Here is a 57,671-nt window from a genome sequence, read left to right as displayed (position 1 = left end):
TCATGCGCACGGTCCAGGGCTTCTCCACCGGCGGCGAGTACACGGGCGCCTCGTCCTTCATCATGGAGTACGCCCCCGAGGGCCGCCGCGCCCGGTACGCCAGCGCCGTCCCCATCACCGTCGGCGTGGCCGCGGTGGTCGGCTCCGGCGTGGGCGTGCTGCTCACAGGCACCCTCAGCGAGGAGGCCCTGATGTCGTGGGGCTGGCGGATCCCGTTCCTGATCGCGGGCCCGCTCGGAGCCATCGGCCTGTACCTGCGCTCCCGCCTGGACGACACCCCGGTCTTCCGCGAGATGGCCGCGCAGGAGAACACCACGAAGAGCCCGCTGCGGCAGGCCTTCCGGGTCTCCGGGCGCCAGATGTTCACGCTGTTCGGCTACAGCATCACGAACGCGGTCGGCTACTACTTCATGAGCTCGTACATGATCAGCTACATGTCGGAGTCGCTGGACTACACCAAGACCCAGGCGCTCATGACCAGCGTCGTCGCGATGCTCGCGTACACGGCGGCGTGCCCGCTGATGGCCACGGCCAGCGACCGCTTCGGCAGGCGGCCCATGCTGATGGTCGCCTGCGGGGGGTTCGTCCTGCTGACCTACCCCGCGTTCCAGCTGATGTCGACCGGGCTGGCCGGGGCGCTGGTGGGGACCTCGGTCCTGGCCGCGCTCGTCGCCGTGATCGGCACGTCCAACGTGCCGATGATGGTGGAGATGTTCCCCGCTCAGCTGCGGGCCAGCGGCTCGGCGGTCGGCTACACCGCCGCGTACGTGCTGTTCGGCGGCACCGCGCCGTTCGTGGCGACCTGGCTGGTCAGCAGCACCGGCAGCGCTCTCACGCCGGCGTTCTACCTGGTCGGGGTGGCCGCGATTAGCCTCCTGGTGGTGCTGACCCTGGTGAGGGAGACCAAGGACCTCTCGCTCACCCGCACCACGCTGCGCTGACGGGAGCGCCGCCCGGTCGGCGGCGCCGGTCCACGAGGGCCCGTGCCGCCGACCGCCCTCCTCAGCCCCGGGCGAGGCGGCGCAGCGCGGCCCGGGCCGGCGGCCCCCAGGTGTCGTGGCCGCCGGGGCGTCCGCGGACGCCGGCCTCGCCGACGAGCACGCCGCCGAGGGCGCACAGCACCGCCCAGCCGCGGGCACGGCGCAGGGTCGCGGGGTCCGAGGCCGGGCGGTAGGCCCGGTGGAAGCGGTCGAGCCCGCCGTCCGGCAGCAGGATCCAGGCGGCGGCCAGGTCGCAGGCCGGGTCGCCCGCGCACAGGTCGCCGAAGTCGATCACCCCGCACAACGCGCCGTCGCGGGTCAGGACGTTGGCCGGGTGCAGGTCGGCGTGCAGCCACAGCGCCGGCCCCTGCCAGCGGGGCGCGGCGACCGCGTCCTCCCAGACCGCGCGCACCGCCTCCGGGTCCTCGACCAGCCCCTGGGCTGTGGCCGAGGCGAACTGTTCGGCGAACTGCTCTGCGTGGCCGGCCAGGGGGCGCCGGCTCTTGCGGTTCACGGGGGCGTCCTCGGGCGCGGGCCGGTGCAGGGCCGTCAGGAAGGCCGCCAGGTCCTCGGCCGCACGGGCGGCGTCCGTGACCGGGGCGCGGTCCGCGGGCGTGCCCGGCACCCAGGTGGTCACGGCCCAGGGGCGCTGGAACCGCGCACCGGGCATGCCCAGGCGCAACGGGACCGGGACCGGCAGCGGAAGGCACGGCGCCAGGGAGGGCAGCCAGGCGAGCTCCCCCCGCACCAGCGCCTCCGCGGAACGCGGCGTCCACGGCAGCCGCACGGCGAGGTCGTCCCCGAGCCGCCACATCTGGTTGCCCGCGCCCCGCGTGCCCGAGTGCAGGGGACGGTCGGCCAGGTCGGGGTGCTGTTCGCGCAACAGGTCCCGGACGAACTCCGCTGTGAGGCCGAGAGGGGGGTGCGTCATGGCCAGAAATGTAGCCCACGGGCCCGGCCCGCGCGCGGGCGGGCGGTGCGGAGCAGACGCGCAGGGGCGCGGACGCCCGTCGTCCCCGGCCGGGTGGTCGGGGGCGGCGGTGGTCGCAGCGGGGTGCGGTGCGGCGGCGCCCCGACCCGCCGGACCGCCCGGAGCACCCGGCCCGCCCGGGGGCGGGCTGCGTCACCCCCGGGGGGACGCGCCCGTCGGGGCGGACCCGGGGCCGTGCCCCTCCGAGGGCGGTGCCGGATAGGTGACGACGCGGTCGGTGCGCACGACGGCCCCCGGGGTGAGCCGGGCGGCGTCCACGCGGTGGCCGCCCATGATGTGGAGGACCTCGTGGCCGTGGGCGAGGAGGTGGTCGGCGATGATGCGCCGGTGGCACCGCCACCACACCGCCTCCGCGCACATCACGGCGGCGCGGTGGGCCGCGCCCGCCGCGCGCAACCGGGCGAGCCCCGCCCCGAACTCGGCCGAGAGCCCGTGGTCGGCGTAGTTGTGGAAGCCGCGGTTGCGCCAGAGCCCGTTGACCTCGGGGGGCACGCCCCCGGCGACGGGGCGCCGGCCGCCGAGCTCCGCGACGCGCTCGTAGCGCACGCCGAGAGCGCTCAGGGCCGTGGAGAGCGCCTCCTCGTCGAACTGCGGGTTGCGGCGGGAGCCCGGAAGCCTGCGCACGTCGACCACCGCCTCCACGGCGGCCTCCTCCAACAGGGCGGCGAACTCCTCGAACGTGCGGTCGGAGTGGCCCACGGTGAGGAACGGCGGCGCCATCGCGGCTAGCCGCCGCCGGACGTCCGGGTCAGGGCCCCGTCCTTGTGAGCCGCCGTGCGGCCGGTCCTGTCGCTCTCGATCTCGTACTGCGGATCGTCCTCGGACGCGCGGCGCGTACGGCCCCGGAACGTGAAGTCGCCGGTGTGGACCCTGGTGATCGTGCCGGACACCCGTCCGGCCTCGGAGTTCCAGCTCACATGGTCGCCGACGTCGAAACGGCGTGTCATCGCGCACCCTCCTCCGGTCGTGGCGGGACGGACCCCCGACATACCCCGGACGACCCCGGGGTATGCGGGCGGGGCACGCCGCGGGGCCCACCGCCGGGGAAGACGCCTCGCTCCCCGGTTCGGTCCCGGGTCTCCCCGTCTACCGGGCGGCGCCCGGTGGACGCGGGCGGGGGCCGGGCGCCGGAGCGGTTGCGCCGAGGTCGGCGGGGGCGCGCCCGGCCACGGTCGGTCCGTGCCCGGCCCCTCCGGGAAGGGGCCTCCGGGCCGTCCTGCCGCCCGGGACACACCGCCCGCGGGGCCGACGGCCTCAGCGGGCCGGGATGTCCTCGGGCAGCAGGGTGGTGAAGTCCTCCATGGTGGCGTTCTGGACGCCGTTGACCAGGCGGCCCGCCTGCCGGGTGATCATCCGCTCCAGCACCTGGCGCGCGTAGCGGGCGTTGCCGAAGTTCACGTCGCGGACCACCCCCGAGAAGTGCTCGTGCAGGGCCGCCGTCGTCGCCTCGCCGCAGGTGTACCCCGAGCCCTTCGCCATGCGCTGGACGATGGTGACCAGCTCGTCGTCGCTGTAGTCGGGGAACTCCACCTGGTGGTTGAACCGGGAGGCCAGACCGGGGTTGGAGTCGAGGAAGCGCTGCATCTCGTTGGTGTACCCGGCGACGATGACCACCGCCTCGTCGCGGTGGTCCTCCATGAGCTTGACCAGGGTGTCGATGGCCTCCTGGCCGAAGTCGTTGCCCGATCCGCGCGGCGCCAGCGAGTAGGCCTCGTCGACGAACAGCACGCCGCCCTTGGCCCGCTCGAACACCTCGGCGGTCAGCTGGGCGGTGTGCCCGACGTAGCGCCCCACCAGGTCCGAGCGTGCCGCCTCCACCACGTGGTCGCCGCGCAGCACCCCGAGGGCGTGCAGGAGCTTGCCGTACAGGCGGGCCACGGTCGTCTTACCGGTACCGGGGGGACCGGCGAACACCAGGTGGTGGCTCATCGGCGCCACCTGGAGCCCCATGGCGCGCCGCTGCTGCGACATCAGCAGCAGGTTGGCCAGGTCGTTGACGGTCTCCTTGACGCTCGCCAGGCCGACCATGGCGTCCAGTTCCTCGCGCAGGGCCGCGATCCCGTCCGCCGTGCCGCCGAGCTGCTCCTCCTCGGCCGCATCCCCGAGGTCCTCGGGCAGCAGGAGCGTGAGCGAGTCGGGGCTGTCGGGGATGGTCCCGCCCAGCCGGTACGCCTGGCGGTCGATCATCTCCTCGAAGAGCTTGCGGGCCTCGCGGCCGTTGCCGAACGCCGGGCCCTTGGGCACCCGCTCGAAGTGGGCGAGCAGGGCCGCCTCGGTCTCCTCCGCCATCCGGTAGCTGTGGGAGACGCACATGTTGCGCACGATCTCCGTCAGCTCCTCGGCCGCGTAGTTGGTGAACTCGATGGTCCGGCTGAACCGGGAGGCCAGGCCGGGGTTGGTGTCGAGGAAGCTCTGCATCTGCTCGGTGTAGCCGGCGACGATCACCACGACCTCGTCGCGGTGGTCCTCCATGAGCTTGACCAGGGTGTCGATGGCCTCACGGCCGAAGTCGGGGCCGCCGCCGCTACCGCCCTCGCTGCCGCTCGCCAGCGTGTAGGCCTCGTCGACGAACAGCACGCCGCCCTTGGCCCGCTCGAACACCTCGGTGGTCTTGATCGCCGTGCCGCCCACGTACTGCGACACCAGGTCGGCGCGGGCGACCTCCACCACGTGCCCGTAGCGCAGGACGTCCAGTTCGGCGAGGATCTGCCCGTACAGCCGCGCCACCGTGGTCTTGCCCGTGCCGGGGGCGCCGCCGAAGACCAGGTGGCGGCTCATGGGCGGCGTGGGCAGACCCATCTCGGCCCTGCGCTGGGCCATCTGGTTGCGGGTGACGAGCGTCTTGACCTCGTGCTTGACCCCGGCCAGGCCCACCAGCGCGTCCAGCTCCTTGAGGGGGCCGACCTCCTCGGAGTCCTCGTCCTCCTGCACGGGGGCGGGGGCCTCCGGCATCGGGACGGGTGCGCCCGCCAGGTCGCCGAACGCGTCCGGCGCCCCGTTGCCGCGGCTGAGCAGCTCCTCCGTGCGCATGCTCTGGCTGGCGACGGTCTGGCGCAGACCGGAGCGGCCGTTGTCGCGCACCGAGCAGTCCTCCACCACCACGTCCTCGGCGGAGTGCACGAGGATGCCGTCGGCGCCGTTGCCGAACACCTCGCACCTGCGCAGCGTGGCGGTCGCCTTCGCCGCCACCAGCACGCCGTTGCGGCGGCCGTTGTACACCCGGGTGCGCAGCACCGTCGCCCGGCCGCCGGCCCGCACGGCGATACCGTCGCCCGTGCACTCCGACACGTCGCAGTCGCGCACGTCGGCGGAGCCGTGCGCGCCCACCGAGATCCCGGCGTCGCGGCTCCCGGAGATCTGCACACCGGTCAGCAGGGGCGCCCCGCCCTCCTCCACGGACACGGCGCTCTTGCCGGTGCGGTCCAGCGTCACGTCCTCCAGGCGTCCGCGCCCGCCCTTGCCGAACACCACGCCCTGTCCCCGGGTGTTGTTGATCGCGGTCCCGCGCATGAAGGGGGCGCACTCCTCGACCACCACGCCGGGGCCGGCGGTCCCGCTGACCAGGCCGCGGTCGAACTCCACGACGCTGTCGCCGCGCAGGCTCAGCCCCTGCCCGCCGCGTACGACCAGGCCGAGGAAGGCGGTGGAGGCCCGCTCCGCGGCCTGCACGGCGTCGCCGCCCGACTCCTCCACCTCGCAGTCGGTGAAGGTGCCGCGCGCCCGCCCCGACAGGTGGATCGCCACGTTCTTGGCGCGCACCACGCGCACCCGCGCCACCTGCGGGTCCGCGCCGTTGTGCACGACGACGCCGCGCCCGCCCACGTCCTCGAACACGCAGTCCTCCACGACCGGGCGGGAACGGCTGGACACGACCAGTCCGTCGCCCTCGGTGTCGTGCACGCGTGTGCCCAGCAGCGACGCGGCGGAGCCCTCCTCCAGCGCCACCGCGGGCTTCTTGGTCCCCGAGATCTCGCAGTCCCGGATCGTGCCCCCGGACTGTCCGCTGGCGAACACGCCGTTGCCCCCGGCGTCGCGAAGCACGCAGGAGCGGATCGTGGGGCGCGCCTGCTCGCCGATGACCACGGCGCTGGTGTCGACCTCCTCGACCACGCAGTCCTCGATGACGCTCGGCCCGGAGGAGGTGATCACCACCCCCGCGCCCGCCGAGCACGTGACGCGGCTGTCGCGCATGGCGAGCGCGCCGTCGCCGCGCACCGACACCGCGGTCCAGGACGCCCCCTCCACCTCGCAGTCGGCCATCTCCAGCTGCCCGAGGGGGATGTCCACCGCGGGGTAGTCGGCGTGGCGGCCGCGCAGGACCAGCCCGGACAGCTTGACCGCCTCGGCGCCCGAGACCACGGCGCAGCCGGAGCCGGTGGTGATCTCGACGCTGCCCAGGCCGTCGCGGGCCATCAGGGTGACCACGTCGCGCAGGACGAGGCTCTCCTCGTAGCGGCCGGGGGCGATGGTGATGAGGGCACCGCTGGCGGCGGCCTCGACCGCCTCGGTGATCGTCGCGTGCCCGTCCTGGGCGCCGGCGTCGACGGTGAGGAGCTGCCTGGTCATCGGTGTCTTCCTAGATCGGGGGAGGGGAGGTGGCGGGGCGGCGGGGGCCGCCCCGCCGGAGGCGGGTCAGGAGCAGGACGCGCGCACGGCCGAGGCGGCCACGTGCGAGCTGCTGTGCTCCTGGTCCGCGAGGGCGTCGGCCCCCGCGTTGGTGAGCTTGACGGTGAACTCCTCCGTGGGAGAGGTGAACCCGGTCACCTGGACCCATCCGCCCCGGATCCCCGCCTGGTCGATCCCGAAGACCGCCACGGGCGACCCCTCGGCCGAGGGGCCGGAGAAGAGCTGGTAGCGCGCCTCCCCGGGGGAGATCCACAGCGGGCTCTCGTCGTCGGGCACATGGACGTAGAGCTCGCACGCGACCCCGGCCTCCCCCGGGGTGAACGTCCAGGTGGCGTACTGGCCGTTGCCCTGCTCCGGGTCGCCCGAGACGGGAAGCGCCTCGTAGCCGCCGTCGCAGCCCTCCTGAGAGTACCCGCCGGGCCGTGTGGCCCAGCTGGCGGTGCCCTCGGCGCTGTCCCAGCGCCCCTCGTTCGCGTAGGAGGAGCCGGGGGAGTCCTGGCAGCCGGGCCCCGCGACGGCGAGGAAGGGCTCCGGTTCCGAGCCCCCCGTCATCGCGACGGAGTTCTCCAGGACGGAGCCCCCGCCCTCCGAGGGCGGCGGGTCGGCGACCGGGGCGTCGGCGGACGCCGACCCGCCGTTCGCCGTGTCGCCGCTTCCGGAGGCCCCGCCCTCCCGGGCGGTGTCGCCGGTTCCGGTGGTGTCGGCGAGGGGGGCGTTCATCTGCTCCGTCGCCGGGCCGGTGCCGGTGTCCCCGGTACCGGTGTCGCCGGTACCGGGGTCGCCGTTGCCGGCGCCCTCTCCGGCCGCCCCGTCGGTCTCACCCTCCCCGGAGGTCCCGGCGCCCTCGTCGCCTCCGGTCGCCGCGTCCTCCCCGGCCGTGCCGTCCGCGGCTTCCTCGCCGGCGGGGGGACCGGCGGCCGTGTCACCGCCTTCGGTCGCGGCGCCCCCGGCCCCGGGCTCCCCGGCGGCGGTCGTCTCGCCCGCGCCGTTCCCGGCCTCCTGGGCTCCGGACGCGCCCGGGTTCTCCCGCGCGGCGGGGGCGGTCTCCACGGGGTTCTCCCCGCCGGTGGCGCCGGCGCCCGGGTCGGGCATCGTCGGGGCCGCGGCTCCGTCCCCGCTCACCTCGGGGACGTAACCGGTCTCCTGGGGCGCGGCGCCCTGTTGGGGCACGGCCGCGGCGCCCGTGTCCGCCGGAGCGGCTCCGGACCCACCGCCGCCCGAGCCGCCCGCTTCGGCGGTGCCCGAGGACGGGCCGCCGGCGCCGCCGGCGTCCGAGGCGAGCGGCGTCGCCTCCAGGGTCACCCCGGGCACACCCGCCGTCATGGCGAAGGGTGCGGCGACCAGGAGCAGACCCGCGATGGCGGCGCCCGCCAGGGCGGGCTTGCCCGGACGGTCCAGGGCCACCTCCGGGGCCTGGGGGGCGGCCGGTTCGTGCAGGGCGCCGGTGATCCGGGGAGCGGGAACGGCCTCGGCCGCCCCCTCGGCGGCCCCGGTCGGGGGAGCGGGCGCGATGTGCGCCGCGGAGCCCGCGGCCCCGCCGGAGACCGTGCCGTCGGCTCCACCGGAGAGCGCCGTCCGGAACTCGGACTCCGGTGTGGGACGGCCCTCCGCCGCGCCGCGCGCCTGCGCACTCTCAGACATCGGAACTCCTTCTCGGGGGCCCCGGGCGGCCGCGGGAACGGCCGCCCGGGGAGGTGGGGGTGGGGTCGGGGGTCACCGGCGTCCTCCGGGACCGCCCGGGGTGTCGACGTCCGGGACGTGATTCACATTGTCCTCTTCCGTACGGCCGAACTTCTCCTTGGTGCCGCCCAGGATGGCGCTCGTGTCCTGCGCCGCGATGACCACGAAGCCCATGTACTCCTCGATGGAGGTCCTGAGCACCCCCAGCGACTTGTCCATGTCGTTGGCGAACTTGTCGCCCTTGCCCCAGATGGTGGGGTCCTCCAGGGAAGCCAGTTCGCTGTTCAGCCACTGCTGGGTCTCTTGGGCGTACTCGGCCGCGTCGTTGACGCTCCAGCTGTTCCTGGCCATGCCGTCGAGATCGGCGAAGAAGCCGTCGCCGCGGTCCGTCATGTCCGTCTCCTCTTCTCGGTCCTCAGCCGCGGGTGCGGCGTGGAACGCCTACTGCCTCGGGTCGTCGGAGGGGATGCCCAGGCGGTCGAGCAGCTTGAGCGGGTCGAGGTCGCCGTTCATGATCTCCTGGGCGCCCGCCACGTCCGGCATGAAGGGGCTGTAGGCCTCCGTGACACGCTCGGCCATCTGGCTCCGCGCCTTGTTGACCACCTCGGTGATGGCGGCGGCCAGCTCGGTGGGGGCCATGTCCCGGTAGGCCTGGGTGTGGAACTTCAGCTCAACCAGTTCCCCCGTCGCGTCCACCTTCGCTCCCACGAGCCTGTTCTTCGCCACGACCTCTTCGGTTGCCGCCTCCAGGCTTGCGCTTGCGTCCACCAGCCGGTCCATCGTCTTGTGAAGCTGTGCCAGTTCCTCTTCCATCTGGCGTTGCATCTGTGAACTCATGCCGGGGTGTTCCCTTCTTGTTCTGGCCGGGGACGGGGCGTCCCAGTGCGGATCTCTGCGCGTCGGCCGTGGTGCCCCAGACCTTCTCGTCCTCGGAGAGCCAGGTGGAGCGCTGCCGGTCGCGGTTGTTGTCACCGCCACCGCCACCGCCGCCCATGCCGCCGCCCATCATGGGGGGCATCATCGGCATGCCGCCCATGCCCCCCATGCCGCCGGCGCCTGTACCCGCACCCGCGCCCCCGGCGCCGGGCTGGCCGTTCAGCCCTCCCGCGCCGCCGAGCCCGCCGAGGCCGCCTGCGGTGCCCTGTCCGCCGGAGGCCCCGTTGGGGCCGCCCGCCGTGTACTGCGTGCCGTCGGGGTTGGCGAACAACGAGGAGCGGTCGGAGCTGTCAGGCGAGCCCGGGCCGTCACTGGAGTAGGGGCTGGGTTCGAGGCCGCCGTAGTTGAGGCCGATGTCGTCGGGCGCCAGCGGCGGCGGCAGGATCTCCGGGATCGGTCCTTCCGGGATGCCGCCGCTGTCCGTGATCGGCTCCCCGGTCTCGGGGTCGATCGGGTAGGGCTGGCCGGTGAGCGGGTCGATGACGTAGGGCTCGCCGGTGACCGGGTTGATCGGTACGTCCTCCCCGGTGCCGGGGCCGTTGAGCCCCAGGTCCGCCGGCGGCGGTGGAGGCTGCAGCACGTAGTCGTCGTCGTTGGAGGTTCCGGGGCCGTTGAGCCCGAGGTCGGGCGGGGGAGCGGGCACGTTGAAGTCGTAGTCGGTCGGCAGCCCGGTCGACGGGTCGATGCCGACCGGTTGTCCGGTGACGGTGTCGATGGGCAGGACCTGCCCGGTCTCGGAGTCGTAGTTGATGGGCAGGCCGGTGTCGGGGTTGTACGGCAGGCCGGTTCCGGGGTCGACGGGGAAGGGCTCGCCGGTCTCGGGGTTGAGCGGGAGCCCTGTCGCCGGGTCGAACTCCAGGGAGCTCCCGGTCTCCCCGATGGGGAGCGGCTGTCCGGTGACGGGGTCGACGGGGAGCGGTTCTCCGGTGACGGGGTCGATGGGCAGGACCTGCCCGGTCTGGGGGACGAAGTTGATGGGCAGGCCGGTGTCGGGGTTGAAGGGCCGACCGGTCTCGGGGTCGATGGGGTAGGGCTCGCCGGTCTCGGGGTTGAGCGGGAGCCCTGTCGCCGGGTCGAACTCCAGGGAGCTCCCGGTCTCCCCGATGGGGAGCGGTTCTCCGGTGACGGGGTCGATGGGCAGGACCTGCCCGGTCTGGGGATCGAAGTTGATGGGCAGGCCGGTGTCGGGGTTGAAGGGCAGGCCGCTCTCGGGGTCGATGGGGTAGGGCTCGCCGGTCTCGGGGTTGAGCGGGAGCCCTGTCGCCGGATCGCGCTCCAGGGAGCCGTTGTAGCCTGCCGGACCGCCGCGGCCGCTTCCCGGGCCGTTGAGCCCGAGGTTCGGGGGCGGGGGCGGGGGGATGAAGGGCCCGTTCATGCCGGGGTCGCTGCCGCCGCCCTGGCCGGGGCCGTTGAGGCCGAGGTCGTTCGGGGGCGGCGGGGGCGGGGGCATGAGGGGACCGTTGTCGCCCCCCTGGCCGAAGCCGGGGCCGTTGAGGCCGAGGTTCGGAGGAGGCGGGGGGAGCGTGACGGGGCCGCCGGCCCCCTCGGGACCGCCGATCCCCTCGGGTCCGCCGTTGCCGGGGCCGTTGAGGCCCAGGTCCGGTGTGAACGGCGGCGGGCCGCCGAGACCCTCGGGGCCGCCCTGGCCGGGGCCGTTGAGGCCGAGGTCGTTCGGGGGCGGCGGGGGCGGGGGCAGGATCTCGTTGTTCCCGGGGCCGTCGCCGCCGGTTCCGGGGCCGTTGTACGGGAGCTGCGGGGGAGGCGGCGGCGGTGGCGGCGGGGGAGGCGGAGGACCTGGCATGTCCTCCTCGTCCCAGCCGCTGAAGGGGTTGTCGATCTCCCAGTCGTCGAACGGGTTGTCGATCTCCCAGTCGTCGAACGGGTTCTCGGGGCCGCCTCCGCCTCCGCCACCGGGGCCGGGACCGGGGCCGGGGCCCGTCGGCGTCTCCGTCGGGAGCGAGGTGGGAACCTCGATGCGCGGCAGGACGTCGTTGACGCTCTTGTAGTAGAGCGCCATGTTGTCGCGCAGTTCGTTGACGGTCTCGTAGACCCCCTTGTAGTGGTCCCGGAACCTCTGGTACAGCGTGTTGTTGATGTTGTCCTGGGTGGCCTGGTCGCCGGGGATGCCCATCACCGGCTCCCCGCCGGGCGGCCCGTTGTTGATCAGGACCTGGAACTGGTCCCGCTCCGGGTTGAACGTCTCCGTCCCCGCGGAGGTGTGGAAATACCAGGTGTCGAGGACGCCCTGGACGGTGCCGCCCGTGCCTTTGAGGGCTTCGCTCACCGCCTTGGCGAGCCCGCTGGTACCGGGCTTCAGGCTCTCCCTGAGATCCCCCAGCTGCTTCGTGTAATCGGGGATCTTGTCGTAGACCACGGTCATCCGGTACGCCAGGTCCTTGAGGCGGTACTGGTACGCCGCCGCGGCCGAGCCCTGCATGGGCCCGTCGGGGGTGTCGATCTCCTTCCAGAGCTTGTTCAGGCTGCCGCCCCCCTCCCCGTCGATGTAGGGGGCCAGCTTGTCGCGCAGGTTGTTCAGGTCGTCGATGGTGTTCTGCAGCCGCCTGAGGTCCCAGCTGGTGGACACCAGCTTGTTCGCCTCGTAGTCGGCGACGTGGGCCAGGTTGCTCAGCTGCTGGCGGAACGTGTCCTGCGGGGGGGCTCCCTCCTCGTGCAGGCTCTCCTTGCCATCGCTGAGGGTCTTCTCACCCCACAGGTGTCTCTGCATCGTGTAGCCCGCGTAGTCGATGCCGTAGGTCTCGTAGGAGTAGCCGTAACCGCTGGGCGTCGACATGTAGGCCGTGTAGTAGTCCCGGTAGCTCCACCAGCGGTCCATCTCGTGGCCGCCGTAATTCCAGGAGAAACCGGTGAAGGGGTTGGTGTTCTCGTGGAAGTGGTAGCGCCCGTCGGCGACCCAGGGGTCCTTGGTGACCGTGTCGATGCCGACCATCGGCGGATAGGAGCCCCCTTCGTCGCTGTCGGCGAAGATGTTCATGAGCTCGTGCAGTGGTTGGTCCGGAAGGTCTTCCAGTTCTCTTTCCGGCGGCATGTTCCCCTCCTTCTATGGATCGCGCCTCGGGGCTAGGCCTCGCTACTGTCCTCGTCCGTGTCCTGGTCGTTCCCGCCGCCGCCGCCGCCACCGCCGCCACCGCCGCCACCACCGCCGCCGCCGCCCGAACTGCTCTGGCTCGGGTACATCAGGTTGAAGATCTCCTGGGCGGTGAGGCTCTGCTCGTCCTCGAGGTCGGCGAAGACGATGAGGTTCTCCGAGAGCCTGTCCTCGATCTGGACCAGCTCCGTCTGCAAGCCGTCGAGGAACTGGTAGATGCTGTTCAGCGAGGAGTCGATCTTCGAGCCGAGGGTTCCGGCCTCCGTGAGGATGGAGGGGTTCCCGAGCCTCTGGTAACTGCCTTCGCCTCCGTACACGGAGAAGTCGGTGACCAGATAGGCGATCTCGTCCTGGAGGGGGGACACGATCTGGGAGCGGAAATCCTTGATCCGTTGGAGGTCGATCTTGGTGCCCTTGTCACCGTTGTCGCCTCTGGTGTCATTGGTCCCGCCGGTGTCGCCCTCTCCCTCTCCTTCTCCTTCTCCCTCTCCTTCTTCCTCCTCTTCCTCCTCTTCCTCTTCTTCTCCCTCGCCTTCTCCTTCTTCCTCTTCTTCTTCCTCTTCTTCTTCCTCTTCCTCCTCTCCTTCTTCCTCCTCTTCCTCCTCTTCCTCTTCTTCTCCCTCGCCTTCTCCTTCTTCCTCCTCTTCGTCCTCGGATTCTTCGTCTTCGGGGTTTTCCTCTTCGTCCCCGGGCTGCTCTTCCTCGTCCTCGCCCCCGGCGCCGTTCCCGCTGCCCTCGCCTTCGGTGTCCTCCTCGGGCCTGTCGGAGGTGACCGCGACGGGGGGCTCGGTGATGTGGGCCGGATCCGTCGGTATCGGGTCATCGCCGGGCGTTTCGTTCCCCGGCCCCGGCCCCGGTTCCAGACGACTCAGATTCTCGTCGGGGGTGTCATCCGGTGCCGTTTCCTCCGGCTCGCCTGGGGTGTCGCCCGTCTCCGTGACAGGGGGCTCGGTCACCTCGACCGGTTCCAGGGGCACCGGCTCCTCGCCGGTGCCGTCGCCTCCCGGCCGGTCCCCGCCGGGGGTCTCCTGCTCGCCGGGAGTGTTGCCCACCACCGGAGGCGGGGTGGCGCCCACGGGAACGCCGGGCGTCCCGCTGCCCGGGTCGGTCGCGCCGGGGCGGTTGCTCTCCACGTGCTCGGGGGAGTCCTCCTCGCCGGGTCCGTCGCCGCCGGGCCGGTCGCCGCCGGGGCGGTCCCCGCCTTCTTCGTCCTGACCGGGCCGGTCGCCGCCGGGGCGGTCCCCGCCTTCTTCGTCCTGACCGGGCCGGTCGCCGCCGGGGCGGTCCCCGCCTTCTTCGTCCTGACCGGGCCGGTCGCCGCCGGGGCGGTCCCCGCCTTCTTCGTCCTGACCGGGCCGGTCGCCGCCGGGCCGGTTCCCGCCTTCTTCGTCCTGACCGGGCCGGTCGCCGCCGGGCCGGTTCCCGCCTTCTTCGTCCTGACCGGGCCGGTCGCCGCCGGGGCGGTCCCCGCCTTCTTCGTCCTCGCCGGGCCGGTCGCCTCCCGGCCGGTCGGGGCCGTCACCGCTCTCGTCGCCTCCCGGCCGGTCCCCGCCGGGGGTCTCCTCCTCGCCGGGTCCGTCGCCGCCGGGCCGGTCCTCCCCCTCTTCCCCCTCTTCGTCCTCGTCCTTCTCGGAGATGGTGATCAGGCCGGTCTCGGGGTCGACCTCCACATTCCCGTCACCGGGGTCGAAGGTCACCTCGCCGGTCTCGGGGTCGAGGGTGAGCTTCAGGTCGCCGACCTCGATCGTGGTCGGCAGAGACTCCCCGTCCTCGCTCGCGCGGGACGTCTCGATCTCGACGGTGCCCTCGGCCGGGTCGATGGTCAGACCCAGGTTCCCGGTCTCGACCGTGAGCGGCGCCGCCTCGGGGTCGAGGGGCACGTTCCGGTCGCCGGGCTCGATGCTGATCGTGTTGGTGTCCGGGTCCAGGACGAACTTCAGCTCGCCCGCCTCGACGGTGGTGACGGCCGTCTCGGGGTCCAGGGTCACGACCGGCGCCCCGGGGATCTCGGAGTCGTTCTCGCCGAAGGCGGGGTCGTCGGCGTCGGCGGAGATGGGCTCCACACCGGTGATCGGTTCCCCGGCCGGGTCCCGTTCCGACTCGTACAGCTCTCCCCGCTCCACCTCGGAGCGGGTCTCCAGGGGGGCGTCGCTGAGGGCGGCGGCTTCCTGAAGCGGCTCCGCGGGCAGCTGCGGGGTCATCGCCTCGAAGGACTGGGGCTCCATCGGCGCCAGCGCCTCCGTCGCCTCCGCCCGCTGGAAGGGCTCCGCGAGAACGGTGGACTCAGGGGCGGTCGTCTCCCCCTCGGGGACGGACTCCGCGTTGGCGGGCACCCCGACGGAGGCGATCGTCGGTTCGAGGGGAAGGGCCGGGGTCCCCTGCATCACCGGTGTGAAATGGCTCTCCGCGTGGAGCGTTTCGCCGGAGACGTCCCCGGCGGGGGCGGACACGGCGACGACGTGCTCGGTGTCCTGCCCTGGGAACACGTGCGGGGAGGCGGTGTCCCCTGCCTGCTGCGCGCCGAACAGCATCACGCCGTCGTCGCCGATGTTCACCCTGGAGTCGCCCGGGTCGAGCACGGCCTCCTGGGTGGAGGTGTCCACCTCGACCGAGGAGCCTGCGTGTCTCAGCAGAAGCAGCCCGCTGGTCAGGTCCACGCTGATCGGGGCGGATTCCGACCGGTTCGTGGTGGTGCTCTGCTCCTCGAGGAGGGCGGCCTCCTCGGTCTCGGTCGGGTCCGGCTCCTCTCCGGAGAGGGCAGCACGGAAGTCGAAGAGGGGGGGCTCCACGTCAGGACCTCCTCACCGCCCACAGGGCGGTCGTTCGTCGGGTTGTCGGGGGTGGGGGATGGGGTGGGGCGGGCGCCCTGAGGGAGTGGTGGGCCGCCCGCCCCGGGGAGGGGGAGTGGACTACAGGAGCGCTTGCCAGTTCATGGCCTCGCGCCCGTCGGTGGAGGAGTAGTTGTTGCGGATCTCGTTGAGGGCGGTCTCCGCCTTGTTCAGAAGAACCTGCATGTCGGCGACGTTGGCCCGCCACGAAGCGACCTTGCGGTCGTACTCCGTGGCCATGGCGCCGTCGAGCTCCGCCTTGACCGTCTGCATCTGGGCGTCGAGCGCCTCGATCTGGTTCTGTACGGCCTGCGTCTGGGTGCGCAGCTCGTTGGTGGCCTCGTCGACGTAGGCGTAGCTGACGTCGAAACCGTTGATGGTCATGGTCTCGCCTTCCGGAGGGGGACTCGTGCGTGTGGGAGCGGTCGGCAGGCCTCAGCCGGACTGGTTCGGGTTGAGCTCGTTCATCCACCGCGAACCGGTGATGACGGCCGCGTCCTCCGTGGCGTGCATGGCGTGGACGGTGCCGCCGAAGGTGCCGATCATCTGGTTCATGTCGTTGGTGATGAGCCGCAGCTCCTCCAGCCAGCCGACGACCGCCTCGCTGTACTTGTTGGAGGCCGCGCCCTGCCAGGACATGCGCAGTTTGTCACGCGTGTTGTCCACGTTGGTGTAGATGGTGTTGCACTGGCTGTGGGCCTCGGTCATCGCCTCCTGGGCGATGCGCTCGGCCTCGTCTGTAGTCCTTGTCCTCTGGTTCACAGGCTCTCCTCGGGTCGTTCCATCAGGGGCATCCGGCGTCCTCGACCATCGACGAGGACGCCAGGGGGAGGGCGGCTGCTTCCGGGTCGAGTACCGGACCGGAGGGCAGCAGCCTCAGGAGGGAGGTCGGGACGGGGACGGCCTGGGCCGTCTCGTACCCGAGGGCGGTCAGGGCGGCATCGTCGACCACCGGGTACTTGGCCGCGCTGTCGGTGACGAGGTAGTGGGTGGTGGCGGCAGCGCCGCCGCCCACCGGCTGGGCGGCGGCGACCGTGCCCCGGCCGGAGGCGATGCCCACCAGGTCGGGGGTCGGGCACCCGGGGACGATGCCGGGCCGCTCCTGCACCGGCCACGCCTCCACCCCGGCGGGGTCGTCCATGGTCAGCGACAGCGAGCCGTCGGGGGCCAGCCGCAGGCACGGCACGCCCGCGCCGACGCCCACCAGCTCCGGCGGGGCGCCCGGGTGGCGCTCCTCGCGCGGGGCGGGGCCGTCGGAGAGCCGGGTGTGCGCCTCGCCGGCGGGCAGGGGCAGCGCCTCGGCGGGGGCGTCGGGGTAGGCGGCGCCCGAGATGTCCGGGTTGGCGAGCAACAGCAGTGCCTGCGTCACGGAGAGCGGCACCAGGCCGTCCCGGGTGAGCAGGTAGTGCTGGTCCCCCTGCCCGGGGGTGGACACCGCGAACACCTGTCCCACCTGCCGGGGCCCGCCCGCCAGCTCGCCCGCGTCCTCACCGGCGCCCGGGACCTCGGGCGCGGTCAGGTCCGGGCCGGTGGGCACGGTGTTGAGGAAGGCGGCGGTGACGGGCAGGGCGTCGCTCGTCCCGTAGCCGAGGGCCTGGACGGCGCCGCCCTCCTCGTCCAGGCGCAGGCGGGTGCCGTTCCACAGCAGTTGCGGAGCCCCGTCCGGCCCGGAGACCAGGACCGCCTGCTCGGCGGAGGGCGGGGTGGGCTCCGGGGCGTCGCCGACGACCAGGGCGGTGCGGCCCCGCTCGTCCTCCTCGCCCTCGGGCGGCAGCGCGCACACCCGCCAGACCGCCTCCTCCAGGCCCGCTTCGGTGGGAAGGGAGTCGGGCGCGGCGGCGATGCCCACGGGGCCGCCCACGGGCACGCCTTCCAGGGACCGGGCCGAGACCAGGCTCACGGCGGCGTCGGCGCCCTGGACCAGGCGGGCGGAGGCGCCGTTGGCCACGGGGCGCAGCACCCCGGCCGAGTACATGTAGGAGGCCCCGGTGTCGCGGTCCACGATCAGCCGGCCCTCCTGGCGCCAGCTGGTGGCGCCTCCGGGGAAGATGAGGCCGAACACGAGGAAGCCGATGCACAGCACCACGCCGATCGCGATGCCGATGTAGGTGCCGGTACGGGTGCGGCGCATGGGGGCGTCGACCGCGTCGGGGTCGCCCTCCAGCATGGCCGTGCCCAGTCGGCCCACGGTGAAGTTGTGGGCCATCACCCTGTCGCGACGTGACTGCATGTCAGCCGCCGATTCCGCGCAGGAGCGAGAACACGCCGAAGATCGCCAGTACCAGGGGCACGATGGCCACCGTCAGCAGCGACTGGATGATCTCGGCGGCCCGGCCCCAGTGGGGCAGCGGCCGTGTGCCCGGCAGGTTCCAGGACACCACCGCCAGGATCGCGGAGGCGGCGAACAGGCCCACCATGGCGAGGGTGCGGGGCAGGGGGTCGGCCGTCCACACCACGACCAGGACCAGTGCGGTCAGCCCGATCCAGGGCGGCGCGACCACGTAGGACCGCTGCCAGGCGCTGGCCAGACCGCGTGACTGGAGCAGCATCACCAGCGACACGATCACGCACAGGGTGATCGGCACCCACCCGGGGGTGGCGCCGAGCACGACCAGGCAGACCGTCAGGACGGCGCCGGTGGCGGCGTACAGGGCGGTCTGGAACCGGTCGGCGAGCTCGGCGCGGTCCAGGACCCCGCGCGCGGGGTAGGGGTCGATGCCCTCCTGGAGCTGGTCGGGGTTGGAGGGCAGCGGCGGCAGTTTCAGACCGGAGAGGCGGAAGGCCAGCTGGGGGGCGAACGTGCCCAGCAGCAGCGCGATGAGCGCCACCAGGGCCGCCACGGCCGGGACCGTGGCGCCGGGGATGAACATCAGGGAAAGCGCGCCCAGCGCGCACAGCACCTCGGCGGTGAACAGGCCGGCGAAGAAGGGCACGGAGCCCGCCACGGCCGCCAGGCCGAGCACGCTGGCCCCGGCGGCGGTCACCGCTCCCGTCAGGACCCGCGCCCCGATCAGCGCGGTGCCGGGGTCCCCCGAGGGCACGGACGCGCCGGCCACCGCCATGTACAGGGTGGCCGCCGCGGCCAGGCCGGTGGCGGCGGCCAGGTCGCCCATGGCGCGCGAGGCCGCCCAGGCCGACAGCAGCATGAGGAGCGACGAGCAGGCCGCCGACACCGCGGTCAGGAGGCCGGGGCCGCCGCTGACCAGGACGGCCAGGCCGGTGAACAGGACCACCAGCCCGAGCGACTGGAGCAGGACGCGCGTGGCCTCGGGGCGCCACCGGTCGGCGCGCTCGCTCATGCCGGTGGCGACGCCGTCGGTCAGGTCGTCGAAGTGCACCGGCGGCAGCTGGTCGCGGCGGGGGCGCAGGTAGAGGGTCTCGCCGTGGCAGAGTCCCAGGGAGCGGAGGGTCTCGTCCTCTTCCAGGGGCTCGTCGCCCAGTTGCTGGAGGACCCAGCCGTCGTGCTCCAGGCCGCTCTCGTCCAGGTCCTCGCCGTTGTCGCCCTCGGCGTAGAGCACGAGGGTGGGCAGGATCTCGGAGAGGGGGACCTCTGTGGGCGCCGCGATCTCGAAGGAGCGCTCGGGAGCGCGGATCAGGAGCCGGCACAGGTCAGGGGAGGCGACATCGTTCATCCGGTGGGGCCCATCATGAGGCAGGGTCGTGACAGGGGTGGAAGTGACGGTAACACTCCGACGACCCATTTTGGAGGTGTGTTGTTTTAAATTTTGGTGTCTGTCACTTTAGTTGGCAACGGTAGTGTTCTGCTTCCGGCGTTCGGTTCCGGACGCCGGTTACGGTCCCCGTTCCGGACCGCCCCCGCTGTTCCCTGCAAGGGAGGACCCCGTCCTGTGAGTACGATCCTCGTCCGCCGTCCCCCGCGGCGCCCCGGGCCGGACCTGCCCTCGGGCGAGGTCAGCCTTCAGGAGCCACCGGAGCTGCCGGAACCACAGGCCAGCGCCTCCTCGGTGTTCACCTACCTGCCGATGGCCATGACCTCGTTGGCGATGATGATGATGATCATCCGCCCCGGGAGCATGATGGGCGGCGGCGGGGGCAACAGCATCATGCCCTATCTGGCGGGCGGGATGATGCTCGTGGGCGCCGTGGTGATGCTCGGCGGCCAGTACCTGCGCACCCTGCTGGAGCGCCGCCGCCAGCTCAACGACGACCGCCGGGACTACCTGCGCTACCTCAAGCAGATGCGCACCCGCCTGCGGGGGGTGGTCACCGAGCAGCGCGACGCGATGCTCTGGCGGGCGCCCCACCCCGACGCCCTGTGGTCGATCGTGCGCACCTCCCGGCTGTGGGAGCGCAGGGGGACCGACGACGACTTCGCCGAGGCGCGCATGGCCGTCGGCGAGCAGGCGCTGTCCATGACGATCTCCCCGGTCTCCTCCAAGCCGGTGGAGGACCTCGAACCCCTCAGCGCCCACGCGCTGCGCCGCTTCATCCGCGCCTACGGAACCGTCGAGGACCAGCCGGTCCAGATCTACCTGCGCGGGTACTCCCGCATCACCATGCGCGGCGACCTGGACGCCAGCCGCGGCCTCGTCCGCGCCCTCATCGGCCAGCTCACCGTCTTCCACGCCCACGACGAGCTGCGCGTGGCCGTGTGCGCCTCCGAGGAGAACCTGGCCCTGTGGTCGTGGACCAAGTGGCTGCCCCACACCCAGCACCCCACCGCCCGTGACGGCGCGGGCCAGGCCCGGCTGCTGTGCACGGACGCGATGGACCTCGAACAGCTCGTCCCGGATCTGGCCGACCGTCCCCGCTTCGACCCCACCGAGACCCCCAGCCGCGAGGAGCCCTTCACCGTCATCGTCGTGGACGGCGGGCGCATCCCCCCGGGGTCGCGCATGCTGGGCGGCGGCTACCGCAACGCCGTCGTCGTCGACGTCGCCGACCCGATGCCCCCCGAGGACGACCCCTACACCCTGGCCCTGCGGGTGGAGACCGAGCGCCTGGTGATGCTCTCCCGCGACCACAGCGGCCGCGACGTCGAGGAGGTGCTGGGCCGGCCGGACTCCCTGAGCCTGTCCCGCGCCACCTCCCTGGGCCGCCTGCTCTCGCCCTACCGGATCGGCATGGTCGTCGAGGTCACCGAGCCCCTCACGACCGACTTCGAGCTGACCGCGCTCCTGGGCATCCCCGACCTGCACCGGCACGACACCGAACGCATGTGGAGCGAGCTGCACGAGAAGGACCGGCTGCGCGTGCCCATCGGCATGAACTCCGACGGCGCGCCGCTGGAGCTGGACCTCAAGGAGTCCGCGCTGGGCGGCATGGGCCCGCACGGCATGCTCATCGGCGCCACCGGCTCGGGCAAGAGCGAGCTGCTGCGCACCCTGGTGCTCGGCCTGGCCCTGACCCACTCCCCCGAGACCCTCAACTTCGTGCTCGTCGACTTCAAGGGCGGCGCCACCTTCATCGGCCTCGACCAGCTCCAGCACACCTCCGCGCTCATCACCAACCTCGCCGACGAGGCCATCCTGGTCGAGCGCATGCAGGACGCCCTGCACGGCGAACTGGTCCGCCGGCAGGAGCAGCTGCGCTCCGCGGGCAACTTCAGCTCCGCACTGGAGTACGAGAGGGCCCGCGAGACCAACCCCGGCATGGAGCCGATGCCCACGCTGTTCGTGGTCGTCGACGAGTTCAGCGAGCTGCTGGCCGCCCACCGCGACTTCATGGACCTGTTCGTCATGATCGGCCGCCTGGGCCGCAGCCTCGGCGTCCACCTGCTGCTGGCCTCCCAGCGCCTGGACGAGGGCCGTATGCACCAGCTGGAGGGCCACCTGTCCTACCGGATCGCGCTGCGCACCTTCTCCGCCATCGAGAGTCGCGGGGTGCTCGGCGTCCCCGACGCCCACCAGCTCCCCTCGGCTCCCGGCAACGGCTACCTCAAGACCGACACCGAGACCCTCACCCGCTTCAAGGCCGCCTACGTCTCCGGGCCCTACCGCGTCAAGCGCCGCGCCGCCCGCAGGAACACGGTCGGCGGCGAGGTGGTGCTCTTCACCGACACCCCCGTGGACGCGACCGCTCCCGAACCCGAGGAGCCCGAGGTCCAGGAGGAGGAGACCGGCGAGTCCCTCCTCGCGACCGCGCTGGAGCGGATGGACGGCCTCGGCCCCGCGGCCCGAGAGGTGTGGCTGCCCCCGCTGGAGGTGCCACCGCTCGTGGACGAGCTGCTCGCCATGGTCGGCACCCGCCTGCCCGCAGGAGGCCTGGCCTGGACGAAGGAGACGGTCCTGCGCGTGCCGCTGGGGATCATCGACCGCCCCTTCGAGCACAGGCGCCTGCCCCTGGTGGCGGACCTGTCCGGGGCCGGCGGACACGTCGGCATCGCGGGCGGCCCCCAGAGCGGCAAGAGCACCATGCTGGCCACGTTCATCCTCACCCTGGCGGTGTGCAACACCCCCGCCCAGGTCCAGTTCTACGGGATCGACTGCGGCGGCGGCGTGCTGACCGCGCTCAAGGACCTGCCGCACGTGGGCAGCGTCGTCACGCGCACCGACGAGCGGCGCATCACCCGCACCATCATGGAGATGAACGAGATCCTCACCAAGCGTGAGGTCTTCTTCGCCGAGAACGGCATCGACTCCATGGGCACCTACCGCAGGCGCCGCTCCGCCGGGGAGTTCGCCGACCAGCCCCACGGCGACGTCTTCTTCGTCATCGACGGCTGGGGCACGATCCGCCAGGACTACGCGGATCTGGTGGGCCCCATCGTCCAGCTCGTGCAGCGCGGCCTCAACTACGGCGTGCACGTGGTGGTCGCCTCCCCCCGCTGGGCCGACTTCCACACCGCCGTCCGCGACCTCATGGGCACCCGCTTCGAGCTGCGCATGGGCGACCCCGTGGACTCCATGGTCCACATGCGCGCCGCGCAGACCGTCCCCCGCGTGCCCGGCCGCGGTATCACCGACACCAAGCACCACCTGCTCACCGGTCTGCCCCGCGCCGACGGGGACGCCGACTCGGTCACGCTGTCCGAGGGCATGGGCGAACTCGTCGAGCGCGTGCGCGCGGCCTGGGACGGGCCGTCCGCCCCGGCGGTGCGCACCCTGCCCCCGATCCTGCACGCCCGGGAGCTGCCCGCCTCCGAGCTCACCCAGATGGGCGGTCTCAAGGTGCCCATGGGGCTGGAGAGTCGCCGGATGCAGCCGTTCTGGCACGACTTCGGCGTCACACCGCACCTGCTCGTGGTCGGCGACACCGAGACGGGCAAGACCACGCTGCTGCGCCACATCACCAACGCGATCCGCAGCCACTACGGCCCCACCACCGCCCGGGTCGTGCTCGCCGACCAGCGCCGCCAGCTCTACGACGCCGTGCCCACGGACATGCAGCTCGGCTACGCGGTCTCGGGCGACAACGTCAAGGAGATGATGGCCGCCGCCGCGCAGGCCATGAAGGCGCGGCTGCCCGGGCCCGACGTCACCCCCGACCGCATCCGCAAGCGCGACTGGTGGACCGGCCCCGAGCTGTTCGTCCTCATCGACGACTTCGAGATGGTCTCCGGAAGCGGCCCCAACCCCCTGACCCCGCTCCTGCCGATGCTCAGCCAGGGTGCGGAGATCGGCCTGCACGTGGTTCTCGTGCATGCCGCGGGCGGTTTCAGCCGGGCCTCCGGCGACCCGGTCATCCGAACGCTCATCGACTCCAACACGCCCAGCATCATGCTGTCCGCCCCGCCCTCGGAGGGCATGCTGTTCGGCAACATCCGTGCGCGCACGATGGCCCCCGGCCGCGCCCTGTGGATCGCGCGCCGCGACCCCGTGGAGGTCCAGTTGGCCATCGCCGAGGGCGCCGAGGACTGAGCCCCGCGACCGGGTCGCGGGCGGGGCCCGTGGAGCACGCCTGGAGGTGTGCCCCACGGGCCCCGCCGCGTCAGCGCACCGGTTCGTCGGAGCGCATCGGCACCGGTTCGCCCGGGCCGGCGGGACGCCACTTGCGCGCGCGCCCGAGCTTGAACACCGCTCCGCCCAGGACGCACAGCACGATGAGCAGGAGGGTCACGGACACCACGGCCGCCGTGGGCGGCGCGTCCACCGAACCGTAGGGGGAGGGATCGGGGACGAACCCCTCGCCCGCCACCCCGGCGGGGACGCCGCCCGGCGCGATGGCCATCGCCGCCAGCGGGTCGATCCTGCCGTGCCCCGACCGGGGGTCCGAGTCCCCCCGGGGGGACTCGTAGGCCGTGGTGGTCAGCCGCTCGCGCACCTGCTCCGCGCTCAGGTCCGGCTCACGGGCCATGAGCAGGGCCGCGGTCCCCGCCACGAACGCCGCGGCCACGCCGTCGCCGGCGGCGGTCACGTGGCCGCCGCCCGGGCCGGTCGCCACCACGCGGTCGCCCGGCGCGATCAGGTCCACGCGGGCCAGGTCTCCGCTGGGCAGGACCAGCGGGCCCTGGGCCACGGGGAGGCCCTCCACGTCGTGCGCGGCCACGCTCAGTACCGACGCCTCCTGGGCGGGCCGCCCCGGCAGCGGTCCCCGGGACGTGGGGACCGTGGCCGGGGCCACGACCAGGGCGTCGGCCTCCTCCGCGGCGGCGACCGCGGACTCCAGCGCGGGGGAGGTCTCCCAGGTGCCCGTGCCCACCAGGACCACGCGGGCCCCCGAGTCCACCGCGCTCCCGATCCCGTCGGCGATCTCCTGCGCGGAGGCCAGGCCGGTCCCCGGACTGCCCGTGGCCACGGCCGTCACCACGGTGTCCGGGGCCACCCCGACCAGACCGCTGCCCTCCACGGACCGGGCGGCGACCACCCCGGCCAGCGACGTGCCGAACCCGAGGCAGTCGGCGGACTGCCCGCCCTCCACGGCGTCGGCCAGCGCGGGGTCGCCGCCGTCCACCTCCGGGGCCAGCAGCGCCACGTCCACCCCCTCGCCGGTGCTCAGGTCGTGGGCCCGCGACAGGCCGAGGAAGTGGTGCGTCCAGGGGGACTGCTCCACGACGTCCCCGCCGGTGGCGGCGCACGGCTGGTTGTCGGCCTTGAAGGGGTGGACCTGCGCGAGCGAGACGGGGTCCTGGGGGGCCTCGGCCGCCGCCGGAGCCGCGGGGAGGGCTGCGAGGAGTCCCAGGGCCAGCGCCGCTGCGGCGGTGCGGCGGCGCCGGGGCCGGGCCGTCCCCGGATCGGTGTGTGCGGTCACCTGGTGTGTGCTCCAGACTGTCAGGGGGTGTCCTCGGGGCGCTCCGCGCCCGGTGGGGGACCCGTACGGGTCGAGGGGGTGCGTCTTCCGCGCGGAGGCCGTACGCGGGGGAGAAGGGCGCCGGGGAAGGTCCCGTGCCCCTACGCTAGCCTCCCCGCGACGCGGCGGACCCGGGGCGGCCGCCCTTCCGGGCGCCTCTTCCGGAACCGTTCCGTCGGGACCCTCCGCGCGGGACGGGGCCGACCCCGCGAGCCCCGCCGGACCCGGCGTGACCGGTGTCCTCCCCCGGGCGGTGACGAGGCCGCGACCGCGGGGGAGGGGCGGCCGTCCGTTCGGACGGAGCCCCGGGAGGAGGACCGACTGCGGTAGCGTACTCCGTTTCGTGTGTACGTTCCATGAGCGTCCGGTGGCCGGTCCGCGTCGTTCTCTCCGGAGCGGCGGCTCCACGGAGGAAGGGCGACGGTCGCGCTGTCCCACCGCCGGGGCGGAGCGGCTCTCAGAGCCAGGGGGCGGGGCGCTGTTCGCCGGTCGCGGGGTCGAATCGGCCGAACTGGGCCCTGTGCCGTTCCTCGCTGACCAGACGGCCTTCGGTGTCCCACCGCAGGGAGAGGCGGTGGTTGCCGGAGACGTCGTTGACGTACTCGAAGACGAGGCGGCCTTCGGCGTCCCAGTGGTGGGAGGGGCCGACGGGCAGGCCTCCGGTGGCGAGGTTGCCCAGGGAGACGACCCGGCCGTCGCTGTTCCAGGCGATGTCGGGACCGCTCGCGACGCCGTTGACGAAGGTGCGCGCCGTCACCCCGGTCTCTTCGGTCTCCACCACTCGACCGGTGAAGCCCCGACCGCGGAGCACGGCCCCGGTCTCCTCCAGGAGGTCGAGGTCCTCTGCGTCGATTCTGCGCAATGGGGCGTCCGTTTTCGTCTACCTCGGAGAACTCTGGGTGGCTCGGGGGCGAATTCTTTCCGGCCCGGTGCGCGGGCGATCCCATGGTGATGTGGGTGCAGCACGCTCAGAGCGAACCGTCGTTCTTGAGGGTGAACCAGGCGTCGAGCTGGAAATCACTGATCTCCGCGCCGTCGCGTTCCCAGAGGAGTGCGTTGAGCGCCTTGATCTCCGCGTGCCGGGCGGGTATGTCGTTGAACGGGTAGGGGGTGGTCTCCGGGCTGCCGTCCGCCCTCGTCACGGGATTTCCGTCGGCACCGTACACCTGGTAGCCCCCGTCGCTGTACATGGCGTCGAAGCGCTCTTTCAGCTTGGGGTGCAGTTCGTCCTCGGGGATGACGGAGTACGTGGTCCTTCCGTTGTGCCCTTCCGCCACTTTCCCGCTGACGCGGTCCACGACGATCGCGTTCACCGCGCCGTTCCTTCCTCCCGGGTCCCCGAAACTGATGGCGGCTTCGGTGAAGGGGCCCGCGTCCGGGCCCGAGGGGCGGTTCGCCTTGGTGTTGTGGAAGGTCCCCGTGTCCACCCTCACGGGGGTCTTTCCCCTGAGGATCTTCTTGACCTCCTCGGCGCGCCTGACGAGCAGGTCGCTCTGGAAGTCCTGTAGCGGTTTCCCGTCGACCGTGATGATCCGGTCGTTGTCGTCCCTTCCTGTGCGGTTCTCCGGAATGGTGCCGATAACCCTTCCGTTCGAGAGGTCGCTCGGGAACCGGGGGTCTCCGTCGGGCCTGTCCTCCAGCCCGAGGGCCTCGACGGCCGGTCGGTCGTCGCTTCCCTGGTTCTCCTGGGTGCCGTCCTGGCCGGGCTCCTCGGCTCCGGCGGGCGCGTCGCTCGACGGGTTCTGCCCGGTGCCGGCGGGGGCGTCCCCCGGGGGAGCGGTCGCGGAGTCGGATCGCGGCTGCGCGGAGGAGTGGCTGCCGTCCCCCTGGGGGGCTGGGGCTCCGCTGTTGCCCTCGGAGCCGTCATCGCCTGCGGAACGGTCGCTGGGCCGGTCACCGTCACCGCTGCCGGATCGGTCAGCGCTGTTGCCGCCGTTGCCGCCGTTGCCGCCGTCGCCTCCGGACCTGTGACCGCTGGAGCCGGTGCCGCCTCCGGCGCCGTCCTCGTCGTTGTCCTTCTTCCGGTCGCTCCCGGGGGCGTCCTCGGCGTCGTCCTCGCTGTTCTCCTCGTCGCCGTCCTCGTTCTCGGGCGTGTCCTGGTCCTCGCCCTCGGACCGCTTCCGGGACGGGTTGGTCCCGGCCACATCGGGCGCCGTCTCGGGGGACGAGGCATCCTGGGTCCGGTCGTCGTCGATGACAGGGGCGGGCTCCGCGGTCGTCTCCTCGCCGGAGGGTGTGCGCGTGGTGTCCTGCGCGGAGTCGCCGTCCCCCTTGTCCACGGTGCCGTTCAGCTCCTGGGCGAAGAACGCGAACAGGTCGGCCGCCGGGCCGGAGATCAGGGGCGCCTGTTCGGCCGGGGGCGCGGTCCCCTCCTGCTGGGAGGCGTCCGCGCGGTCCTGGGGCAGGGTGGAGGAACCCTCGTCGCCCCGGTCCTGGGTGAGGGGTCGGGTGGCGGGGGTTTCCTCAGGGGTCGGTCGGGACGGGGGACCGGAGGTTTCCTCGGGGGCCGGTCGGGACGGTTGCGTGCTCGTTCGGCTCCGCGGTGGGTTGTCGGGGGCCGGTTCCGTCCCGGTCGGGGCGGGGGAGCGCGGTTCCTCCCGTGCGGTCTCCGTCGGGGGGACGGGCCGGCTCTCAGGAGCGCTGGGGGTCTGTGCCCGGTCGGGGGAACCCTGCGCCGCACGGCCGCCGAACGGTTCGGTGCCGTGCTGGGAGGGTCCGCTCCCGCCCGGTCTGGTCGTGGTCGGCAGCGACCACCGGGCCCTCCACTCCTGCCGCAGGCGGTCCTCCTCCTCCGGTGTGCGCGCCCTGTGCTGCCAGTTGGCCCTCCAGTCCTGCATGGCCCGGAGCCGGTTGTCCCACTCGCTCCGGTCCGGGTCCGTGGAGGGGGCGGGCAGGTCAGGGGTCTGCGGTCGGCGGGGAGCGGGCTGCTCCTCGGAAGCGCGGCCGGTCCGCTCGGGGGAGCTCTGCCGGCCGTGGTCCCCCGTCGGGCCGGTGTCGGCCGGGGACGGCCGGTCGCCCTCGGAAGGGGCCGGGCTCGACGAGCGCAGCCGCTCCAGCCGCAGCCGCATGTCCCTGAGTGTGTCCGAGTCCGGCGTGGACGCCTCCGAGAGGGTGTCCTGGTCCGCAGGGAGGTCTGTGCCGTGGTCGGGTCCGGTCCCCGTGTGGAGGGGGAGGCGCTGCCCGTCGAAGGTGAGCACCGCGTCCAGGGCCGCCGCGGCCATCTCCTCCTCGGACGGTGTCGGCTGCGGCCGCTGGTCCCGATCCTCCGCAGGCCGGTCCTGCTGCTGCGGTGCGCTCGGGGCCGTGGAGGGACCGAGCAGGGCGGTGGTGTCGGACTCCGGGGGGAAACGCTGCGCTCCCCGGGCTTCGATCCAGGCGATGTCGTCGGGACCGCCCAGGTCCGGGTCGTACCGGAACCCTTCGGGAACGGCCGGGCCCACCGCCAGGGACCGTTCCATGAGCGATCGCATCAGCTCTCTGCGTTCTTCCCCGCTGAGCGAGGCCGCCTCCGGGTAGTGCCTGTCGAGCCAGCGGGGGCGTGGTGCCTCCTCCTCGTCGTCACTGACGTCGTACAGGTTCTCCTCGTCGTTCGCCGTGTATCTGTCGGCGGGGCTGTCGGCGCGCTCCGGGGCGGGGCCGCGACGGGTCTCGGCCTGGTCGCCGGGCAGGGCCGCCTCGTGCCGGGACGGCCCGTTCCCGTCCTCCCCCGTCGGCGTCGCCCACATCCTCGGTCTCCGGACCGTCGCGGACTCGGGCCGGGCGTGCGTTTCGGAGGAAGGGCCCGAACGCTGGTCCGTGTGGCTGAGGGGCCCCTTCGACTGGTTGCGTGAGTGGCGTTCCGGGCGGTTGTCGGCGGGAGCGGTCTCGTTGCGGGAGGAACCGTCCTGGCCTTGGAGGGCCCTGCCCATCACTGTGTCCCGTGCCAGTTTCTGCCGCGCCCGTTCGAGCACCTCGGCCGCGCTCGGCTCAGGTGCTTGCCTCGGCACGTCTACCTGCGGCCGGTTGTCGCGCTCGGGCAGCTCGGTGGTCGCGGGGTCCGGGGTGTTCCTCTGCGGGGGCTGGGGAGGCGCTTCCTCCTCCCCGGCCTCCCGCGGCCGGATGTTGAGGGCCGAGCCGAGGGTGTCCAGGAGGTTCGGGTCGGTGTCCCGCTGTTCGGTGTCCTGCTCGGGCTGCCGGCCCTCCTGCCCGGGCTGCCGCTCGGGCAGCTCGACGGCCTCGGGGTCGGCGGCGGGGTCAAGGGCGTTCTGCTGCGGTGCCGGAGCAGGAGGAGACGACGGCTCCTCCTGGATGGTGTCGAGGGCCGGCGCGGTCGCGGTGCGCGGCCGGGGCAGGGACGAGAGGTCGCCCAGGCCGTCGCGCAGTTCCCGGAGTGCCGTCACCCAGTTGCGTACCGCCTCGTCGAAGTCCTCCCGCCGGTCCTCGTAGGTGGTCTCCAGGTTCCTGTAACGCGCCTGGACCTGCGGGTCGTCGGGTGAGGCGATGCGGTCGGAGGCCGCTTTGTCCAGAGGCCAGCGCGCGTTGAGATAGGCCTTCTCCGCGTCTGCGAGCGACTGCTGGATCGCAGCGAAACGCTCGGTCAGGGGGGCGATCCGGTTGGCGTGGTCGGGCGTGATGATGCCCGTCCTCACCGCGTCGCCGTGGGAGATCCACCGGGTCGTCTTCACGGTGGTCCCGCCCTGCTGCCACCGGGCCGGGCGGGTCGGGACGGACGAGGGGGTGCTCCGGCCGCCGAAAGCGCCGCGCACCGCCCTGCCCGCGGACGCGGCCTTGTCCCCGACGTAGCGTGCCGAGCGCTTGTACCAGGGGCCGCTCAGCTCGGTCCTGGCCCCGATGAACACGTCGGTGTCCATCTCGACCAGGTAGCCGGGTCCGGTACGGACGCGGTCGGAGTGGGGAGGCTCCTTCGGCTTGCTCCCCCGTGCGGTGTCGCCTCCGGACGTGGACGATCCCGTGTTGTTGGCCGAGCCGTAGTGGGTGGCCGTCGTCGGAGGCCCCGTTCCGGTGCGTCCCGAGGGGCGCGCCTCGAAACCCATGGTCGTCGTGGACGACTCGTTGTGGAACGGGGAGAAGGTCCTGCCCGTCTCCGAGGAGTCGGTCAGGCGCATGCTCGGGTTGTAGTCCTTGATGCGCGCTGTCTCCGGGTGGGAGACGGCGCGCATCATCCACGTGGTCGGGCCCAGCTCGGGCAGTTCGGCGCCCGTCTCCGAGCCGGCCTCGGCGAAGGAGGCCTTGATGCCGAGTTCGGTGAGCGTCTGGTCGATGGCGTTGTTGCGGGAGTTCAGCTTGAGCTTGTCCGCCACGTAGTCGGCCGCCTTCCCGACGGCCTCCGGGGTGTAGCGCCCGTCGCTGACCGCGTCCGCGGGCGGGTTCCAGCCCCACGACTTCGCCAGGACGATCCGGCCGAGGTCGAGGATGTCCTTGCCCTTGTTCTCGACGGACGCGAGCAGGGTCAGGGCGTCGTTGAAGGCGTCTCGCGACCCCGGGCCCCCGGCGGGCGTCAAGGAGCGCGCCATGTCGGTCAGTGAGGCGTAGTTGTCGTTGGAGGGGTTCTCCGGAGCGGTCCGGTTCCCCGTCTGCTGTCCGCCGGGCTGTCCGTTGTTCCCTGCGGGGGTGGCGGTGTTGCCGTCGGTGGTCGTGCGGGTGGTGGTGTTTCCCCGGGTGGTGGTGTTGCCGTCGGTGGACGTCCGGGGTGTGCCGTTCCCCCCGGTCGTGCTCGCTTCGTTGCGTAGGTCGAGGGCGAAGGCCGGGTACAGCTCCTGAGTCCGGCCCGAGTTCCCCGTACCGGTGAAGTCGCGCCTGCGCGAGCCCGGGGTTTCCCCCAGGAGGGAGTTGGCCCTGCCCTGCTTCTCGGAGATGTGCAGGTCGAGTGTCAGCCGCGTGTCGGACGACACCCGCGCGTAGGGCGTCTCCATGGTCAGCTGGGTGGAGCGCTTGTCCGTGTCCCGGACGATCCCGCCGTCGCCGCGCGCGTTCGTCGTGGTGCCGTCGCCCTGCAAGCCCATCAGGTAGGGGCGGCTCGCCGGGGCGGTGCCCCCGGGCTGGTCGCCCCCCGACTGGGGCAGCGGTGTCAGGAGCGAGCCGTGGGCCCCGTGGAACGCGGAGCTCTCGCTGCCCTGCTGAAGCCTGTCCCCTTCCTCCGAACCCTGACGCTGTCGGTACTCCGTCTTGCCGCCCAGGTACTCGACCTTCGCGTCGTCCCTGTCGAGCCGCAGTCTCACGGTGGCGTCCAGGGACAGCGGCGTGCTCGTCGGGGCGTTGAGGTTCCCGATCGAGTGGTCGATGGGGCTGATCTTCACCGTCACCGGTACGCCGGTGTTGGGGTTGAGTCCGGTGTGGGACTTGAGGGCCTTCAGGATGATCTCCCGGCTGCCCTTGGTCAGCTGCCAGCCCTGTGAGGCAAGGTCGTCGACGAGGCTCTGGACGGCCTCGTCGGGGTCGACCGGATCGAGCATCGTGCCGGAGTCCTCGAAACCCGGGCGCGGTTTCACGGACCCGGGCGGCTCCGGTTCGGGCTGGGGGACGCGGACCAGCTCGCCGTCGACCTCCAGGACCCGGTCCTCGACCATGCCCGACGCGTGGGCGTCGCGGATGTGGATCAGTCCGGATTCCAGGTTGTCGGAGTCGGCCTGCCATCCCCGGTAGCGCGCGTCGCGGGAGAAGGTCGGTCCGATGCTCCAGTTCTTGACGAACTCCAGCGCCTGCGTGACGCGCCCCGAGGCGGAGTAGGAGTACGACATCGGGATCTTGGGGTGGAACTCGACCGACTCGTTGAACCGCGACGTGGGCTTGGTGAGGGTGTAGCGGTCGAACAGGCTCTTGCCCGCGGAGGGGCCGAGCTGGATCAGGGGGGCGCCCGCGGAGTTGGGCGCGGGCGCGGTCCCGCCCGCGGACTGCTCGGCCGGCTGTACGGGGTTGGGGTTGACCCGGCCTCCGCCCGTGGCCAGGACGGTCAGGTCGGTCCTCCTCCCGTCCCTGGAGAACACCTCCAGGGTGTTCTTGCTCTTGAAGACGACCGCGCCGTCGGACTGCTCGAAGCGGTCGACCGAGTCGATGTCGAGCCGGGTGGACGACGTCGCGCGGAGGTGCATCGGGGAGAGCGCGCCCCCGCTCGACTCCGTGCGGGTGCGTGCGCCGGTGGAGGAGCGCGCCGCCGGGTTGTCCGTGAGGTTCTCCGGGGAGAGCGCGTTCTCGTAGAACTGTCTGCTTCCCTCGCCCCGTCTCAGGAAGTGCCGCAGCTTGCGCTCGTTGCCGAGCCCCCTGGAGGGGCGCGGGCCGTCTGCGTCCCTCTCCCAGGGCGCGGTGGAGGAGAAGCTCTCGTAGGCGGCTTCGAGCAGGCTGCTCACCCGGTTGCCGTCACCGGTGGTGAACCGGGTGTTGACGTTCTCGACGGTGGCGGGAGTGCTGCGGAGCTTCTCGGCCCGGCGCTGTTCGACGGGGCGGGTGTCGGGGGTGTTCTCCGCAGGGTTCTGCCGCCCGGTGGTGTCCTGCGCGGTCTCGGTGTCGGGCGCCCGGGTGGTTTCGGTGTTCTGCTGCCCGGTGGTGCCGTCGTCGTTCGTGCGGGTGTCGTCGGCGCCGCCCGTGGTTTCCGTGGCCGGCGGTCTCCGGACGTCGCCGGTCCGGGAGTCGGTGTTCTGTCGGCCGGCGGTGTCCTCGTCGGTCGTGGTGTTCGGCCGGTTGGTGTCGGTGTCGGGGGCTGCTGTTCGCTGGTCGCCGCCGGTCCGGGAACCGGTGTTCTGCTGCCCGGTGGAGTTCTCCGGCGCCGGGGCGGGCGCCTGTTCGACCGGGGGCCGTCGGCTCTGCCCGCCGCCGAACAACCTCTTGACACCGCCGGTCACGTCGCGCGTCTTGCGGACCCTGTCCGGCGTCGGCCTGGTGGGACCGTCGATCATCTCCCTGACCTGATCGACCGGCAGCGGTCGGATCCGGGTGACCCGCGGGGCGGGGGCAGCGTCGTCCCGGCCGCCGCGTTCCCCGCCCGGCACCGCCTTGGCCGTGTCCATCGTGGCCAGCGCCTCGATCGGGCGGCTGAGCAGGTCCTTTCCGCGGTCGGACAGCGGAGTGTCGCCGCCCAGGACCATGCCGAGGTCGTCGTCCTCGTAGAGCCTCGCCCTGAACCGGACCCCGGAGTTCCAGACACTGGAGTCCTCCGCGTACTGGATGGTCCTCTCGCTCTGGGACTTCATGCCCAGGCCCCGGCTCTTCCCCTTGGTGTCGCTCATCTGGAGGGCGACCGAGAACACGCCGCCGTCGCTCGGGTTGCCGGCCGCGTCGACGGCGTCGATCCGGCGGATGTAGCCGCCGGAGGAGAACCGGAGCGTCTTGCGCTTCTGAGAGCCCTCCGCGGTGGTGATCTCGGTCCCGCCCGCGTACTCGCCCCCGGTGCCCCTCGTGGTCTCTCCGGCGTGTCTGAGCGAGGAGAAGTCCGCGCTGATGCGTACCGCGACGAACGGGGAGCGCATCACTTTCTGGCCCGACTCGAAGAGCGCGCCGGGGTTGAACCTTCCCGTGTCGATCAGGTGGATGGGCCGGCCGTGCAGTGTCAGGCCGTCCGTGCCGCCCTTGAAATCGGACGCGGAGATCGCGTCCATGACCCTGTGGGTGTTGAAGACGGCGGTCTCGTGGTCGCGCCGGAAGGGACGGTGCTCGCGCGTGGAACCGGTGAACGGGCCACTGTTCTCGTGGCCGGGCCGCCGGGCGAAGTTCTTCGGGTCGCGCGCCATGTCGGGCAGGACCAGGCCGGGCAGCTTGTCGGCCAGCCCGGTCAGCACCTCGTGCGCGATCTGCTGGTAGATGCTGCGCTGCTGCCCGTCGACGTCGCGGTACTGGCTGCCGTCGGGCCAGGTGAAGTCGCGGGGCACGGCCCCGTGGAAGGTGACCGGGTGCTCCTCGGCCAGGTTCGGACGAGGGGGCCGCGGGTTTCCGGGCTGTTCGTCTCCGGACGGGCGCTCTCCGGAAGGCCGCTCGCCGGGCGGTCGTTCCTGCTCCGGCCCGCGCTCCCGTTGCTGATCCCGGCCCTCGTTCCCGGTGTCCCCGTTCCGTTCGCCGCCCGGCGCACTCCGGTTCCCGTCGTCCCCGGACCGCTGGTCGCCGGTGGCGTCGGGAACGGTCCCGGGGGTGTTCACCGTCCCGGGCTGCGTGTCGCCCCCCTCGGTCCGGACGGGCTCGGGAGGAGCGGGCACCTTGTCCGGGGGCTCGTCCCCGTTCAGGATGCGGGCCTCCTGGACGGTGAGGATCTCGACGGTGTCGCCCTGGAAGCGGTACACGTCGGGTTCGCCGTCGAAGTGCACGTAGTAGTTGCGCTGCACGTCGTAGGCGGACGACTCGGTCTTGCCGTAGTTCATGCGGTTGACCGATCCCGACGACACCTGCGAGCTCTCCGCGGTCGACCGTCCCCGCACGCCCCCCTCCACCGCCAGCGCGTCGACGCGGGCCCTGTGGGTGCCGCCCACGGCTCCCGCGTCCACGCTGACGCCCGCGCCCAGGGTCCCGCCGAGGAAGTCGCTGTGCCGGAGTGAGCTGCCGCTCTCGTTCTCGGCCTTGTTGCCCTTGATGTACTTCGCGGGCTGGATGGTGTGGGACTTGGCGTCGTAGGCGGTGGGCACGGACTGGACGCTCACCAGCCGGGGCCTGCCCGAGGGGTCGGTGACGGTGAAGACCGCGGGCGCCGAGGTCATCTCCGACAGGTTGTTGCGGATGGACTTCTTGGAGAAGGACTCCCCGACCTGGTCGCGGAAGGCGTCCAGCTTCTGCTGCCTGCGCCTGTCGACGAACCCGGGCGTCACCTTGTCGACCGCGGACTTCCACCACCCGCGGTCCCGCTCCGGGGACCACAGGTGGTCGGCGATCCAGTCGGGGAAGGACTTGTCGGAGGACCCGTCGCTCAACCGGATGTCGCCGACCGACACGGGGTGCCCCTTGTCCGCGTGCGGTCCCACGGGCCTGTGGTCGTCGTTCCGGCCGCGCTGGTGGTCCTCGGTCGCGAAGGGGTCCCGCAGGTGGATCGTCTCCGGGCCGGTGTTGGCCACGACCTCGCCCGGAAGGATCAGGAGCACCCCGTCGGAGGACTCGGCCAGGGCGTTCACGGCCTGGTCCGGCGGGGTGTCGTCGGCTGGAGCGGTGTCGTCGTCGGAGCCGGTGCCGTTGTTCGGGTCGGTGCTGCCCGGCGGAGTGCCGCTGTTCGCCTGGGTGGTGCCGCCGGCCGCTGCCTGCCTCGGGACGTGGACGGGGGTCAGATCGAAGGACATGGTCAGGTCGGAGGCGTAGACCTCGGGCTTGCCCTTGATCTCGTAGCTGGTGTAGCTGTCGTGGACGCTGACCGCCGTGTCCACGGTCTGCCGTTGGCGTGTTCCCCCCGAGAAGCTGAAGGTGAAGCGGGGGCCGATGTCGGCGCCGCCCACCGTGCCGAGGAGCAGGGGGGTGACCTGGAACCCCACTCCGACGAACTTGGTGCCGCCGTGGTTGCCGCTGCCCTCGGCAGGGTTGGCCTCCCCTGCCTCGTCCACCAGCTTCAGCTCGGTGGAGGCCGTGCCCTGTTCCGGCTGGGTGGGTGCGTGGTGGAAATCCCCGCGGGAGGAGCGCAGTCGCAGATCCGCCCGCCAGGTGGAGCCGTCCGCTCCGGTGACCGTCGTGGAGAACCCCTCCGGTCCGAAGAACACGCCCGTCTGCTTGCGCGCCTGGGCGTCGACCTGCTCCCTGACCGCGTCGCGCACGGTGGCGTCGACGTGTCCGGCGTCGTTGGCGAGGGTGTCGTCCACGAACGAACGCAGGTGCTCGGCGTGGACCATGCTGGAGTTGACCAGGTTGGATGTCAACAGGTAGCCGAGGTCGTAGGGGACGCCCGTCCGGTCCGGCCGCACGGAACCCGGGTAGTTCCGGGGCGCTGGCTCCTCCCGTGGCCGGGTGTCGCCGGTGTCGGGCTGCGGGCGCTCCGTGTCCGTGCCGACGGTGGTGTCGGTGTTCTCCTGCGGTGGCGGGGGCGGAGGAGGCTGTTCCGTGTTCGCGGGGGGCGTGGTGTTCCTGGTGTCCGTGGTGAGGTCGGTGTTCTCCTGCTGGGGCGGGAGCGGTTGCTCCGTGCCCGTGGTATCCGTCGTGTCCACGGGGTCCGCCGTGTGCACGGGGTCTGCGGTGGAGTCGGTGTTCTCCTGCGGTGGCGGGGGCGGAGGAGGCTGTTCCGTGTTCGCGGGGGGCGTGGTGTTCCTGGTGTCCGTGGTGAGGTCGGTGTTCTCCTGCTGGGGCGGGAGCGGCTGCTCCGTGCCCGTGGTGTCCGTCGTGTCCACGGGGTCTGCGGTCTCCACCGTGCCCGTGGTGTCCACCGTCTCGGCGGGCCCTGCGGTGGTGTCGTGCTCATGCTGCTGGGACGGGGGAGGCTGTTCCGTGTCCTCGGTGTTCGTGGTGACGTCGATGTCGACGGGCTGCGCTGACGGCTCCGGTTCGGCGCCGTCGTTCTCGGTCGGAGCGGGTGCGGGAGGCGGGGGAGGCGCGCCCTCCTCGTGACCCCCGTCCTCGGTCCGTGTCCGCGCCTCCTCTGTGGGCACGCGCGTCTCGGCCTCGGGCGGCGCGGGCGGGCGCACCGCCTCCTCCGTCGTCTTCCCGGTCCCGGTGGTCAGCGGGTCCGGCGGTGTCGCCTGTCCCCGCGAAACGCCGGTCTCGGCAGGGGCGGCCTCGGTGGTCCCGTCGTCCGTGTTCGACTCGGGCGCCGACGGGGCCGGAACCGGTCGCGGGGACGGTTCGGCCCCGGGGCCGGAGGACTCCTCCCCGGTCACCGGTCCGCTCCGGACGGGCGGGGTCTGCGTGTTGAGGGCGCTGTGGAACGTGTCCAGGGGCGAGCCCGCCGCGGGGTGCGCCTCCGGCCCTCGCTCCGTCCGGTCGCTCGGGGGTGTGCCGGTCGCGGGGCCGGGGGCCTCCGCCAGGTCCGGCTTCGCGTCGTCGGGGTCGGTCAGTCCCAGTCCACGGGCGAGGGAGTCGAGTTCGGCGTCGCTCATCCCGGTGCCGTCCCCGTCCGGGTCCCGTACCTCTCCGGCGATGTCGGTCACGGCGAGGACGACGGGGTCGCCGGAGCCGACCGGGGCGGAGAGCCCCATCGCGTCCATGCGCATGTTCAGTCTCATGCGCGCCGTGGAGCCCGGGGGGGTCAGGTCGGCGATGGACCGCGCCCGGGCGAGGGCGGCCGCCGTCGCGGCGGCGTCGCCGAGGGAGGCGGTCACGTCGCCGAGGGCGATACCGACGGCGATGCTCGCGGCCACGTTGACGGTGCGGGTGAGGCTCTCGTGCCGGTCGGCCGCGTCCTCCGCGGCCGTGATCGCGGCGCGGCGCCGGGTGTCCGCCGTCTCGGCGGCCGCGCGCGCCTCCTCGACCCGGGCCTCGGCACCGTGTCCGGTGGTCCGTGCGGTGCGGGCGGCGATGTCGGCGGCCTCGTAGGCGATGTGGGAGGCACGTTCGGCGTCGTCGCGCGCGGTGTCGGCTTCCGAGACCCGTGTGAGGGCCGTGTCGCGCTCCCGTGCGGCGTCGGTGATCCGGTCCGGGTTCTCGGGGTCCACCTCGGACGGCTCGGGGATCGCGTCCCGGGCCGCGGCCGCGTCGGCGGCACCGCGCGCGGCGACGCTCTCCGCGGCGGCGGCGAGGTCCGCGGCCAGGGCGACCGTGGCCGCGACCGCCTCCGGGTCGGTGTCGGAGATTTCCGAGGCCAGGTCCCCCAGCCGCTCGGCCGCGTCCCGCAACTGTTCGAGGCGGCCGATCGCCGGGGTCCGGCCGGGGCCGTCGGCATCCCGCAGAGCGGAGACCAGGTCCGCGGTGAAGCGTTCCGCCGCCCCGCGTATCCCGGCCAGGGCCGCTGCCGTGTCCTCCGCGTCCAGGGCCCGGTCGATGCGGTCCAGCACCTCGCCCGTCCAGGCCGGGGCCGTGGCGGCCCCGTCGTCGTGCGCGGGGGGCAGGATCTCGGCGTGGAAGAGGTAACCGCGCCCCCAGGGCTCGACCGCGGTGATCCGGTAGCGGGTCCCCCGGGCGAGGATCACCTCGCGCTCGCCGGGGTGTTCGCTCCGGTCGCCGACCCACAGCCCCCGGGAGCCTTCCGGCACGGTCAGCCGCATCAGGTCGATGGGGGAGCCGCCCGCCGCGGACGGAGCGGTACCGAGGGAGATCGAGAGGTACCCCTGTTCCACGTGGGTGGTCCCCGCGAGGGTGCGGGGATCGGTGCTGCCCTCGCCCAACAGGTGCCGGTGGTGGTACATGCCGTGCACGGCCTCGAAACCCTCGGGGAAGGGTCGGCCGGTGGCGCGGTCCAGGCGCCGGAGCAACGCCAGGACTTCCGAGGAGTCGGGGAAGTGCGCCGGTTCACCGCGCAGGGCGAGGGAATCGGCGATCTCGCCTGCGCGTCCGGAGCGCTCGCGGAGGTTCTCCAGCGCCGCCTCCGGGTACCGGTTGCCGAGGACGCCTTGCACGATCCGCTCCTGCTCGGGGCTCAGTCCGCCCCGCTCCGCGGCTTCCTCCAGCCGTGCCAGGCCGGGCCACCGGCCGCCGCCGATCTCGTAGACCTGCCATCCGGGGTGGGCCCGGCTCTCGTTTCGGATGCGGTCCAGTTCGGCCTGCACCGTCGCCTCGTTCAACGGACTCAGCCGCGCGAAGCGGTTCAGCCAGGGGGAGCGGGTGTAGGCGGAGACCGTGTCCTGGGTCGCGGTGGGGAGCACGTCGAAGGCGTTGGGGTTGTAGCCGGGGTCGTGCAGGAGGTCGCCGTAGCGGTCGGCTTCGGCACCGGTCGGCAGTCGGCGGATCGTCCCGGACCCGGACGCGGCGGGGCCCTCGTTGTCCGTCGCTGTCCGGCCCGGCGTCGACGACTCCCCGGACTGTTCTTGCGGGGCCGGTGCGTCTCCGTCGCCGTCCACCAGCGCCGTGTTGACGGTCGTCACGGTGTCCGGTGCGTCGTAGGGGGAGGGGCCCCGGTCTGCGGGGTCCTGCATCGCGTAGCGGACGTAGTCCGTCGTGAGCTGCCCGCCGGGCTGCCAGAGCCGGGCGCGGACCGGGTCGTGGCGGTCTTGCAGGTGGCGGCCGATGCCGCGGGCCAGGGACTCGGCGTCCCGGACGCGTTCGGCAGGGACGGACTCCCCGCTCAGCGGGACGCGCCTGTTGGAGGGGTCGGAGACGGTGTACACCAGTGCCTGGGCCAGCGCGCGCGCCTCGTGGATGGAGCGGTTCTCCGGGGCCGGGCCGTCGACCGGGCGCAGCAGCCGCCAGAACTCGGCCCCCAGCGCCCGCGCCCGGGGGATGTCCTTGTCCGCGAGGGCCCGGGTGAGTTCGGGCAGGCGCTCCAGGACCGACGCGGCGCGGGCGTCGGCCCCCGGGTCGATCCCGGGAGCGGTGGGGTCGGTGCGCGTGGCTCCGGGGGTGGGGGAGCCGCTGTCCGCGGCGCGCTCGGGGCCGGCGGCGGGCGGCGCCGCAGGCGCGTCCGTGTTCTGGGTGGGGGTCGGAGTGCCCTGGGTCGTGTCGGGTGTGGTGGCCTCGGTGGCGGGCGGGGCGTGCCCGGCGCCCGGTGCCGGCGTCTCGCTGTTGGGCGGGGTTGTGGTCTCCCGGTTGTCGGTCGTGGCGGGGGGCTCCACGGTGGCGGGGGAGGGTGGGCTGTTGCGTCCCGGACCGGCCTGAGCGTCGGTGAGCGGTTGCGGACGGGGCCGCGGTGTCTCCGGGTCCTGTGGGACACCGTCCGTGTTCCGGGACAGGGTCGCTCCGGGCGTCTGGCCCTCTCCGGCGGGGGAGTCCTCGCGGCTCTCGTTCCCTGACCGGTCCCTGTCGTCTCCCGACCGTTCACCGCTCTGCTCGCCCGACCGGTCGCCGTCGTCGGACCGTCCTGTGCCGTCTCCGGCCTGGTCCTCGTCTCCGTCCTGGGGGCGGTCGTCGTTCCGGGGGGTGTCCTCGCCGCGCTGGTCGGGCTGTTCGCCGTCGCGGTCGGAGGGGGCGTGCCCGGTGTCCTGCGTGTCCTGGGGCGGTGCGCTCTCGGAGGTGGTGTCGGTGTCCTGCTGACCGTCGCTCTCGGTGACGGGAGACGGGGGCAGCGGGACCCCGGCCGGTGAGGTCTGCTGTTCGGGGTCGGAGGTGCCGTGGGGGACCGCACGCGGTTCATCGGTGGCGGTGGGGCCGTCGGTGGTCGTGGTCTGCGGAGCGGGCGGGGTGCTCTCGGTGGTGACCTTGGGGGCGTCGCCGGTTGGGCGCTGTGGGGACGGGTCCGGGGTGCGGGTGCCGTCGGTGCGCTGGGACGGACGCCCACCGTTGTCCCGTTCCGAGGGCGTGGAGCGCTGGTTGTTGTCGGTGGCCGTGTTCTGCGGTGTGGTCGCGGGCGGTGGAGCTGCTTGGCCGATCGGCGCGGCCACGAGGGGAGGGGCGGTGTGCTGCTCGGGGGCGGGGGTGGAGCGGTCGGCCTGGTTCGTGTTGCCGGTGTCGGGTGTGGTCTGGGTGTGGGGTGTGGTCTGTTCGGTTGCGGGGGGCTGGGTCGCCATGGGGTTGTCGGGGACGATGGCGTTGAGGAAGTTGACGGTCAGGGGTCCGTCGTTCATGCCGGGGTGGAAGGGGTCGTTGCCCAGGCCGGGGTGTTTGGCCTCGTTGGTCCCGAAGGGGTCCTTGGCGTCCTCGGGGGACTTGAAGGGGTCGGGGTAGGGGGCGCGCACGTCCTCGTCCTGGTGGACGCGGACGGTGTCGTCGTTGGGTTGGTGGCGGTCGCGGTCGTCGGCGTCGCCGAAGTCGGAATCGGTGTCGCCGAAGTCGCTGTCGGTGTCGCTGACCAGGTCGGGGACGTCGTCGATGTCGGAGAGGTCGTCGCGGTCGCCGGTGTCGTGTGAGGCGGTGGCCGGGTGGCCGTCGCGGTCGGGCCGCCTGTCCTGTCCACGGCCGTCCCCGTCCCCGCGGTCGTCTTGTCGCGGGGGGCCGTCGCCGTCGCGTTCGGGGGACCGGTCGCCGCCCTGGCCCGGGAGGTCGTCCCCGCCCGCCCACGGGCCGGGGATCTCGGGGCCGGTGCGGTGGTCGGTTCGGTTACCGGTGCTGTCGGTTTCCGTGGGCGGCGGGTTGGTGATGTCGGGTCTGTCTTTGTCGCTGAACAGGTCCAGGCCGTGCAGGGCGCCGTCGGTGGCGCCTTGTTGGATTCCGGCCTGGGTGGCGCCGGCGGTGGCGGAGTAGCCCGAGGCCTCCCAGCCGCGTCCGTCGGCCAGGCTGCCCAGGCCCTCGCCGAGGTAGCCCTCGAGTGCTCCGGTGCCGATGCTGCCGCCGACCTGTTGGGTGTAGGCGCCGGTGGTGGAGAAGTACTCGCCCAGGGGTTTTTGCAGGTTGGTGGGGACGTCGGCGAGGTGGTCGCGCATGTGGGGCGGGAGGCGGTCGCCGATGGTGTCGCGCAGGTGCCGGCCCAGGTCGGGGTCGTTCCAGTGGCGGGCCAGGGTGGTGGCGTAGTCGCGTCCCAGGTCGCGCGCTGCCGCCTCGCCCAGGTGGTCGCCGAAGTTGCGGGCGAACACCTCGGCGAAGTCCTGGCGTGCTGCGGCGGCCTTGGTCGCGTTGTCGAAGGCTCCGGCGCCGACGGGGCTGGCGGGGTTGTAGGGGGTGAGGAACTCGTCGTTGTGGCGGCCGAACACCTCGGCCAGGTCCTTGTTCAACGACGGCGGCGGGGGCGGTCCCTCTTTGGGCGCGGGCACGGGTGTGGGACCCGTGTCCTTGGGTGCGGGGGAGTCCGGCCCCCGGTCCGGGTTGACCGGGGGGTCGTCCTTGACCGGTCCGGCCGGGGGGTCGTCCTTGGGCCTGGCGGGGGGTCCGTCGGGACCGCCACCGCCGCCGGGGGGTGGCGGGGTGTCGGTGTCGCGGTTGAGGGGCGGCGGATCGTCTTTGACCGGCCCCGAAGGCGGCCCGTCGGGGGGACCGGTGGGCGGTCCGGGCGGGGGCCCGTCGGGGGTCTCGCGCAGCGGCGGGCCGACCGGGGGCGGCCCGCCGGGCCCGTCGGGTCCGGTGCGGATCAGCGGGGGCGGGTCGGGCAGGAGTTTGAGGTCGGTGAGGCCTTTGCTGAACAGGTCGGACAGGTGTTTGCTGAAGAGCCCGTCCATGCCGGCGGAGAAGACCGCGGAGAGCACGCCCTCGATGGCGGCGCCCTTGTGGGCGCTCGCGGTCAGGGCGCTGTCGCGGTGGTGGCGGGTGCCGCGTCCGATCTGGATGCGCTGGATGATGCTGTCCATGCTCGCGAAGATCTGGCTGATGATCTGGTGGCCGGGCACGGTGATGAGCAGCCAGGTCAGGATGCGGCGCATGGCCAGGCTGCGGATGGCCTTGAAGATCGGGATCCACTTCAGCGAGGCGCCGAAGGTGAACTTGGCCATGGCGATGGCCCAGGCGATCTCGGCCAGGAGCTGGACGAACTGGCCGATGACCATCATGTGCATGTACTCGACGTTGGCGCGGGCCTTGAAGAGTTCGGCGGACATGACGGTGGAGTTGTCGCGGGCCGAGCCGACGTAGTTGTTCTCGCCTCTGGTGAACTGGTCCAGGGAGCGTTCGTAGCGGTCGGCGGTGTGGCCGTCGAAGTGGCGGCGGGCGTGTTTGCGGCTGAGGTCGAACAGGTCCTCGAGCACGGCCAGGCGTTGGTCCAGGGCGGTGTAGATCTCCGAGGCGCGGCCGAGGTTGTTGATGCCGGCTTTGGGGACCTGGATGCCGGTGAGGACCTCGATCGCTTTGCGTGAGGAGTCGGACATGTTGTGGTCCAACGGCATACGCGATCCCTCCCTCTACCCCCTGGTACCGCTGCGCGGGCACGAAACTAGCACCGGAGAAGTCGCGTGAATCGGTGGCCCATTACCCTGACCGAAACCCTTGCTGAGGTTCCTCCGGTTGATTTCCGAAGGTCATGGGCGCGAACCGAAAGCAGCGGGGTGTTTCTGGAACATGTTCCACTCGGTTGCTGTGCCTGGTATTTCCGCAACGGTTTTCCTGGGGCCGACCGGGTATTCCCTTCCTGTTTCCCTCCCGGCGGGGTTCCGCTCGCGGTGGAGGGTCAGAGGCCAGGTGGGGGTACTGGTAGGTCCGTGTCGTCCGACATCGGCGTGGCATCCGTGAAAGAGCCGCCCCGGTTCTGAAGGAGCGGCATCGGAAGGGGCGGCGTGTGCTGAGGAGTCCGAGCGGCGGTCGCGTGCCAGCGGGCGGGCGTTCAGATCCTGTTTTTCAAGAATTCGCTTCTGCGATTCGTGTGATGCGCCTTTGTGTCGCCAGGGGCGGAGTCCTGGGGAGCTGGGTGCAGAGGGGCAGTAAGAAGTGCGCCTGCGAGGAGAATCGCATTCTTCGCGATCCGGCGCTGGAAAGGAAGGGAGAACTCGTCGCGCTTCTCAGAGCCGGGGGACGGGGTGCTCTTCGCCGGTCCCGGGGGCGTGGGCGAGGCGTGCGGGGGCCTGTGCTCCTCGCGGGCGATGATCCTGTTGCCCAGGGCGTCGTGGACGGTCTCGCGGAGGAACCGTCCTTGTTCGTCCCATTGGCGCCATGGGCCGACGCGCCGTGGGGGTGATGCCGGCCGTGGTCACGCCGGTTCTTCGAAGTAGCGGACGTAGGCGTTGGACTGCGCGGCGCAGTCGTCGAATACCTGCTCCCCGGACCAGCCGCGCGTGGCGCGCAGCCGTGGGATCGCGTCGGCCGTCGCAGGGTCGTGGCCGGTGAGGGTGCCGTCGTCGTGCAGCGTCAGAAACGGCCGTGTCCGCTGTGTGCGGCGGTCCTGGACATAGAGCACACGGGTCACCGGCCGCCTCCTGGGAAGAGGCTGGCGGTCCCCCGTGCGTTGCGGGCCAGCATGTCGAAGCGCTCCATCATCTCGTCGAACCAGTCGGACCTGCCCAGGCGGACGAACTCGCCGTAGAGCCCGGCGAGCCGGGTCCGCAGGAACCGGATGTCGGCCCGCGTCAGCGGGTTGGCGATCCACGCATTGGCCTCGAAGTCGTAGAAGGGCCGCATGCCGTTGATGTAGGCCAGCCCCTCCAGGTCGGTGGGGTCCTCCGGCGTGTGCTCGTACTTGAACCAGGCCTTGCCGTGGTCGATGCCCGCCACGTGCCCGTTGCCCTGGTCCAGCCAGTTGCCCGGATTGCGGTCGCCGTTGGCGATCAGCAGGTCCAGCAGGCCCAGCACGTGTCCGTCCCGCGTGTTCAGGAGCGGGGATCGCGGGTTGTCCAAGTGGGTGAACCCGGATACGCCGTTCATGAAGTGCATGAACAGTTCGTACTCGCCGATGCGCAGGACACCGGGGACGTTGGCGCCGATGGCGCGGCCCACCAGTGAGGCGAGCTGCTCGGCGTCGGCGCGCTCACGGGCGAAGGTGGTCTCCTCGGTGTCCTTGTAGACCGCCTGCGCGCCGTTCTCGAAGCGCATGAGCGAGGTATTGCCGTCGGAGCCGTCCTCGACGAGCTGTTCCTGGCTCACCACGTCGAATCCGGTGGTGGCGGCGAGGTCCTCGATACCGGTGAAGGTCCCGTTCCACAGCATGAGCGCTGCGGTCCGCTCGTCCTGGTTCCCGTCCTGGGCCTGTGCGGTCTCCTCGGTCGGGGCCGTGGGCGGCTGGTCGTAGGCCGCCGCGGAGGAGTCGTGGGTCCCGGTGGGGTCCTGGGTGTACTGGATCGGGGCGGGGTACTGGGAGACCTGCGTTCCGGCGGGGTAGGCCGGGCCCGGGGCGGCCTCGTAGCCGTCGGTGTCCGTGTACTGCTCGGAGGGGTCGGCCTCCGTGCGGCGGCCGTGGCGGCTCCGGTGGTGGCCCGCCATGAAGACCTGGATCTGTGCGTCCTGGGCGGTGTGGTGCCCGATGTCCTCGGGCCGGTAGCGGTAGGTGAGGTCGGCGACGACGTCCTCGACCGTCGAGGGCCTGTCGTCCTTCTTCTTGTCCGCGGCGATGAGGGCGCTGAGATCGGGCCCGGTCGGGGGGTTGTCGGCCCACGGGTCGCCGGAATCGGCAAGAGCCGGCTCCTGCGTGCGCACCGCCGGCGGAGGGCCGTAGAAGTCGTCGTCCAGGGACATGCCGTCGTCGCTGTCGTCCGAGTCCGAGTCCGAGTCGGAGGTCAGGTCCGGGAGCGAGTCGGTGTCCGAGTCGGTGTCGCGCTGGGCCGGGTCGCCGCTGTCGCGGTCGCCCCGGCCGTCCCCGCGCGTGGAGCGTCCGCCGTCCCCGTCCGTTCCGCGGTCCCTGTCCTCGCCCCCGCGCCTGCTGTCGTCCTCGTGCCCGGTGCCGGAGTTGCGCTCGCCGTCGGAGCGGTTGCCGTCGCTGCCGTTGTCGTCGCTGCCGTTGTCGTCGCCCCGGTCGCCGCTGCTGCCCGAACCGTCCCCGTCCCGGCTCCCGTCCTCGTCGCCGTCCTTCTTCCGGTCGTTCTCGGACGGCGTCCTCCCCGGCTCCACTGCCGCCGGGATCCTCTCCCGCAGCTCCCGTACGTCGGCGGCGTCCTTCCGGGCGTTGTCCGCGATTTCCTTGGCGTCGTCGCGGGCCTTCCGGTCGGTCTTCGCGGCTTCCGCGGCACGCTCGGCCGCGGTCTTCGCCTTCTCGGCGGCCCCCTGCGCGTCCTTGTGTGCCTGACCGGCGTCGGTGGCGGCTGCGCGGGCGATCTCCACGATCTTCCCTGCGGAGTCCCGGGCCCTCTCGGCGATCTTCTGTGCGTTCCTCGCGCGTGCGGCGGCCTTTCGGGCATCCTGCTCGGCGGCGTCGGCCCTCTCGCGCAGGTTGTCGGCCTCCTGAGCCGCCTTCTCCGCTTCCTCGTGTGCCCTGGCCGCGGTCTTCGCCGCCTCGCGGGCGGTCTGGTGGGCCTCCTTGGCCCGTTCCCGTGCGTTCTCCGCGTCTCGCAGAGCGGTGTTCTCAGGGGTGCCGGTCGTCTCCCGGAGGTCGGTGCCGGTCGACGCCGTCCGCGTCTCGGGGGAGGGGAGGGGGGCGTTCGCCGCCGCCTGGACCGCGCGGTCCGCGGCGGTGCGGGCCGCGCGGGCGTCGGTTTCGGCCTTGACGGCGTTCGCGGCCTTTTCCTGCACCTCGTCGGCCTTGGCCTTCGCCGCGTCCGCGGCCTTGCGGGCCTCCTTGGCGGCCTCGGCGGCTCCCCGTGCCGCCGTCCTGGCGTTCCGCGCGTCCTCGGCGGCCCGGTTCGCGTCGTCCCGCTGGCCGGACGCGCTCTTGTCGAGGGCCTCGGCCCACGTCTGCAGCTTCTTGGCGTCCGCGGCCATCCGGTCGGCCTTGGTCTTCGCGGCGTCCGCGTCCGTCTGCGCCGTCTCGGCCTCGGCTCGCGACGCCTCCGCCTCCGCCCGCGCGGTGTCGGCGCGACCGGCGACCCCCTCCAGCTCGGAGATCAGGTCGTCCGCTCGGACACGCGCGTCCTGGGCGGCCCGGTCCCCGCCGGCGGCCCGGTCCTGCCCGGACAGGCCCTCCACGACGGTGCTGAGTTCCTGGTGCCGTGTCCGGGCCCCGTCGAGTTCGTTTCCGAGCCCGGTGACGGTCTGCGCGTGCCGCTCCGCGGTGCGCTGGGCGTCGGCCGCGGGCGTGACCGTTCCCTCCGCCTCGGAGACGGCCGTGCGGAGCTGTCCGAGGAGGGCCCGCTGATCGCGTACGGGCGCCGTCGCGGTGGCGTTGTTCCGGGTGGCGGTGACGTCCCTGTCGGCGGTCGTGGCGTTGTCGTGCGCGGTGTCCGCCGCTTGCTGTGCGTCCTGTGCCTGCCGTACCGCCCCCGGCGAGGGGGAGCGTCCCTCCGTCCCCGCGGCGGGTACTTCACCGCCGGAGCCTTCGAGGAAGCGGTTTCCGTCCTGTAGGTCGGCCCTGCCGCGGTCCAGGGTCGTGGAGAGGCCGTTCACGGCAACGCGTGCGTCACGGGCCGCCTGGGCCGCGGTGTCCGCCGCGTCGGAGGCGCGCTGGACCTGCGCGTCAATGGTGTCCGTGTTCTGATCCAGGCCGCCCTCGGTCTCCTGGACGGGGGAGTCTGACTTCGGAACTTCGAGGTTCAACGCCGTCCGGAAGTGGTCGACCAGGTTCTGGCGCGGCTCCGTGGGTGCGGGCTCCGTGGGTGCGGGCTCTGTGGGTGCGGGCTCCGGGGCCGGCGGGGTCACGATGATGCTCGGCAGGGGCGCGCCGGTGGTCGTGGTGACGTCACCGGTGTTGCCGGTGCTCGTGGTGGTTCCGGAAGTGACACCGGTGTTGTCGGTACTGCCGGTGGCCGGGGTGCCGGTCGTGCCGGTGGCCGTGGTGTTGTCGGCGGGGGCCGGTGCGCGGGTCGTCTCTCCGCTGCCGTCGCCGCTCGGCGTGCGGGCGGGGGGAGCGGTCCCGCCGTCCGTCCCCTGGCCGACGCCCCCGAAAGTGGTGCGCACGGTGTTCGTGGCCGCTCCCAGGGCGTCGATCTGCTTGTTGAAGGCTTTCAGGGCATCTTCGTACTTTTTCTCCTGTGCGTTGTAGGCGCTCTCGGCTCGCTCGTCGGCCGGCTTGGCGGCGTACCTCTCGGCCAGGCCCTCCAGCGGGGCCCGGGTGTCGGCGTACTCGGCCTCCGCCTCGGTGAACTCCTTGCGAGTCTTGGCCAGCTGCTTCACGACGGGGGCCGTGTCCTTCGCCTGCTCCGGGGTGAGGAAGCCCATCGCGATCGCGTCGGACTCCGAGTACCACTCGGCCGTCCGGATCGTGACTTGGCCCATGGCCCAGCGGGTGGGCCGGGAGGAGGGCGAGGTCGACAGAAGGCTCGGGTCCTCCGAGTGGAAGGCGGCGGGCGTCTTGAGCTTGCTGCCTGCGGCGAACGCCCAGGTGGTGTCGTGCTCGATGAGGTAGACGGGCCCCTGGCGGAGCTGGTCCGACTCCTGGTAGCCCTTGACCGCCTGGTTGGAGCCGCTTCCGGACCCGTTGGACGAACTGGTGTTCAGTCCAGCCGTACCGGTGTAGTTGCCCTCGTGCCCCTCGTAGCGGATGCCGTCGACCTCGGTGCTCAGCGCGGAGGGGCGCATCTCCGCCCCGCGGCCTCGGCTCCCGCCGTGGGAGGTGCCGGCGCTGTGCGTCCGGGACCGGGTGCGGGAGTCGCTGAGCTGGCCGCCCGGCAGCGCGTCCAGGATCTTCGCTCCGCGGGTGCTCGTCAGGGCCTTGGCGCCCCACTGGGTGCGGTTGAGGTCTGCGAACTGCACCCCCTCCTGCTCGCGTGAGGCCGACTGGACCACCGCCTTGATGGCCCCCTTGCTGAAGCTGTGATCGATGTCGTTGTACACGGGGTCCTGGCCGTACTCGGCGGCGAGGTAGGCACGCGCCGCTTTCGCCTCGGCGCTGGTGCGCTCCGCTTTCGTCGTGGCGCTGGTGGACTCCGCTTTCGTCGTGGTGCTGGTGGGCTGCCCCTCGGCGGGGGTGTCGGTGGACGGCTTCCAGCCCAAGGACCGTGCGAAGACGATGTTGGCCTGGTCGCGCAGGGCCTGGCCGTCGTTCTCGACCATGGCCGGCAGTGCGAGGGCGGAGTCGTTGCCGGGCCTGGGACCCGCGTTGTCTGCCCAGGCGCGCAGCAGGTCGGGCGCGGACGCGTCCTTGGGGACTACGGGCAGCTGCGTCGCGCCGTCGTTCGAAGGAGGGGTGGCGGCCCGGTCGTCCCCGGTGGTGTCGTTTCGCGTCCGGTCGCCGGTGGTGTCGTCGCCCTCCGGGGCCGGGGGGGTGTCCCGGTCGGTCCCGGTGGATTCGGCGCCGTCGGTGGAGGTGGTGACGGTCGGGGCGGGCGGCGGCGACAGCAGGTCGGCGCCGGTTCCCCGCGTGTCCCCCTCCGTGACGGTGTCCGTGGTGGTCTCCGCCTGGGGGTCGAAGTCCATGTACGCGAACGCGTACAGCGTGTCGACCTGTCCGCTGTCCGCCTCGCCCGTGTAGACCGCGCGCGAGGGGTTGCCGTTCCGCCCTCCCTTGGGCGCGCCGAGTTCGAGGGTGAGGGTCATGGTCGTGTCCGCGCGGACCTTCGCGAACGGGGTGTCCAGGTGCAGTTCGACGGTGTGGGTGTCGTCCCGGGACTCCCCGGAGGTGCGGCTGTCGTTCGTGGAGGAGGACAGCGCTCCGGCGGGGGAGGCGAACAGCGGGCGGTGGCCCGGCTGCTGGTCCGGCCCCTGTTCGTCCTGGGGGTAGGAGGTGGGCTGCAACAGCACACCGTCCAGGCTCGACGAGTTCCCGGTCCCCCTGGTCTGCGAACCCGCCTGGGTCTGCGTCCACTTGTGCGACTCGATGTAGTAGCCGGACTGGCCGGGGTACGAGACCTCGGCCGGTTTCGGGTCCCTGGTCAGGTTCACGAAGACTTTCGCCTCGGTGCTCCAGTGCTGCGCCCGCGGCTTCGAGTCCGGCCCGGACTCCGACCCCAGCGCGTGGACCTCCACCGGCACCGGGACGGTGGAGTCGGGGTTCTGGCCCAGGTGCGTGGTCAGTTTCTGCAGCAGGTTCTCGCGCGACTGCTTCGTCAGCTCCAGCCCGTTCGAGGCGAGGTCGTCCACCAGGTTCTGGAGGGCGGCCCCGGGGTCGGCGGGATGGAGCTGCCTGCCGTTGTCCTCGAACCCGGGGCGCACCCGGGCGTTGTCGGGCTTCTTCGGGTTGGGCTGTGCGCCCAGGTGCACCTTGTCGCCGTCGCGGACCGCCCGGTCCTGCACCAGCTTGTCCTGATGGGCGTCGCGGGAGTGCACATAGCCGGCGAGCAGGTCCTTGACGGGAGCGGTCCACCCGAGGTACAGGGTTTTCCACGTCAGGGTCGGTCCGATGCTCCAGTTCTTCAGGAACTCGATCGCCTGCGTGAGCTTGCCGGAGGCGCGGAAGGCGTACGTCTTGGTGTCGTTCGGGATGAACAGCACCGACGACGTGAACGCGGTCGCCCGGGTGTTCGACGTGCTCCGGGAGAAGAACGTGCGGGTGTGGGAGGGGCCGACCAGCGGGATCGGTCGCTCGGCCTCGTTGGGGAGGGACCCGTCGGAGGGGTGCGGGTTGGGGTTGCGGCCCCCGCTGCCTCCGAACCTGAGCCCGACGCTGCGGGTCAGGGAGGTGGTGGTGGACAGGGTCGTCTCGCTGCTGCCGCCCCACCGCATCTGGGCTTCGACGGGGCGCATGTCGGTGACCTCGTCGGCCTCGACCTTCGTGGCGATGGTGGCGCGGATGTCGTGCGGTGACCAGAGACCGCCGCTCATCTCCAGGCGCATCCGGGAGCCCCAGGACGTTGCCGCGCTCTTGCTCGCGGCGAGCTCCTCCGCCGACGAGTGGTTCTCGAACCGCAGACCGTTCCCGGACGCCCGGGAGAGGAACGACTCGAGCTTGCGCCGGTATCCGTCGTGGAGACCGCTGCGCGTTTCGGAGAAGGTCCGGAACGTCTCCTCCAGCAGCCCGCGCATGCCCCGGCTGCCGGTGTCGAAGTGGGTGTTGACGCGTTCGACGGTGCCGCCGATGCGGCGGATCGCCCGGGCGCGGGTCTGGCTCAGGGGCAGAGGGCCCTGCTGGGGCCCACTGTCCCGGGTGGTGCCCCCGTCCCGCTCGCCTCCGGGCGCGGTGGTGTTCGGTGCCGTTGCGGTCGTGGTGTCGGTGGTGGTGCCGGAGGGAGGCGGTGGGGAGAGGACCGCCGTCTGGTTGCCGTCGGCGCCGGTGGTCGTCACGGTGCCGGTGGTCGTCACGGTGCCCGCAGGGGGCGCGGTGGTGTTCGGTGCCGTTGCGGTCGTGGTGTCGGTGGTGGTGCCGGGGGGAGGCGGTGGGGAGAGGACCGCCGTCTGGTTGCCGTCGGCGCCGGTGGTCGTCACGGTGCCGGTGGTCGTCACGGTGCCCGCAGGGGGCGCGGTGGTGTTCGGGGCAGGGGTGACGGTCTCGGAGCCTCCGCCGACCAGGCGCTCCCAGGTGTGGACGGCCCCGTCCCGGATGACGGTCCAGCGGCCGCCCCGGTCACCGCCGGGGGTGGGCCGCGGGACGAAGTCCCCGCGGAGCATGCGCCGCGACTCGTCGTATGTGAGCGGCTGCCGGCCCCCGGTCGTGTCGGACTCCGTGTCCCCGGAGGCGTCCGTCCGCGTGGAGTCCTCTCCCCCGGTGTCGGCGGTGGTCTCGGGGGTGCGCCCCTCCCGCCCCCCGGTCCCGTCGTCGGGGGTCGTGCCCGCCGGATCGGACACGGTGGCCGGGGAGTCCGAGGCCGTCGGGGGCACCTTGGGCGTGAGGAGGACCGTGTGGGTGTCCAACCCGTCCCCCAGGAGCGGGGTGCCGTGTTCGCGCTGGGACCGGTCGTCGCGCGCCATCCCGATGTCGTCGTGCTCGAACAGCCGCGCGGTGAAGCGGGTGCGGGACGTCCACACGTCGGAGTCCCCGTTGAACAGGACCGTCTCCTCGGAGCCGTGGGAGAGGCTCTGCACGGATTCCTTGCCGGTGCCCCACGAGGTGAGCAGCGCGACCGCCGGGTTCCCCAGCACCCGGGGGACGCCGCGCGCGTCGGCGCCTTCGTCGGTGCGCACACTGCCGCCCACGGTGGTGCTGATCGAGTGGTTGAGGCTCGACCCCTTCGTGGTCGTGATGCCGGCCGACCCCCCGAATCGGCCGCCGCCGCTGGAGGTCGTGTCGAACTGGTGCACCAGGGGGTCGAACTCGCCGTAGACGCGCAAGGTCACGAAGTCGGGGCGCAGGCCCCTGTCCTTGATGAGCGTCGTCAGGTCGATCACGGCGGTTTCCTGGAGGCGGACCGGGATGCCGTCGCCGGGCAGGGCGGACGCGCCGCTCTTGAGACCGGACTCGGAGAGCGCCTTGATGACCTTGAGGGTGTTCTCGCGTGCCACGTCCGCGTTGCGGCGGAAACCCCAGCGCTCGCGGAAGCTGCGGACCGTGTCCGGCGCCATGTGGCTGGGGCGGACGGCGTAGTTCTTCCTGGTCCTCCCCAGGTCCGGGATGACCATGCCGGGGTGCTTCTCGGCGATGCCCTTGAGCACGTTGTACGCCAGGTCGTCGTAGAACGAGCGCTGCGGTGCGTCGGGCTTCGGGGGGCCGGCATCCGCGTCGTCGTCCCCGGTGGTGCTTGCCGTGTCCGCGACACCCGTGTCCGCGGTGGTGCCGGTCGTGTCGGTGCCGTCCGTCGCTTCGCCGTGGTTCTCCGAGGCGACCGGGGAAGCTTGGCCGAACCCGAGCACGGTGGCCCCGCTCAGGTCCGTGAGCTTGTCCGTGGGGCCGTTCGCCACGAGGTTCGGGAACGGGGGCCGCGGCGGCGCGGTCGGCCCGTCGGTCGAGGTCGGGACCTTGGGGAGTTCGCCGTTGAGCAGGCGGGCGTCCTCGACCGTGAGCATCTCGACGGTGTCGGCCTCGAAGCGGTGCGCCTCCTCGCCGTCGAGGCGGACGTAGAAGTCGCGCTTGACGTCGTAGGCCGCGTGGCCGGCGGGGGCGTGCACGACGTGGCTGCTGGTCCCCGAGGTGCTCAGGGTGGTCCCCGTGCTCCTCTCGAACGTGGCCGAGTACTCCACGAAGGGCACGTCGAGCCGGATGCTCTTGCCGTTGGGCAGTTCGAGCCAGATGCCGAAGCCGCCGCCGATCGAGCCGGAGGCCACGGTGGAGCTCTTCACGGTGGAGGAGTCGCTCTTGACGAGGGTGTTGCCGTGGACGAAGTCGGCCAGGCCGGGGGCGAAGTCCTTGCGGTCGTACTCGGTCGAGACCGACCACATCTCCATGGTGCGGGGAGGGCGGGAAGAGCCGGTGGGGAAGACGATCCGGATCTGCGAGGACCCGTTGGAGATCTGCGGCAGGTACTGCAGCACCCGGTCGTTGTCGAAGGTGGACTCGATCCATGTGCGGTTCTGGTCGTCGCTCTGCTCCTTCTTGGACGGGGTGCGGCCGCCGCCCCGGCCCCCCTTGGGACGGGGCCCCAGGAGGTGGTCGGCGAGCCAGGTGCCCAGGGTGTCCTTCCGGCCGCCGCCCGTCGTGGTGGTGCTGCCGCTGCGGTCGGTCCCTCCGTCACCGGACGCGGTGTCCCGGTCGGTCCCGCCGTCCGATGCCGGCGAGAAGCGGGTGATCTCGAGCGGGTGGCCGGCGCCGATGAACGGCCGGTTCACCGGTGGGCGGTTCCCGTCCGCGTCCGCCGGGCCGTTCTTGGGCTCGATGTGCCGGGGTGCGTCGGAGGGGACCACCTCCCCGGGCAGGTTCATGCTCAGCCCGTTGTGCGAGGTCCCCTCCTGGACACGGGGGGAGGTGAGGCCGGGGCCGGTGACGGAGGCCTTCATGTGCAGGTCGGCGACGTAGGGGGTCAGGGGGCCGAGCAGTTCGATGCCGGTGTCGGCGTTGGCGCTGGTCGAGGCGGACCCGGAGGTGCCCCGGACCTTCTTGCCGCCGCGCCCGCCGCCGGAGAGGATCGGGCCCGCGTCGTTGCCGCCGATGCTGCCGACGTACAAGGGGTTCACCGACACCTTGAAGGCGGCGGTCTTGCCCTGGCCGTGTGACCCGCTCTCGCTGGAGTCCACCCCGGGGCCGGCGCCGTGGAGCCTCAGCCGCCTGGAGTCCTCGCCGCCGCTCAGGGTCTGCATGTCGAAGCGGTAGAACTCGCCGTCCTCGGGGCGCAGGTCGATGTCGGCGCTCCACGTCTGCCCGTTGTGGGTGGCGCTGACGGTGTGCCCGCCCTCGCGGAGGAAGGGGCGGGGTCCCTCCCTGTCGAGGATGTCGACCACGCCGTCCAGGATCGCCCGCCGTGCGGGGGCGGGCATGTCAGGCGTGCCGGCCAGGACGTCGTCGACGAACCCGTGCAGGTGCTCGGTGAAGAGCATGTCCGGTCCGAGGAGGGTGGACGTGGTCAGGTAGCCCAGGTCGTAGGCCTGGCCCTCCCGGTCCGGAACGAAGTCGCTGGCATAGGTGAGGCGCCGCGGTCCGCCTTCCGGCGGGGGCGGCGGTGCCTCCTCCCGGGTGCTCCGGTTGGGGTCCCGGTTGTCGTCGGTCCCGGTGGTGTTCCGGTCGTCGGTCGGGCCGCCGTCGCGTGTGAGGGGGGAGTCGGTGTTGAGGGGGCCGAGGGGGATGTCCCTGCTGGTTCCGCCGAGGGGGACGGGTCCGGGGTCGCGGCTCGACTCGCCGGTGGTCTCCAGGACGGCCATGACGGTGGTCGGGCCGTCGGGGCGCAGCAGGTCGGCCTGCATCTGGGCGAGGTGGTCGTAGGCGCGGTAGGCGTCGTTGGCCTGGCGCTGTGCCTGGTAGGCCTGGGTGCGCAGGTCGGCGGCGTCGGGGCGGCCCTGGCTCTCGGCCTCGCGGGTCTGGGCGACCAGGTCCTGGGCGCGCTGGTAGCCGCTGATGGCGTCCCTGATGCTCGCCGAGGCCAGTTTCCCGAGGCGGATGGCCTCGGCCATCCTGTCCGACGCGGCCTGCGGGGAGGATTTCCCCGGTTGGTTCGGGACCTCGGTCATGGGGAAGGCGATGATGTCGTGGCCGCCCCGGCCCTTTCCGCGCGAGGAGCTTCCGCCGTCCCCGTCCGTTCCGCGGCCCCTGCCCCCGGTGCCGGTACCGGAGCCGTCCCTGTCGCCCGACCGGCGGTTGTCGCCGCTGCCCTCGGACGAGGTCCGCACCGGGCCCCCGGCCGCCGGGATCCTCTCCAGGAGGTTACGGACGCTCGTGATGCGCCTCCGGGCGCTGGCGGCGATCTTCTCGGCGTCGTCGCGGGCCTCCCGGGCGGTCTCCGCGGCCTCGGCGGCACGCTCGGCCGCGGCCTCCGCCTTCTGGGCGGCCTCCTGCGCTTCCTGGTGCGCGCGACGGGCGTCGGCGGCGGTACGGTCGGCGGTCCTCACGGTCGCGTCGGCGGTGTCCCTGACCTCCTGGGCGGTCTCCAGCGCCTCCTCGGCCCGCGTGGCGGCGTCGGTGGCCGCCTGCCCGGCGTCGTCCGCCCGGGCGCGCAGGCGGTCGGCCCGCTGGGCCAGTTGCCTCGCGTCCTCTGCGGTCCGCTGGGCCAGCGCGGTCGCCTCGCGGGCGGTCCGCCGGGCTTCCTGGGCCCTGGCCCGCGCGTCCTCCGCGGCCTGGCGCGCCGCGTTCGCCCGCGGGTCCGCGGTCCCCCGGGAGCCGTCGGTCGTGTTCGGCGGGTTCGTCGTTGCCCGGGGGCCGGCGCTGCTCGATCCCTCGCCGCCGGTCGGGTCGGTCCTGCCGGTCGTACCCGGCGCCGTCTGCCCTCCGGGGGAGGGGCGGGAGGCGTTCGCGGCGGCCTGGGCCGCGAGGTCCGCCGCGGTGCGTGCGGAGAGGGCGTGGGCCTCGGCCCGGGCGGCGTCCCCGGCCGCGTCCGCGGCGTCCGTCCGCACCTCGTCGGCCCTGGCCCTCGCCGCGTCCGCCGCCGCACGGGCCTCCCTGGCGGCGTCGGCGGCCCCCTGCGCCGCCGCCCCGGCGTTCCGCGCGTCCCGGACGGCCCGATCCGCGCTGTCCCGGTGGGTCGAGGCCTCGGTGCTGACCCCCTCGGCCCAGGTCCGCAGGGTCTCGGCGTCCGCGGCCATCCGGTCGGCCTTGGTCTTCGCGGCGTCGGCGTCCGTCTGCGCGGCGGCGGCCTCCGTCGCGGTGCTCTCCGCCTCCGCCCGCGCGGTGTCGGCGCGATCGGCGATCCCCTCCAGGTCGGAGATCAGGCTGTCGGCCTGGTCGCGCGCGTCCTGGGCGGCCCGGTCCCCGCCGGCGGCCCGGTCCCCGCCAGCGGCCCGGTCCTGCCCGGACAGGCCGTCCACGGCGGTGCTGAGCGCCTGGTACCGCGGCGGGGTCGCGTTGAGGTCCGTCCCGATCTCGGCGACGGTGTCCTCGTGCCCGTCGGCGGTGTCATGGGCCTCGGTCGCGGCGGTGTCCGCGTTCTCCGCCTCGGAGGTTGCCGTCCCGACCCGCTGGAAGAAGGCGCCGCGATGGGGCTCGGGCGTCGTTCCGGTGGCGTTGTTCCGGGTGGCGGTGATGTCGTTGTCGGCGGCGGTGGCGTTGTCGTGCGCGGTGTCCGCAGCCGTCCGTGCGTCCTGTGCCTGTCGTATCGCCCCCGGCGCGGAGGTGCCGTCGGCTGCGGGCGCGGGGGCGCGTCCTCCGGTCCCGGCGGCGGGTGCTCCGTCGTCGGAGCCCGTGAGGAGGCGGATGCCGTTCCGGAGGTCGGCCGTGCCGCGGTTCAGGGTGGTGGCGAGATCGTTCGCGGCATCGCGTGCGTCATGGGCCTCCTGGACCGCGGTGTCCGCGGCGTCGGAGGCGCGCTGGACCCGCGCGTCCACGGTGCCGGTGTTCTGCTCCCGGCCGTCCTCGGGGTTCCGGGAGCCGTCGGAGTCCGGCGCGGGGGTGTCCGACTCCGGCGCACGGAGGTTCAGCTCCGACAGGAAGCGGTCGGCCAGGCCCTCGCCCGGGCCCGTGGGCTCCGGGGCCGGCGGGGTCACCGTGACGGTCGGCCGGGGTCCGCCGGTGGTCGTGGTGGCGGCACCGGTGTCCCCGGTGGTCGTGGTTGTCGTGTTCCCGGTGTCCCCGGTGGTCGTGTCGTCGGGGGCCGGTGCGCGGGTCGTCCCCTCGCCTCCGTCGCCGCCCACCGTGCGCACGGGGGGAGCGGTCCCGGAGTCCGTCCCCTGCCCGGCCTCCTCCAGGGTGGTGCGCGTGTTGTTCACGGTCTCGATCAGGGCGTCGATCTGATCGTTGAAATCGGACAGCGCCTCCTTGTACTTGTCCTCCTGCGCGTTGTAGGCGTCCTCGGCGCTCCGGTCGCCCGGGGCGGCGGCGTACCCCTCGGCCAGGCCCTCCAGCGGGGCCCGGGTGTCGGCGTACGCGGCCTCCGCCTCGCTGAACTCCTCCCGCGCCCGGTTGAGCCGGTCCATGACGGGGGCCATGTCCTTCGCCTGGTCCGGCGTGAGGAAGCCCATCGCGATCGCGTCGGACTCCGAGTACCAGCCGGCCATCCTCACCGTGACGTCGTCCACGCCCCAGCGGGTGGGCCGTTTGTGGAGCGGGGTCGACGGAAGGCTCGGGTCGTTCGGGTGGAAGGCGGCGGGCGCCTTGAGCTTGCTGCCCGCGCCGAACGCCCAGGTGGCGTCGTACTCGATGAGGTAGACGGGCCCCTGGCGGAGCTTGTCGGACTCCTGGTAGCCCTTGACCGCCTGGTTGGAGCCCGATTCCGCCCCGTGGGACGAGCTGGTGTTCACACCCGGCGCGCCGGTGTAGGTGCCCTCGTGCCCGTCGTAGGGGATGCCCTCCGCCGCGGTGCTCAGCCCGGCGGGGCGGAACTCCCCGCCCCGGCCCCGGCCCCCGCCGTGGGAGTCGCCGGCGCTGTTCGACCGGGGGTGGACGCGGGAGTCGCTGAGCTGGCTGCCCGGCAGCGCGTCCAGGATCTTCGCCCCGCGGCTGCTCGGCACGACCTTGGCGCCCCACTCGGTGCGGCCGATGTCCGTGAACTCCACCCCCTCGGCGTTGTGCGAGGCCGACGGGTACACCGCCTTGACGGCGCTCTCGCTGAGGCTGTGGTCGATCTCGTTGTACACCGGGTCCTGGCCGTAGGCGTCCGCGAGGTAGGCACGCGCCGCGTTCGCCGTGTCGCGGGTGGGCTGCCCGCCCTCGGGGGTGCCGGGGGGCGGCTTCCAGCCGAGGGTCTGCGCGATGACGACGTTGGCCTTGTCGCGCAGCGCCTGCCCGCCGTCCTGCACCATGGCGGGCTTGGTGATGGCGGTGTCGGTGCCCGGCCGGGGGCCCGCGTCACCGGTCCACGCACGCAAAGCGTCGGCCACCGACGCGTAGATCGGGGCCGGGGACCGCTGCGCGGTGTCGCCGTCGGCGGTCCGGTCGTTCCCGGGCGTGTCGGTTCGCGTCCGGTCGCCGGTGGTGTCGCCGCCCTCCGGGGCCGGGGGCGCGTCCCGGTCGGCCGGCGCCGTTCCGGTGGATCCGGTGCCGTCCGTGGACGTGGTGACGGTCGGGGCGGGCGGCGGCGACAGCGTGTCGGCGCCGGTTCCCCGCGTGTCCCCCTCCGCGGCGGTGGTCGTGGTGGGCGCCTCCGGGGGGTCGAAGGTCATGTACGCGAACGGGTACATCGTCTCGACACGCCCGCTGTCCGCGGTGCCCGTGTAGGTCGTACGCGGGGGGTTGCCGTTCTCCCCGCCCTTGGGCTCGCCGAGTTCGAGGGTGAGGGTCAGGGTCGTGTCCGCGCGGACCTTCGCGTACGGGGTGTCCATGTGCAGTTCGACGGTGTGGGCGTCGTCCTGGGACGCCCCGGTGGAGCTCCCGTCGCGCGTGGACGAGGACACCGCTCCGGCGGGGGAGGCGAACAGCGGGCGGTGGTCCGGCTGCCCGTCCGACCCCTGGTCGTCCTGGGCGTAGGGGAGGGGCTGCAGGAGCACGCCGTCCGCGCCCACCGTCGTTCCGGTCCCCCGGTTCTGGGCGTGCGCGTCGGTCGCCTTCCACGTGTGCGACTCGATGTAGTAGCCGGACTGGCCGACGTACGAGACGTCGGTGCGTT

20 protein-coding genes (2 of these 20 only partly in view) are annotated in these 57,671 nt (G+C 72.9%); 2 read left to right on the top strand and 18 right to left on the bottom strand.

Translation table 11 applies throughout. The annotated features are described in order from the left end of the window. A protein-coding gene (locus tag OUQ99_RS21455; protein ID WP_267945590.1) for an MFS transporter crosses the window boundary here: on the top strand, window positions 1-941 show its 3' portion. It extends 382 nt beyond the left edge of the window; the window shows 941 of its 1,323 coding nt (coding positions 383-1,323); its start codon lies beyond the left edge, outside the window; the stop codon is at window positions 939-941. Between the two features lie 61 nt (window positions 942-1,002). Here the strand turns inward: OUQ99_RS21455 and OUQ99_RS21450 are convergent, their stop codons facing one another. From OUQ99_RS21450 to eccD, 13 genes are all read right to left on the bottom strand, one after another. Continuing rightward, window positions 1,003-1,911, bottom strand: a complete 909-nt coding sequence (locus OUQ99_RS21450; RefSeq protein WP_267945589.1) for an aminoglycoside phosphotransferase family protein — start codon at window positions 1,909-1,911, stop codon at window positions 1,003-1,005. 192 nt (window positions 1,912-2,103) lie between these two features. Continuing rightward, window positions 2,104-2,691 carry a DUF488 family protein gene (locus OUQ99_RS21445; protein WP_267945588.1) on the bottom strand — a complete coding sequence of 196 codons (588 nt, stop codon included), beginning with the start codon at window positions 2,689-2,691 and terminating at the stop codon, window positions 2,104-2,106. Window positions 2,692-2,696: 5 nt separating this feature from the next. After that, entirely contained in the window at window positions 2,697-2,918 is a 222-nt protein-coding gene (locus OUQ99_RS21440) for a DUF2945 domain-containing protein (protein WP_267945587.1), read from the bottom strand. A 307-nt stretch (window positions 2,919-3,225) separates the two neighbouring features. Next, window positions 3,226-6,537, bottom strand: coding sequence for a right-handed parallel beta-helix repeat-containing protein (locus tag OUQ99_RS21435; protein WP_267945586.1), 3,312 nt, complete (start codon window positions 6,535-6,537; stop codon window positions 3,226-3,228). 66 nt (window positions 6,538-6,603) lie between these two features. Next, a complete protein-coding gene (locus OUQ99_RS21430) occupies window positions 6,604-8,238 on the bottom strand; it encodes a hypothetical protein (RefSeq protein ID WP_267945585.1) in 1,635 nt (544 codons plus the stop codon). 72 nt (window positions 8,239-8,310) lie between these two features. Beyond that, entirely contained in the window at window positions 8,311-8,670 is a 360-nt protein-coding gene (locus tag OUQ99_RS21425) for a hypothetical protein (protein WP_267945584.1), read from the bottom strand. Between the two features lie 48 nt (window positions 8,671-8,718). Continuing rightward, window positions 8,719-9,057 carry a YbaB/EbfC family nucleoid-associated protein gene (locus OUQ99_RS21420; protein WP_378554433.1) on the bottom strand — a complete coding sequence of 113 codons (339 nt, stop codon included), beginning with the start codon at window positions 9,055-9,057 and terminating at the stop codon, window positions 8,719-8,721. Continuing rightward, on the bottom strand, window positions 8,948-12,259 hold the full coding sequence (locus OUQ99_RS21415; protein WP_267945583.1) for a hypothetical protein: 3,312 nt from the start codon (window positions 12,257-12,259) through the stop codon (window positions 8,948-8,950). Before OUQ99_RS21415 ends, OUQ99_RS21420 begins: the two co-directional genes overlap by 110 nt. A gap of 32 nt (window positions 12,260-12,291) precedes the next feature. Then, window positions 12,292-15,108, bottom strand: coding sequence for an AAA family ATPase (locus tag OUQ99_RS21410; protein WP_267945582.1), 2,817 nt, complete (start codon window positions 15,106-15,108; stop codon window positions 12,292-12,294). A gap of 120 nt (window positions 15,109-15,228) precedes the next feature. Next, on the bottom strand, window positions 15,229-15,531 hold the full coding sequence (locus OUQ99_RS21405) for a WXG100 family type VII secretion target (protein WP_267945581.1): 303 nt from the start codon (window positions 15,529-15,531) through the stop codon (window positions 15,229-15,231). A 51-nt stretch (window positions 15,532-15,582) separates the two neighbouring features. Continuing rightward, window positions 15,583-15,909, bottom strand: coding sequence for a hypothetical protein (locus OUQ99_RS21400; RefSeq protein ID WP_267945580.1), 327 nt, complete (start codon window positions 15,907-15,909; stop codon window positions 15,583-15,585). 22 nt (window positions 15,910-15,931) lie between these two features. Next, a complete protein-coding gene (gene eccB, locus OUQ99_RS21395; RefSeq protein ID WP_267945579.1) occupies window positions 15,932-17,377 on the bottom strand; it encodes a type VII secretion protein EccB in 1,446 nt (481 codons plus the stop codon). Between the two features lies 1 nt (window position 17,378). Beyond that, window positions 17,379-18,779 (bottom strand): type VII secretion integral membrane protein EccD, encoded by a 1,401-nt coding sequence (gene eccD, locus OUQ99_RS21390; protein WP_267945578.1) that lies wholly within the window; start codon window positions 18,777-18,779, stop codon window positions 17,379-17,381. 216 nt (window positions 18,780-18,995) lie between these two features. Between eccD and eccCa the strand changes: the two genes are divergently transcribed. Further along, on the top strand, window positions 18,996-22,967 hold the full coding sequence (eccCa, locus tag OUQ99_RS21385; protein WP_267945577.1) for a type VII secretion protein EccCa: 3,972 nt from the start codon (window positions 18,996-18,998) through the stop codon (window positions 22,965-22,967). 70 nt (window positions 22,968-23,037) lie between these two features. Here eccCa and OUQ99_RS21380 read toward each other — a convergent pair whose 3' ends face one another. The 5 genes from OUQ99_RS21380 to OUQ99_RS21360 all read right to left on the bottom strand — a co-directional run. Beyond that, window positions 23,038-24,297 (bottom strand): S8 family serine peptidase, encoded by a 1,260-nt coding sequence (locus OUQ99_RS21380; RefSeq protein WP_267945576.1) that lies wholly within the window; start codon window positions 24,295-24,297, stop codon window positions 23,038-23,040. Window positions 24,298-24,793: 496 nt separating this feature from the next. After that, a complete protein-coding gene (locus tag OUQ99_RS21375; protein WP_267945575.1) occupies window positions 24,794-25,198 on the bottom strand; it encodes a toxin-antitoxin system YwqK family antitoxin in 405 nt (134 codons plus the stop codon). A gap of 106 nt (window positions 25,199-25,304) precedes the next feature. Next, entirely contained in the window at window positions 25,305-42,056 is a 16,752-nt protein-coding gene (locus tag OUQ99_RS21370) for an ADP-ribosyltransferase (protein WP_267945574.1), read from the bottom strand. 797 nt (window positions 42,057-42,853) lie between these two features. Further along, window positions 42,854-43,069 carry a hypothetical protein gene (locus tag OUQ99_RS21365; protein WP_267945573.1) on the bottom strand — a complete coding sequence of 72 codons (216 nt, stop codon included), beginning with the start codon at window positions 43,067-43,069 and terminating at the stop codon, window positions 42,854-42,856. Then, on the bottom strand, window positions 43,066-57,671 hold the 3' portion of the coding sequence (locus OUQ99_RS21360; RefSeq protein ID WP_267945572.1) for a hypothetical protein. The gene runs 11,347 nt beyond the window's last position; the window shows 14,606 of its 25,953 coding nt (coding positions 11,348-25,953); its start codon lies off the right edge, out of view — the gene reads right to left on this strand; it ends in the stop codon at window positions 43,066-43,068. Before OUQ99_RS21360 ends, OUQ99_RS21365 begins: the two co-directional genes overlap by 4 nt.

This window comes from Streptomonospora nanhaiensis, assembly GCF_026642255.1.
In the GTDB taxonomy this organism is placed as follows: domain Bacteria; phylum Actinomycetota; class Actinomycetes; order Streptosporangiales; family Streptosporangiaceae; genus Nocardiopsis; species Nocardiopsis tropica.
Note: the sequence above shows the minus strand (reverse complement) of the source record. Positions and strands in the feature narration are given on the sequence as shown.

Excerpts from the sequence above, each read along its gene's own strand:
- OUQ99_RS21450 (WP_267945589.1), bottom strand. The coding sequence starts at position 1,911 with ATGACGCACCCCCCTCTCGGCCTCACAGCGGAGTTCGTCCGGGACCTG.
- OUQ99_RS21445 (WP_267945588.1), bottom strand. The coding sequence starts at position 2,691 with ATGGCGCCGCCGTTCCTCACCGTGGGCCACTCCGACCGCACGTTCGAG.
- eccB (WP_267945579.1), bottom strand. The coding sequence starts at position 17,377 with ATGCAGTCACGTCGCGACAGGGTGATGGCCCACAACTTCACCGTGGGC.
- OUQ99_RS21440 (WP_267945587.1), bottom strand. The coding sequence starts at position 2,918 with ATGACACGCCGTTTCGACGTCGGCGACCATGTGAGCTGGAACTCCGAG.
- eccD (WP_267945578.1), bottom strand. The coding sequence starts at position 18,779 with ATGAACGATGTCGCCTCCCCTGACCTGTGCCGGCTCCTGATCCGCGCT.
- OUQ99_RS21425 (WP_267945584.1), bottom strand. The coding sequence starts at position 8,670 with ATGACGGACCGCGGCGACGGCTTCTTCGCCGATCTCGACGGCATGGCC.
- OUQ99_RS21370 (WP_267945574.1), bottom strand. The coding sequence starts at position 42,056 with ATGCCGTTGGACCACAACATGTCCGACTCCTCACGCAAAGCGATCGAG.
- OUQ99_RS21420 (WP_378554433.1), bottom strand. The coding sequence starts at position 9,057 with ATGGACCGGCTGGTGGACGCAAGCGCAAGCCTGGAGGCGGCAACCGAA.
- OUQ99_RS21415 (WP_267945583.1), bottom strand. The coding sequence starts at position 12,259 with ATGCCGCCGGAAAGAGAACTGGAAGACCTTCCGGACCAACCACTGCAC.
- OUQ99_RS21435 (WP_267945586.1), bottom strand. The coding sequence starts at position 6,537 with ATGACCAGGCAGCTCCTCACCGTCGACGCCGGCGCCCAGGACGGGCAC.
- OUQ99_RS21405 (WP_267945581.1), bottom strand. The coding sequence starts at position 15,531 with ATGACCATCAACGGTTTCGACGTCAGCTACGCCTACGTCGACGAGGCC.
- OUQ99_RS21430 (WP_267945585.1), bottom strand. The coding sequence starts at position 8,238 with ATGTCTGAGAGTGCGCAGGCGCGCGGCGCGGCGGAGGGCCGTCCCACA.